Origin of the sequence: Paracidovorax citrulli, from assembly GCF_900100305.1 — a bacterium.
Classification (GTDB): domain Bacteria; phylum Pseudomonadota; class Gammaproteobacteria; order Burkholderiales; family Burkholderiaceae_C; genus Paracidovorax; species Paracidovorax citrulli.
This window is the reverse complement of sequence record NZ_FNEY01000001.1, coordinates 110,978-165,264: the sequence shown is the minus strand read 5'-3', so window position 1 is coordinate 165,264 and position 54,287 is coordinate 110,978. Positions and strand designations below refer to the sequence as shown.

Here is a 54,287-nt window from a genome sequence, read left to right as displayed (position 1 = left end):
ACAGCCTGGACGGCGAGTACATCTGCGACGCGCAGTGGCAGGCCAACCGCATCGACTTCATGCCCAAGGCGGTCGTGCAGATCGCCCGGGAGAAGCGCGTCGCCGCGACGGTCAAGCGCCGCGAGCAGCAGATCGAAACCGCATTGCGCGAGCTGGGCACCATCGTCCAGCCCGCCCCCCTTTCCCTGCCGGAGCCGAGCGCGCCATTCGTGGTCGTGCCCTCCATCCCGGAGGCCTCTCCCTCCCTCTCCTCCCTCCCTTCCTCCGGGGTCGAGGTCGCGCAAGCGGCTTCGGGCAGGCCTTTCTTCGACTCATTGGGCGAGCGCTACGAGTGGCTCATGGGCCACCGCGACGCCTGGGACGAGAGCGACAGGCGCTGGGTGCAGGACTACGTCGCCAGCGACGACTACGAGTCCCTGGCCGACTACTACGAGGGGCGCGGGCTTGGATGGCCACGCGATCCACAGCAGGTTTTTAAAGGCGCTCTGTGAGTCCCGCGTAAGCCGGTCGCAGAGCAGCAGACAGCAGATCAACGAAGAGGAATCACTCCATGAAGACAGGGTTCGTCAAAACGGAAAATTTCCGCCGCCTGGCCGAGGCGCAGAAGCTGGTGGAGCGCCGCGGCGCGCGCGAAGCGGGCCTGGTGCTGGTCAAGGGGCCGTATGGAATCGGCAAGTCCGAGCTGACGGAGCGCTGGGCCACCGACAGCGGCTGGATCTTCGTCCGCGCCAAGGCGACGTGGACGAAGCGCGCGATGCTCGATGAGCTGGCCGACCTGATGGGCGTGTCCAAGACGGGCCGCAACCAGGAAGTGCAGGCCCGCATCATCGGCAAGCTGGCCGTGGACATGGTCCCCATGATCATCGACGAGGCCGACTTCCTGGTCGGCTCCACCGCCTCCCTGCTGGAGGTGGTGCGCGACATCACGGACATCACCGGCACCATGTGCTTCCTGGTGGGCATGGAGCAATTCGCCCTCAAGGTCGCCCGCCACGGCCACATCGCCAGCCGCGTCGCCAAGGTGGTCGAGCTGCAGCCGCTGTCGCTCGCGGACGTCAAGGCCACGGTCACCGCCAAGAGCACGGTCGCCATCGACGATGCCGTACTGCCGATCATCCTGGAGCAGAGCGCCGGCCGCATGCGCCTGGTGCTCGGCGCGATCGCCAACCTCGAAGCCTGGGCCGATGCCAACCGCTGGGAGCGCATCACGCTCGAGCACGTGGCGCGGCGCGCGCTGTGCACCGAATTCAGCGGCAAGAGCCTGGGCCGCCGCGCGCCCACGCTGGGAGGTGACGCAGCATGACCCACCTCTGGCTTTGCCGAGACGCACTCGTCGCGCTGGGCCAGCATCTGGCCCGCCGGCCGCGCGCCTTCACGGTCGCCGAGCTGGTCGAATGGACGCCGACCCTCGAGACCAAAACGGGCCACCGTGCCTGCCAACTGCTGCAGACCGCCGGGATGATCCAGCCCGCGCCGCCCGCCGCGGGCGACACGCGCGCCAACCAGAACCCAGCGCGCCCCGCGGCCTGGGAGCTGACGGCAGCGGGTCGCGAAGCAGCCCGCGCCGCCCACATGGAGGCGACGTCCAAGAAGCGCGCCGAGACGATGGCGGCGATCAACCGCCGGCCACGCACCGACGCGCTGCCCGCGCGGCTCTGGACCGTGCTGCGCGCGCGCACCACCCTCACCGCCGATGAGGCCGCTGGGGTGCTGGGCGACGCCGGGGCCGACCTCCGGCCGCTCAAGAAGGCGATCGGCAAGCTGCTCTCGGCCTGGCATGCCGTGGCGCCCGACCTGGTCAAGGTCGGCGCGAGGCGCGTGGGCAGGGCCTACCAGTACGTGCTGGTGGGCAGCGCCGGAAGGTTTCCGCCGGAAGTCCACACGCCAGAAGCCGCCGAGCGCATCCGCGCGCATTCCGCGGCCAAGGCAGAGGCCAAGGCGAAGGCTGAGGAGGCGCATGCATGACCGAGCGCCCCTACATGCAGGAGCCCTGGTACGCGCTGCTCATGTCGAGGTGCGCGGGCGGCGTGACGCGCACGCTGATCGCCAAGCAGCTCGGGCTCTCCAGCACCACGCTGTCGATGGTCATCAACGGCACCGGCCCTTACGGCGACGGCCGGGCCAGCACCGCGAAGGTGGCGGATCGGATCGTGCATACGTTCGGCCGCTACGCCTGCCCTCACCTCACCGAGCAGGCCGGCGAGAGCCGGGTCATCACCGCCGAAGAGTGCCGCGCGTTCGCCCACTGCGACCCGCCCACCGGCCGGCCCCGTGCCATGCAGCACTGGCAGGCCTGCCGTAAGTGCCCGCACGCCGCTGCGAGTGCCCCGCCCATCGAGCGCGCCCCTTCGCCGCGCAAGGTGATCCCGATTCAACCCCAGGAGGCATCTGATGTCGCTTTTTAAATCCATGCGTGAGCGGTGGCTCATGCGCCGCTACCTTCGCACCCGCGTGCTGATGCAGCGCGAACGCGCCCTGCACAACATGCACATGGCACAGCTTCGCGCCGAGCGGGATGCACTGGCCCTGCAGATCGGGAAGCGCACCGCGGAGGCCACACGATGAGCCACGCCCTCGCCCTCCAACTGCCAGCGCCCGAGCAGGCCTACCAGCGCCCGCCGCTACGCTGGATCATCCGCCGCGCGCGTCGCATCCAGCGCGCCTACGGGGTGACCCGCCGGCTGGCGATCTTCGACGCGCGACGCGACTACTGCGACTTCGTCGGCCTGAGCCACAAGCACCTGCTGCAGCTCGTTCGAGGAGGCACCCATGTCTAAGGGACTCACCCGCGATACGGCGCAGCTCTGGAACTTCCTGCGCGCCGACAAGGGCTGGTGGAGCGTGCTGCGCCTGACCGGCCACTGGGCGCCGACATTCACCGAGCGCGAGATCGAGGAGCACATGGAGACGCTGTCCCGCGGCGTCTTCGTGGTCTCCAAATACACCGAGCGCATGGGCACCGTCTATGCCGTCACCCCGGCCTGCCGCCTGCTGCCAGGCACGGATGCACCCGCCCCGATGCCGCAGCCGCCCAGCACCGACACCGAGCTGGTGCCGCCTCCGCGCCGCGACGTGATGAGCACGGTTTACCGGCCCACGCCGACCAACTACCGCCCTGGCGCCCTGGACCACCAGCGCCACCCCAGCCTGATCGGCGACAGGCGTTTCACCCACAGGAGCCCGAAAGCATGAGCACCGACCAATCCCGCCCCGCGATGTCTGATGCCGAGAAGGTCGAGGCCGTCGAAGCGCTCTCGAAGCAACTGCTGTCCTGCGCTCTGCAGGCGACCAATGCAGGGGTGGCTCTCGACGCGCTCGTGACCGCCTACATCAACTGCGCCTCCCACCTGGGGCTGCTCGATCAGGTTCCTGTCGCAGCTGCCGCAATGAGCGAAGCATCCATCCACATCCTCAACGTGCAGCGCCAACTCGGCCAGGGGCGCATGGGCACGGCCATCCATTGAAAGGACTTTTTCATGACCGAAGAAACCATCACCATCCCCAAGGGCTACTGGGCTGACGCCGATGGCGCGCTCATTCCCGTTTCGAAGATCAAGGACATCGACAAGGACCGCCACCGCACGGTGTCCGACCTGTGCGAAGCCGCGAAGAAGCAGCGCGACGAGCTGATCTCGTTCAAGTCGGCCGCGATGCTGGAGCTGGCGGACTTCATCGACCGCAGCCTGGCCGAGTACGACGTGAAGACCGGCGGCAAGAAGGGCAACGTCACGCTCTTTTCGTTCGATGGCCGCTACAAGGTGGTGCGCCAGGTGCAGGACACGCTGATGTTCGACGAGCGCCTCATGGCGGCCAAGGTGCTGATCGATGAATGCATCCAGGGCTGGAGCAAGGGCTCCAACGCGAACATCAAGGTGCTGGTCAACGACGCGTTCCAAGTCGACCAGCAGGGCAAGATCAACAAGGATCGCGTGCTCGGCCTGCGGCGGCTGAAGATCGAAGACGAGACGTGGCGCCGCGCCATGGACGCGATCAGCGACAGCATCAAGGTCGCCAGCTCCAAGCCCTATATCCGCTTCTACGAGCGCGATGCGTCGGGCGCCTACCGCCCCATCGTCCTCGACGTGGCGGCGCTCTGAGGGGGCAGCATGCATTTCGCTGAAATTTTCGGCGCTGCGTTCGGCCTGGCCGGCACCGTGCTGCTCGCGCTGCGCGGGCGGTGGGCCGGCTGGGGCTTCGTGGCCTACCTGGGCAGCAACGTCTCATGGCTGGTGTTCAGCCACGGCTTTGCGCACTGGGCCATGTTCGTCCAGTACCTGGGCTTCACGCTCACCTCGCTCCTCGGCATCTGGACCTGGATCGTGCACCCGTTCCTGCGCCGAGAGGAGACGGCCGAGGAGCGCACCGCCGCTCGGTCTCGCCGCGCCGCCGCGTACATCGACCACGCGCTGTGGGAAGACTCCCGCGTGCTCGACCAGCGCACGGACAAGCCGCGTGATGTGGTGGTGGTGTCGCGCGCTGCTCTGCATGCCATCTACGTGCAGGGCGAAGAGCAGGGCCGAGCGCTCGAGCGCGATCGGCAGGCAGGGGGTACGCGATGACGCGCGACGAAGCACTCAAGAAAATTAAAAAGTGCCTGGCGCTGGGCCGCAGCGCGAACGAGCACGAAGCGGCTGCGGCGCTGCGCCAAGCGCAAAAGCTCATGGAGCAGTTCGATCTGCGCGAGCAGGACATCTCCCTTGCGGACGTGAGCGAAGTGAAGGTGAAGGCCTGTTCCACCGCTGCCAACGCGTGGGAGCTGAGTCTGGTGGGCATGGTGGCAGACGCCTTCGGCTGCGAGCAGTTCGGCCATCTGGAGGGCCGCTACAACAGCGCAGGCAACTTCGTCCGCACGCGTCACTGGGTATTCGTCGGCATCGACGCCGCACCAACCGTGGCGGGCTACGCCTGTGAGGTGCTGCTGCGCCAGTGCGCTCGTGCCCGCCTGGCGCACATCGCCAAGCAGCCGAAGAACTGCAAGCCCATCACCAAGACAGCACGCGGCGACGCGTTCGCCTTGGGCTGGGTGGCCGCGGTGCGGGACAAGGTCAGTGCCTTCGCACGCCCTGCCGCCAATGAGGCCCTGCTGCTGGCCTACATCGAGCGCGAGCACGGCGAGCTGAAGCCGGGCAAGGTGCGCAACGTGACCAAGCGCCGCAAGGTGGACGGCCACCTGGCCGCGGGCTGGCGCGAAGGCCGCGACGCCAAGCTCCACCACGCTGTCGGCGGCGAGCCGGCAAGAGGGCTGCTGTCATGAGCGCACCCACCAAGAAGCAACTGGCCTCGCGCCACATTCGCCGCCTGCGCACGATGCGTGAGCAGATTCTCGACATGTCCCGTCAGTGGGAAGACCTCGATCAGTTCTGCGTCAACGAGCTGCAGGCCCTGGCAGACGCCGCGGAGGCCACCGCAGTAACCCTGCTGGATGACGATTCTTCGAAGGAGCTGTGATGAGCCGCACGCCCCCAAAACCCGTGCCCATGGCCTGCCTGACCATCGGCTACAACCACTACCTGCTACCAGCCGCGAAGGCGATCAAGGCCGCGGAAATCTTGCAGGACGCCTTCGACTGCGAGCACCACTACGACGACGGGGATTTCGTCTACGAAGTTGCCTCGACACAGCCGCGCGTGTCGTTCGCGCTGGTGCGCGCCAACCAGCTGCGCATGCCGCCGGGCGGGCTCATGCCCGACCCCAGCAAGCCCCTCCGGCTGCCGAGGTCGTGATGCCCTTTTACCGCCTGAAGACCGGCCTGGTGCATGTGCGGGGCACGAAGCTCCCACCGCCCTGCAGCGCGCGAGTGCTGGTGAAGGGCGAGCAGGTGCATTGCATGGCGCCCAGCGAATACCTGTGCGACGGCCCCAGCGCCGTCGAACCTCGCAGCACCTGCGACGCGGCGCTGTGCGAAGCCCATGCACACCGCATCGCCATCAACCGCCACCACTGCCCATCCTGCCACCTGGCGACCGGGCAGCGCAGCCTGTTCTCCTCCCTCGTTTAAAGCCATGGCACGCACCTTCGCATCCCACACGAACCGGCCCGCCGTGGAGGCCCAGCGCAAGCGCGACCTGGGCCTGATCCACCAGGGCAAGTCGGCACTGCATTGGTCCGACGACGACTACCGCTACCACCTCAAGCAGCTCACTGGCAAGACCAGCTCGAAAGACCTGGACCACGCCGCGCGCCGGAAGGTGCTGGCGCACATGGAGACGCTCGGCTTCAAGCCCAAGAGCACGTTCAAGCCTTTCGACCAGGCCGCGAAGATTCGATGGCTCTGGCGCAAGCTCGCCGAGGCCGGCGGCGTGCGCGATGCCAGCGACGCGGCGCTGCTGGCGTTCGTCGGGCGCACTGCGGGCATGGGCGTCGCCGATCTGAAGTTCCTTCCGGTCGCTCAGGCATCCACGGTGATCGAAGCGCTCAAGGCCTGGCTGGACCGCGCCAAACACGCACAGGGAGCCCCCCATGTCTGAGGTGCTCGACATCTTTTTCCGCTGGACCGGCATCACGTTCTGGTGCCTGGCCGTGGGCCTGCCTTCGTTGGCGTTTCTCCGCGCGCTCGCCGACCTGGTCGATTACCTGCGTTGGCTGCGCCACATCCACGGCCGTGAGCGAGCGAGCTGGCGTGCACTCGCGGGCATTGGCTGGCGCAGTCGCAGCGACTTCCTGCCCTTCGGGCGTTCGTTCACTTCCACTTCCATCGGACGTTTTTCCTGGCATGGCCTGCGCGACTGGCGCGAAGAAAGGAATTTTTAAATGGCCCACACTCACCCCACCGCTGCATCAACGGCACCCCAATCAGAAGCTCTGCGTTGCGCCGAATGGCTGGAACATATCGCCCAGGGTGGCGATGTCGTCACCATAGAGGAACTGGCACGGACGGCCGCAGCGGAGCTGCGCAGCCTGGACGCGCTCACCACGAACGGATTGGCCTGGGCGATCCATCGTTGGGAGGACGAGGTTAAGCATCGCCCGTTGATCAACGTCCACCGGCGATCTCTGGATGGCGCCTGGCGCCAGGTGGTGCGGTACTTCGGCGGGAGCCCGGAAACGCTCCTCGGTCCATCGCACGATGAGCTGGTCGCCGCGCCGCAGGCGGCCGAGCCCGCCCCAACCGAACCCGCGGCACCCGCAGAGGATGCTGACGGTCGGGCTTTCCGTGCAGCCGCGCGCCTCGGCCTCACGCTGCGCATGCACGGTGGCTGCGCGCAGTCTGGCATGCCGGGATCGCCCAGCGCGTACGAGGTGGTGGATGTCGCAGACCGAGCCGAGGCGATGCGTGAGGCAGTCGCGTGCGCCGAGGCGGTCATCGCCGCCGGGGGCGAGTCGCAACGGCTGCAACAGGCGTCCGCCGCCGCAGCAGCGCCTGCCCTGCTGGAGGGGCGGGCGCACCTGACCTATACGCTGACCGCGGAAAGCGGATACGAGCAGACGGGGGAGCACCACAACATCACGCCCGAGGTCTTCGGCGCGATGATCGCCGCGCTGCACTCTTCCACAGAGTTTACGAATGAGGTTTTGGCGACCGAGCATTCCACCGCTCTGGCGGAACACGCCGCGCGCTACGAATGGCTGCGCTCACGGGATCTGGACACCATTCAGAAGGGCGGCGTGTTCGCCGGCAAGACGCCCGACAACGTAGTGCTCAACGGTGCGGACCTCGACGCGGCAATCGACGCAGCTATAGCCGCGCAGCGCTGATCCCATGGACCGCCTGGCCCCCGCCATCGACACCGAGCTGCTGCCGCCCCTGCTGCAGGACTTCGTGCGCCTGATCGGCTTGGAGGCCACGCTCACCCTGGTGCGCGCCCATGGCGGGCTGCGCATCTTCATCCCCACACCAGCTCGCTGCAGGGAGGAGCATCCCTTCGCCCAGCTCATCGGGCTGGACAAGCTGCTCATCCTGGCCCGCGAGTACGGAGCCTCCAACCACTTCGCGCTCCCCAAGGCAGAGCGGGCGCTGCTGGCCGTGCGCGACGCCCGCATCGCCCACGCCTACGCCCACCACAAGACCGCCCGCGAGCTGGCGGCCGAGTTCCACCTGACCGAGCGTCACATCGAGCGCATCGTCGCTGCGGCCGGGGTCACGGCCCCGCGAGATCGGCAGCAGGGGACGCTGTTTTAAAAGGTCGCGCGGGGCTTTTTGCGTCCGACCTCATACATGGTCGGACGTCCACTGCGCTCTGTGGACAAGTACTCTAAGCCTTTGATTTTTTTCATTTTTCCTTGGTCGGACGCTGTTTTTCCCGTCCGACCAATGTGCGTCCGACCATAACGCCCCGGTATGGCACAGCCGGAGGCCGGAGCTGACGCCCATCCGTTCCGTGCTTTCCCAATGAAAACGCGCGCCAAGGGCTCGGGCTCGCTTCCTGGCACCCGAGGCCCACCCGGCCCCGGAAATCGCCCATTTCGGCCGTTTTGGCCCTACGACGTGCCCATTCCGCGCCAATCCGATCGTGACGCCACGGCAGGCCCCGATCGGCCGCAAATCCGCGCCAGCATTAGCGATCGACCAACTTATCCACAGGTCCGGGCAGTGCCATACCGGTCACCCCCCCATCCGAGACCCGCGACTGCGGGCCTGACGCTCAGTGCAGCAGCAATGCGAGCGTGGCGTCGAGGTGCTCGGTCGGCGGGCGGCGCAGCCCGCTGCGCGCATAGCGCTGCAGCCTGCCGCGCAGGAGGTCGCACAGCACGGCCGCGCGCACATGCGCATCGACCGTCGGGGTGGCGGAGCCGGCCGCTTCGGCGGCCCCCCGCAGGCACTGGCGCAGCGTGGATTCGATCCGGTCGAAGAACTGGCCCATGCGCTGCTGCAGCCGCTCGTGTTCGAAGACGAGCGCGTCGCCCACCATCACGCGCACCATGCCGGGATTGCGCTCGCCGAACTGCAGGACCATGGCCACCACGCGGGCGGCGCGGCGAGTCCCTTCCGTGGCATGGGGAGCATCCGGCATGTCGCGCTCCACGATCTGGGCGACGAGCGCGAAGACCGATTGCTCGATGAATTCGATGAGGCCTTCGAACATCTGCGCCTTGCTGGCGAAGTGCCGGTACAGGGCCGCCTCGCTCACCTCCAGCCGCGCAGCCAGGGCAGCCGTCGTGATCCGCTCGCCGCCGGGCTGCTCCAGCATGGCCGCCAGAGTCTGCAGGATCTGCACCCGCCGCTCACCCGGCTTGGGGCGCCGGCGGGCAGGTGCCGCAGGTGCCGCATCGCCGGCTTCCGCGCCGTCGTTGTTGGGATGGGAAAAGGATTCAGCCATGGCCGCAAATGTATGCAATTGATTCTCGCATACCGCCTCTGCCGCACGACCGCCGGCTCGCGCTCCACGCACCTATGCCGGAAGGGAAACGCTGGCACGCAGCCCCCGGCCCAGGCGTCCCGGGCGCAACTGCAGCGTCCCGCCGTGCCCGCGCGCGATCTCGTCGGCGATCGCCAGCCCCAGGCCGGTCCCCTCCCCCGCAGCGCCCGGAACCCGGTAGAACCGCTGCAGCACCTTGTTGCGCTCCGATTCGGCGATGCCGGGGCCGTCGTCCTCCACTTCCAGGATCGCGCAGCACGCTTCGCTGCCACCGGACCGCATCCCGCATCGCAAGGTGACACTGCCTCCCTCCGGCGTGTACCGGATGGCGTTGTCCACGAGGTTGGAAAGCAGCTCTCGCAACAGCCATCCGTGGCCGGGCACTCCGGCCGGCTCCACCTCCAGCCCCAGATCCAGCCCGCGGGCGGTGGCTGCGTCCAGGAAATCCTCCAGCAGGCTCTCGCAAAGCGCCTTGAGATCCACGCGGTGCTTGGGCTGGGCATCCACGCTGCCCGCATCGGCACGGGACAGGGCCAGCAACTGGTGCGCGAGCTTGGAGGTGCGGCGCGCCGCTTTGCGTAGCGCCTCGATGTCCTGCACGCCCAGGACAATGCCTCCCTGCACCAGTCCATCCCCGGCCCGGCCATGGTCCGCGGCCCGGGCGGCCAGCGCCCACGCCTCCACCTGGGCCTGCAGGCCCGCCAGCGGCGTTCGCAGCTGATGGGCCGCATCCGCGACGAAACGGCGCTGCCCCTCGGTCTGCGCATTGACCAGAACGAAGAGCCGGTTGAGCGAGCGCACCAGCGGGCGTACTTCGGCGGGCGAAGCCTCTTCCGGTATGGGGCTCAGGTCGCGCGGCGAACGGTGCTCGACGGCCTCGGCCAGATCCACCAGAGGCTTGAAAGCCTGGCGCACCGCCCAATGGATCGCCAACCCTGCCGCCGCGACCAGCACGAGATTGGGCAGCAACACCCGCAGCAGCATCTGCTGTCCCCACTGCTGGCGGCGATCCGACCCGTCGGCCAGCGCGACCACCAGTTCACCCGCCCCGGTACGGGTGCGCTGCACGGCGACGCGATAGATGACACTGTCATGCTCCACGCTGTGGAGCTCCGGCTCATGCGTGAGCGGCACCGCGCTGTACACCCAGTGGTCGCCGAGCAGGATGCGGCCCGAAAGATCCTGCACGCTGTAGCCCGCATAGCCGGCGTTCTGCCGCAGGAACTCCTCGACGGGTGGCGCCAGCAGGAGTACGGGGGGTTCCCCCTCGCGCCGGGACGGTGCGGCCACCGAATCGGCGAGCGCCGGCAGCAGCCGCACGAGGCGCTGGTCGTGCCGGCTGGCGGCCTCGTCCGCGGAGCGGTAGTCCAGCCAGGCCCCTGCCAATGCGAGAACGCACAGCGGCAGCACGAGAAAGAACAGCAGACGGTTGCGCAGCACCGATGTCATCGCACCAGACCTCCTCCATGGGGGCGGGGCCGCGCCAGGCGTGGCCGTCAGCCCTGCGCAGGCGCCAGCAACTCCAGCCGGTAGCCGAAGCCGCGGATGGAGCGCAGGGCCACGCCACCGGGCTCCAGCTTGCCACGCAGGCGGGACACATACACCTCCACGGCATTGGGCGTGATCTCCTTGTCCCAGCCGGTCAGCGCCTGGACCAGCTTTTCCTTGCTGGCCGGCTTGGGCGCGTGGATCAGCAGGTACTCCAGCACCGTCCACTCCCTCGGGCCGAGTTCGATGGGCTGGCGCAGCGCCGGCGCATCGCCGGTGGCCGGGACACGCAGGCTCGCGTGCCGCCCTGCCGTATCCAGTTCCAGCGGCCCGAAGCTCAGCACCGCGGTGGTCGCGGCATGCGAGCGGCGCAGCAACGCGCGAAGGCGTGCGAGCAGTTCGGGCAGCTCATAGGGCTTGACCATGTAATCGTCCGCCCCGAGGTCCAGCCCCTGGACCCGATCGTGCAGGGCATCGCGCGCCGTGAGGATGAGCACCGGCATGGATGGACTGGCCATCTCCGGCTCGCGCAGGCGGCGCGTCAGCTCCAGGCCGTCCATGCCCGGCAGTCCGATATCGATGATGGCGGCATCGAACGTCTCGCCGCGCAGCACCTCTTCCGCCCGCTCCCCACTGCCGACCCAGTCCACCGCGTAGCCCGCGTCGGTGAGGCCCAGCTTGATGCCGCTGGCCAGCATCACGTCGTCTTCGACGAGCAGCAGGCGCATGGAAGGAACAGCAGGCCCGCCGCCGCGCTCAATGGCTGCGGATCATCGTGCCGTAGGCCTGCTCGGTCAGGATCTCCAGCAGCATCGCGTGGGGCACGCGGCCGTCCACGATATGCACTGCATTGACGCCGCTCTTGGCCGCATCGATGGCGCCAGCGATCTTGGGCAGCATGCCTCCGGAAATCGTGCCGTCCACCACGAGTTCGTCGATCTCGCGCGCGGTCAGTTCCGGGATGAGCGCGCCGGACTTGTTGAGCACGCCCGGAATGTTGGTGAGCATCATGAGCTTCTCCGCCTTGAGCACCGTGGCCAGCTTGCTGGCGACCACGTCGGCGTTGATGTTGTAGCTCTCGTTTTCCTCGCCGAAACCGAGCGGGCTGATCACCGGGATGAAGGCATCGTCCTGAAGGGCCTTGACCACGCTGGGGTCGATGGACACGATGTCGCCCACCTGGCCGATGTCATGCTCCTTGCTCGGATCGTCCTTGTCCACCATCTTGAGCTTGCGTGCACGGATCAGCCCCCCGTCACGGCCCGTCAGGCCCACGGCCTTGCCGCCGGCCTGGTTGATCAGGCCCACGATGTCCTGCTGCACCTCGCCGGCCAGCACCCATTCGACCACCTCCATCGTCTCGGCATCGGTCACCCGCATGCCCTGGATGAAGTGTCCCTGCTTGCCCAGCCGCTTGAGCGCGGTCTCGATCTGGGGGCCTCCGCCATGCACCACCACCGGGTTCATGCCGACCAGCTTGAGCAGGACCACGTCTTCCGCGAAATCGGCCTGCAGCGCCGGATCGGTCATGGCATTGCCGCCGTACTTGATGACGATGGTCTTGCCGTGGAACTTGCGGATGTAGGGCAGAGCCTGAGCCAGGATCTCGGCCTTGTCCCGGGGGGCGATGGATTGCAGATCGGTCATGGAACGCTCGACGTGGAAAAAACAGGGCGGCAGTCAGTGGAGAAGTGCGCATTGTGCCCGCTCTGCCGCGCCTTGCGGCGCGCCGGGAGGCCACGCCCCGGCGCAGGCCGCTTCAGTGCCTCAGCCAGATGGGCACCTTGAACCGCACGATGGCCAGGTAGGCCGTCACGTAGGTCAGGCCGAACAGGCCGCAGAACACCATCAGCACCGGCGTATTGCTCCAGAACAGCACGGCCGGCACCACGGTGAGCATCGTGAAGCCCCAGAGATAGGGGGACGTGCGGTTGTTGCGCATGAGCACCCGCCGCGACTCGTCGTCGTGGAACACCCCGCGCACGATGCGCCGGTAGATGAGCTGGTGGAAATGAAGGGCATCGGCCACTCCCGGCGAAACGCCCCGCGCGAGCTTGCGGTAGCTGGAAAACACCGTCTCCCACACGGGGTACATCAGCAGCAGCATGGGAAACCAGGGGGACACGTCGCGGTTGCGCTGGACCAGCGCGATGCTGCTGAGCGCGATCATCACCCCCCATATGTAGGCGCCGCTGTCGCCCGCGAACAGCATGCCCCGCGGATAATTCCAGACGAGGAAGCCGACGGTGGCCGCCGCGGTGCAGATCAGCAGGGAAGCCAGGGCACGGTCGCCCACCTGCAGGCTCACATGCGCCAGCGCAAGGCAGACGATGAGCGCCACCATGCCGGCCAGCCCGTTGTAGCCGTCGATGATGTTGAAGGCGTGCGGCAGGCCCGCGACTGCCAGGACCACGATGCACATGCCCAGCCAGGGCATCTCCACCAGATGCGCGTCCAGCCAGGGCAGCCCCAGCCGGGGCACGTTCATGTTGAGCACCATCAGCGCGATCCCGCCGGACATCGCCGTGAGCAGCAGCCTGTAGCGGACGGGCAGGCGCTGCGTCATGTCCTCCGCCATGCCGCCGATGGCCGCCGGCAGCAGGCAGGCCATCCACCAGCCGACCCAGATGCCCAGCCGCAAGGATCCCGGATCGCCCCACAGGATCGACTGGAGCGCGCCCAGCGCCCAGCTGAGGACCATGCCGGCCAGCAACGCCGCCCCGCCCAGGCGGGGCACATCCCCCAGGTGGAAACGCTGCGGCATGGCATCGCCGTAGTTCGCGGCATGGCCTCGCCCCCAACGGACGATGCATGCAGCAGCGAGGGCCGTTGCCAGGAAACTGACCAGAGACAACCAGATCATGGGGCGCCGATCCTACGCGCTTGAGCGGTATCCGCCCGCAACAAAGGTCGCGCCCGGTGATACACAGGTGACGTCCATAGCCTCAACAGGCTCCGGACATGCCAGCCCAGATGGGCCAGCCGGTGCCGGCTGGCGCGCTGGCCGACATGGCCCACGCGCACCGGCACCCTGGCCAGCTTCCAGCCCATCAGGCGCAGGCGCAGGCAGAGATCCACGTCCTCGCAATACATGAAATAGCGCTCGTCGAACCCCCCTACCGCCTTCCAGGCAGCGGCGGGAAACACCAGGAAAGCCGCGTTCACCCAGTCCGCGCGGCGATCCGGCCGGTGGAGAATGCGCCGGCGCCAGAGGGCACCGGGCGTCGGCAGCTCCCGTTCGGAGTCCTGGACCTTGCCGCTGCCGTCCACCTGCTCGGGATAGGCGCAGCCGACACCCTGCTCCGATGCCGAGCGGAGCAACCGCTCGAACGGGTCAGTCCTCAGAAATGCGATGTCCGGATTGAGCACACCCACGAACGCCTCGGTGGCCCCGTCCAATGCCGCGTTGTGATTGGCGCCGAACCCCTGAGGCCGGGCATTGCTGCGGATGTCCAGCGTGAACGGCCAATCCATCTGCCCCGGCGGCAGCGGCGGAGCCGGCTCAGGTATGTTGAGAGTCAACACGACCCGTGTCACGCTCCCGGCGCACCAGCGGGCCATGCCGTGCAGCATGGCATGCAAAAGGGGGCCGTGGCCGTGGCTGACGACCGATACAGCCAGGCCGCCAGGTTGGGATGATGTTGTCATGAAGCGCGTATTGTCGTCTCCCGAGGCCGACACCTCTGTAGGAGACCGCTCACGCCACGTCCCAGGCAGCCCATCAGCGGGCCGTCATAATCCCTGGATGACTCAAACAATCGAGGATTTGCACGTCTATCTCCGCAGCATCCGCCCCGATGAGCGCACGTCCCTCTCGGTGCTGGCAGAGCAGGTACACCCCGGCGCAACGGTGCTGGACCTGGGGTGCGGCAGCGGCGCATTGGGCCAGTACCTCGCGCAAACCCGCAATGCCGTCAGCGACGGCGTGACCTGGAGCGAGGCCGAAGCCGGCCATGCACGTCCGCACTACCGCCGAGTCGTGGTCGATGATCTCGAAACATGCGATCTCGTTACCGTTTTTACCGGCCAGCACTATGACTATATCGTCTGCGCCGACGTCCTGGAACACCTGCGCCGCCCCGAGCACGTGCTGCAGCAATGTCGCCACCTGCTGGCCCCTGCGGGACGCGTGCTGATTTCGGTCCCGAATGCCGGCTATTGCGGGCTCGTGGCCGAGTTGCTGCAGGGGGAGTTCCGTTACCGGGAAGAAGGCCTGCTGGACCGCACCCACCTGCGCTTCTTCACCCGGCGCTCCCTGGCCCGGTTCCTGGGCGAACAGGCCTGGGCCCTGGAAGACATCGACACCATCCACCGGGAGATCCCGGAATCCGAATTCGACGCCGCCTTCGACAAGCTCCCGCCCGCAGTGGCCCGGCACTTGCTCGCCACGCCGGACGCCATGGCCTACCAGTTCATCGCCAGGGCCCAACCGGCAGCCGAAGCGGTGGCCAACGACGGGGCGGGCGCAGGCCATGGCGCGGAGCCCGCCCGGGCGCTTTTCACCGCCCAGCTCTACTGGGGCACCCGGCAAGGATTCGCTGAAGATCAGAAACTCACTGCCCGTGGAACGATCGGCGAGCACCGCCAGACCCTGCGCTTCGATCTCCCGGCCTCCGCCGAGCCCATCACCCAGTTGCGCCTAGACCCTGCAGACCGGCCCGGCTTCCTGCATTTGCACGGGATCACGCTGCGCGCGCCGGACGGCAGCCCCGCATGGACATGGCAAGCCGACACCTCCTCGCGCACCGTGATGGAGCAACAGCCGCAGCAACAGATGGCCTGGAACCTCCAGACCCTTCCTGCCGCCGCGGCAGCCAGTCTGGTGCTGCTCACCGGGGACGACCCGTGGATGCAGTTGCCGGTTCCACCGGAAGCGCTGGCCGCCGCGCGCGCCCTTCCCGGCAATGCCTGCCTGGAAGTGGAGCTGGGCTGGCCCATGTCGGCCGACTATCTGGCGCTTTCGGGCGCTGTTCGACCATTGCAGGACCAGATCGTCCAACTGAAGGACGAGCACCATGCCACGCAGGTCAGGATGAACACCGAGTTGGAGGTTGCGCGCAATGCCTGGGCGGAGGAACGCCAGGCGATGGAAGGCTGGAACCAGACGCTGGAATCGGAGCGCAGCGCCCTCCAGCAGGTACACACCAAAGTACTGCAGCAACGCAACGAACTGCAGCAGCAGGTCTCCCAGTCCCTGCGCGACATCACGCGGCTGCAGCATGAACTGGGCTGCATGCGCCGTGACTTCAATTCGCTCTCCAGCCACCTGCACTCCATCGAAAACTCCACCGTGTTCCGCGCCACGCGCCCCATCGTCCACGCCAAGATGCGCCTCGACAGAATCCTGGGCCGCGCGCCGCGCGCCGTGGAGCCGGTCCGCCACATTCCCGTTCCCGTCACGCCCCCCGCCCACCCCGTCGACGTCATCGTGCCCGTCTACCGCGGATTGGCCGACACCCGGCTGTGCGTGGAATCGGTACTGGCCAGCAGCTGCCGCACGCCCTATCGCCTCGTCGTCATCAACGACTGCAGTCCCGAGCCCGAAGTCACGGCCTGGCTGCGTGAACGGGCAGCAGGGGACGATCGCATCCTGCTGCTCGAGAACGAGGAAAACCTCGGTTTCGTCGGTACGGTCAACCGGGGCATGGCGCTGAGTGGCAGCAACGACGTGCTGCTGCTCAACAGCGACACGGAAGTCGCCAACGACTGGCTCGACCGCATCCGCCAGGCCGCCTACGGCGACGCTAAGGTCGCCTCCGTCACGCCGTTCTCCAACAACGCGACGATCTGCAGCTACCCGCGCTTCTGCAAGGACAACGACCTTCCCCCGGGCTATGACACGGCGCGCCTGGACGCCCTGTGCGCCAGGACGAATCCTGGCGCCGTGGTCGATGTGCCGACGGGCGTGGGGTTCTGCATGTATATCCGGCGGGACTGCCTGCAGCAGGTCGGCCTCTTCGACACCGAACACTTCGGCAAGGGCTACGGTGAAGAGAACGACTTCTGCCAGCGCGCCCAGGCTGCCGGCTGGCGCAACCTGCACCTGCTGGACACCTTCGTGCTGCATACCGGCGGCGTGAGCTTCGGCGACAGCAAGAGCCCCCGCGAACTGGCCGCCATGGAGATCCTGCGTCGCCTGCACCCGAACTACGACCGCGACGTGCATGCCTTCGTGCGCACCGATCCTGCGGCGCCCTACCGGCTGGCGCTCGACGCGGCACGCATCACGGAGGCCGGCCAACCGCTGGTGCTGGCCGTGCTGCACGACCGCGCGGGCGGTACGGTGCGCCATGTCCGGGAACTGGCATCCCACCTGGGCGGACAGGCGCAGTTCCTCACGCTGACGCCGGCGCACGGCCACAGCGTCAAGTTGCGCATGGCGAGCGAAGAGGAAGGGTTCGAACTGGCGTTCCGGCTGAACGACCAATACGACGCACTGATCGACGTGCTGCGCCGCCTGGGCGTGAGCCATGTGCACTTCCACCATCTGCTGGGCCATGGCCAGGAAGTGCGCAATCTACCCCATCTGCTGGGCGTGGCCTACGACTTCACCGCACACGACTACTACAGCTATTGCACCCACATCTCCATGACCGGTACCGGCCACCGGTATGCCGGGGAGACCGGGCCGGGCCAGTGCCAGTGCTGCCCCGCCGACATGCAAGCGCCGACCGGTGGCACGGTGGCCCAATGGCGCCAGGCCAATGCCCGCCTGCTGGATGGCGCACGCTACGTGCTCGCCCCGAGCCAGGATACGGCCCGCCGCATCGCGGCGTTCGCGCCCCATGCGCGGGTACTCGCCGTGCCGCACACCGACATGCCGGAAGCCTCCGCGCTGCCGGTGCCAGCGCCCCGCCCGCTGCCGGAAGGCCGCAGGCTGAAGGTGGCGGTCATCGGCGCGCTCAGCGCCATCAAGGGTGCGGACCTCCTGGAGGCCGTCGCCATCGAAGCCGCGCGCCGCAATGCGCCCGTGGATTTGCATCTCATCGGTTACGGCTATCGCAGCCTGCAGACCCAGCCCCGCGCGCACCTCACCGTGCACGGCGAATACGCCGAAAAAGACCTGCCACAACTGCTGGAGTGGCTGCAACCGGACATCGTGTGGTTCCCGGCCCAGTGGCCAGAGACCTACAGCTACACGCTCAGCGCCGCACTCCTCGCGGGACTGCCCGTGGCCGTTCCGGACATCGGCGCATTCCAGGAGCGTGTCGTCGGCCGCCCCTGGAGCTGGGTGCGCCCCTGGGATGCCACGGCGCCCCAATGGCTGGCCTGGTTCGACGAGATCCGCAGCATGCACTTCGCGACCGGCGAAGCACCTGCATTGCCGCAGCCGGTGCCCCTGCCCGACGGCATGGAAGGCCAGGCCGCGCCGGCAGATTTCCGTTATGACACCGATTACCTGTCGGGCGTCACGCCCGTGGTGCCGTCGCAACCGCTTTCCCTGGAGGAACTGCAGCGCCTCCAGCCCCAGGAAACCACCACGGCGGCCGCGAAATCGGGCCTGCTCTCGGCAGTGGTGTACCTCCGCTCGCTGCCGGTCCTGCGCGGCGTGGCGCGGCGCATCCCGGTCCATTGGCAGCGCCGCGTGAAGAACTGGCTGCAGGCATGAACTGAACGGCAGGCCGAGGCGAGCCAAGCCCGCCCGGCCTGCCGCCATCCGCTGCCACGAGCCGGCAGGCCTCAGCGCCCCAGCAACAGGAAGATCTCGTTATTGAGCAGCCATTCCGGCGGATACTTGCCGCGCAGCTCCTCGGGGATCTCCATCTGCAGGCTCCGGCGTTCCTGCCGGACCACGTGGAAACCGGCCTCCGCCGTCAGGCCGACCAGTTCGTCCGCCGTGAGACGGTTCAAGGCCCGGTACTCATTGAAGACGAAGCGCTTGTAGCCCTCCGGACCGAAATCCGCAAAACCGAAGTCGGTTTCGGCGGCGTCGATCGGTCCCTCGTGCGTTCGCACGATCTCCCACAATTCTTCTTCGCTCACCAGCAGATGGTGCCATGGCACCTCGTCGTAGCGGCGCAGGTGCGATCCATACGGCGAATAGAACAGCGGTTCGATCTGGATGAAGAAAAATCCCCCGGGACGCAGGCAGGCGTGCAGGTCCTTCAGGATGGGCAGCAGTTGGCCGCGGTCCACGTGCTCGAAGGTGGACCAGCTCATGATCCCGTCCACGGGGGCCTGCCGGCCCGCCAGCGGCGCACCGGGCTGGATGGTTTCGAATGTGAGCGCCGCAGGGATACGCGACATGCCCAGTTGCTCTCGCGCGATGCGCGGCAGTTTCCGGTACTCCTGGCGGATGTCCACCCCATGGATGTTCGTGGCACCGTGCCTCAGGACCAGCGCGAGATCCGTGATGCCATCGCCGCAACCGAAATTCAGCAGTCTGGACTTGGGCAGATCCAGAACACCTCCAACCCAGTCGTGAACGACATCCGCCGCGTAACCGAAATGCGCGCGGAACCATTCGTCCGTGATCCGTTCGCCATCCCACGGGGCCAGCCCCCAGAGACGCTCCTTCCATCGAGTCATCCAGTTCATGGATTCACCGCCTTTTCCTCCATCGGGTTGCTCCCGCCATCGGCACGCGCGCGAAAAAAGCGCGGCGCTTCCGTCCACAAATGCCACGCGGCAGGCCGTTGCCTGAGCAGTTCGTCGAAGTGCCCGAAAACCCGGTCGGTCAGCTCCTGAGGATCACTGCACGTACCGAGCGGTACGATCCTGAGCTTCCTGCGTCCCGACTGCAAATCGACGCCCATGTAGAAAACAGTCGTCGGCAGCAAGCGATCCACCGCCATCTGCGGCAGGACGGCCGGCACGCTGACGGGTTGACCCAGGATGATCGTGGTCCGCGTGACGTTGACCTGGTCTTCCGGCACGTCGATCACCACCACCACCTGTTCTTCGCGCCCAAGCGCCTGCCGGACGCCTTCCATGCCGCCAGGCACGAAGACCACCGGGCGGTTCAACGCCATCTCGACCGAGCGCATGCGCGCGCGCACGTACCGGCCGAACACCCATCGGCCAATGAAATCGCGCCCGCCAGGAGCGGCCAGCACCATATTGCCCTGCATGCCCTCCGCGGATGCATGGCACAGCGCCCACATCCCGGCGCCCCAGTGGAAGGTAAGCAGCAGTCCCGCCTTTCCAGCCCCTGACCATGCACCGTCCACCTCCACATGGCGCCGCATCCAGGCCGGTGAGCGCGTGCGGAAAAGGTAATGGTCCGCATGGTCCAGCAAGGTCACCAGCCTGCGCTCCGCCAGCCAATCGTCGGCAGGAACGCGTACCCATCCCCGTGAGCTGGCCTGCGCGAACGCTGCCTCGCAGGCGCCACGGTAAAGCCACCGCCATCGGGCCATGCGGCGAAACAGGCGAAAGCACACGGGCCACGGCAGCACGGCCGCGAGCCCCGGCAGCAGCACCACCTCCAGCACATCCCGGCTTTCCCTTTTCCACCGCGACCAGGCGCGGGCCCAACGTGTAGTCACCAACTCATTCCCAGCGGTGCGGCAGACGGACAAGGCCCGGCATGGGCTTTGGAAAAGAAAAATGGAAATGCAGGAACTGGAACCATTCGTCATACACCACCAGTCCCGTCTCGTCGAAGAGATAGACACTGATGACGTAGTCGCCCGTATGGAGCGGCAACTCGGGGAAGGTCAGGACCGACCGCCAGGAGCCGTCCTCCAGCCGGACCGGCTCCGCGCCCTCTTCATGGGTGCCCAGCGAGGTGATGCCCACGCCTCGGGACTGCTCGATCATGAAGCCGATGTTCGGACGCTCGTCCCCGCGCCCACGCACCACAATGGACACCACCAGGTCGCTGCTCCGCAACGTACCGGGCCGCTCGCCCTGCGGCTCGGCGAGATCCTTGACATCCACGGAAACGATACAGGCACTGCCGGAGTCTCCGCCAGCGGCGCGTTCCCGCCGCGCATGGCCCTCTCCGGCAACGGAGGGCATTGATTCGCCGGGCGGCGCCAGAGACGGGGCAGGCTCCGCCCCCTGTGGGAGCATCTCCTGGGGCTGGCCGTCACGCAGCCGGGTGTGCAGATCGTAGGCGGCCAGCACGGGCTCCGTCGGCCCGAACTGCTCCACGCAGCCATCCTTCAGCCACAAGGCCACGTCGCACAGATGCCGTATGTGATAGGGACTGTGGGAGCAGAACAGGATGGTGCAGCCTGCATCGCGGAAGGCCATGATGCGATCCACGCATTTCTTCTGGAAATGCTGGTCTCCCACCGCCAGTGCCTCGTCGATGATGAGCACGTCAGGCTGCACTGCCGTGACCAGCGCAAACGCGAGGCGCACTGCCATGCCCGAGGAGTAGGTCTTCACGGGCCGGTCCAGCGCATGGCCAAGCTCACTGAACTCGATGATTTCGGGCTCCAGCCGCTGCATCGTCTCCCGGTCGATGCCTATCAGGCTGCCGCCGAAGTACAGATTGTCCCGTCCGCTGAAGTCTGGATGGAAGCCGGCACCGAGCTCCAGAATGGCCGTCACCCGCCCTACGCGCTCGATCGAACCGGTCGATGGCTGAAGCGTTCCGGCCAGCAGTTTCAGCAGCGAACTCTTGCCGGCACCATTGTCACCAATCACGCCGATACACTGGCCACGCCGCAATTCGAAGGACACATCCTTCAGCGCCCAGTGGCTGCGGTGGTGGGAACGGCCGGTGATGAGCGACTTGAGGCGCTGGCGGGGAGACGCATAGATGCGGTACTCCTTGCCCAGATTCTTCACCTGCAGCACTGTCTCGGACGATGTCTGCAGCGGGCTCATAGCCAATCCACCAGTTGGTCGCGGCTGCGCCGGACAACCACATTCAAAGCCATGGCCACCACCACGAGCCATGCAGCGCCCGCCAGCCAGACACCCGCCGGAGGCCAGTCTCCCAGCAGCAGTACCTGCTGGTACCCGATGACCAGGGCCGTCATGGGATTGAGCCACAGCACCCAGCGCCAGTTCTCCGGAAACATGGACAGCGGGAAAAGAATCGGTGTGAGGTAGATCCCCACGGACAGAAGAAAGCCCACGATCTGCACCGTATCGCGCAACGCCGCCGCGAGAATCGCGAGCAGGTACCCGATGAGCAGGCAGAGAAGCAGCTGCAGCGCCAGCAGAGGAACCATTGCCAGAAGGGCCGGCCGCACGCCGTGCAGCGGGGTATAGACCAGCGCGACCAGCACCAGCAGGGGTCCGAAGATGACGCCGCTGGCCAGCACGGCCCGTGTCGTGAAGAGCACGGGCGGCAAGGGGTTCTTCTGCAGCATTCCGCCCGCCTCGATCAGGCTGTTCATGCCCCGGGACACGGCATCGCAGAACGCCATCCATGGCAATGCGCCCACGACCAGGAAGGTGCCCACGGCATGCGTGGGCGCTCCGCTGCCCAGTCGCATGGAGAACACCACGTCGAAAACGAGATAGTAGGCCGCGACGGTCAGCAGAGGCTGCAAGTAAGGCCACAGGATTCCGACGGCGGTGCCCGCATGGCGTGCCGCCACCTCGCGCAGGGTCAACACCCATACCAGAGAGCGGGCGCTCCAGATGGCGCGCCACTCGTTCCGCAAAGTCTGCATGAAGAAAACCATCAGCGGCGGGCGCTGCCCGCCAGGCAACGGCACAGACCCCGAATGGCCTGTGCCCCGAACACAAACGCAGAGCTTACGCGTTACGGGGCCGTCTTCACCGGCTGCGGGTTGTAGCCAGCTGCAAAAGCTTCGATGGCTTCCTTGTTGATTTTTGCTTCCTTCTGCATTGCCTGCGCGTCGGCAACGCGCGCTTCCTGCTGCACGTTCGCACGGACTTCCTGCATCAGTTCGCTGCGCACCTCATCGAAGCTGCGCGTTCTCGGGGCATGGCGGCCTTCGAGTTGCAGGATGTGATAGCCGAACTTGCTCTCCACGATGCCGCTCAACTCTCCTGGCTTGGTCAAGGCGAATGCCGCCTTGTCAAATTCGGGAACCATCTTTCCAGCCTCAAAGAAGCCCAGATCACCGCCCTTCGCGGCACTGCCCTTGTCCGCGGAACGCTCCTTGGCCAGTTGCGCGAAGTCCGCGCCGCCCTTGAGTTCCTGCTCGATCTTCTCGATCTGCGCACGGGAATCCGCCCCCTTGCCTGCAATCAGGATGTGCCGCACCTGCACCTGCTCAGGTACCTTGAAGCGTTCCGGCTTGGCCTTGTAGATATTGCGGGCCAGACCTTCGGCAGCCGAGTCCGAAAGCATGTTGTCCTTGTCCACCTTGGCCAGGTAGGCATCGGACAGCACCTTGTCGCGCGCTACACGCAATGCAGCCGCGACCTCTGGATCCTTCTCCAGTCCAGCAGCTTCGGCGCGCTGCGCCATGGCGCGACGTGCATACAGGTTGGACGCGATCTGGGTCACTGTCTGTGGACGGGACAGCACCGTATCGCGCATTTCCGGAGGCATGCGCAGTGCATCGGCCCGCATATCGCTGCTGTCGATCGCGATGTGCGGCCCCTGGATCAGCACGGTTTCCTGGGCATGGGCAGACAACATCAATGCGGAGAGCATGGCACCGGCGCAGAGGCGGAAAGCGGAACGTTTCATGTATGAGTCAACCATCAGTAAAAATAAAAAAAGGCGGGGGAGACCCCCGCCTTTTTTGGATCACATTGCTGTGAAAAGTGCCGTAGCAGCAGTGAATTACTGCGCAACAAAACGCGTGAAGCGGTGGGGCCACGTGATACCGTAGGTACCGGACGTGCCAGCCGATGCCAGCGGGTTGGCCAGCTTGATGAACGAAGCGCCCAGGATCGGCAGACCAAGGCCGTTGTTCGGCACATCCACGCGGCTCCAGCCGTTGGTGTAGGCACCGGTCGTCAGCTGTTGGGATGCAACCGAAGCACCCAGCACGGAACCGGAAGCGAAGCTCAGCACGCTGGTTTCGCCGCAGAAACGGGTCTGCGTCACGGAACCAGGCGAGAACACGGCGCCGGCGGTTTGCGTTTGCTCTTCGCGGTCGAAGAACGCTTGGCCGGTGGAGTTCACGCAGATCGCGCCGCCCACAGCTTGCAGCGAAGTGTTGGTGGGGTTGAAACGCTCATCGGCCACGCCGCCGCTGCCGTTCAGATCAGTGAACAGACGAACGTTGGACGTGTCGGCAGGGCTTTGGTTAGCCGCAGCGTAGTTCGCGGCCACGTTGTAGCGGCGGGTGGGCATGGAGAACAGCCAGTCGGTCTTGGCCGAGATGGAAGCATCCGTAGCGTACTGGTTGGTGATGGAGGTCACAGCCAGGGCGTTCGTCAGATTCGTGGCTTGCACCAGCGGCGACACAGCCGCGCCACCGTTGGCGGTGTAAGGCGTGGACATGTCGGGCAGGTCGTAGTTCGCAGCAGCGATCTTCGGAGACGTCACAGCCACACCAGCGGCGTTGAACACGTTCGTGGCACGGAACAGCGGGTCAGCCGTGAAGTTGTCCGGCGTAGCTGCGTTCGAAGCCATTTGCGGGAAGTGCACGAAGTTACCGACAGCGGGTGCGCCGCCGTTTTCAGCACGGATGGCCGTAGCAGCGCCAGCGAACGTCGTGGTTTGCGCCACGTTGATGATGTACCAGTCACCGACCAGGCCCGTGGTAGGCGTGTCGAAACCAGCAGCAGCCACGGCGGCAGGCGTCGTGAAGTTCTGCAGCGTTGCGTTCAGCGCGGAAGACGTGCAGGGAGCCACGCCGTTCACGTGCTTGATGGCCGTGTACAGGGGGTTCGTCGTGTTCGAGCCGGCCAGCGTGGCCGGAATGTCGGCCATGTTGAAGATTTCAACGTAGCCTTCACGGGTCTGGTTGGCCAGGTCAGCGGTGGCGAGGCCTTGGTTCAGGCGGTCGGTCACGAAACGCTGGGGCACGTTCTTCGCCAGAGCGGGCAGCGTGCAGGTGCCGTCAGCCGTCTGCAGCTGGGCCACGCCGTCGGAACCAGCCGTCACGGCGGCCGTCCACACGTCGCCAGGCGACATGAAGACCTGGAAGTCCAGAATGTCGTCGGAGTTCAGGGCGCCACGGAAACGGACCTTCACGGCCTTGCCGCGGGAGGTGTCGGTGTTCACCACGTGCAGAACGGTCATGTTGCCGTTTTGCGCGTTGAAGTAAGGCACCAGCAGTGCATGGCCCACGCCGCCTTCGGCGAACGACAGGGACGTAGCGTTCGTTGCCGTCAGCGGAGCAGCGCCGACGACCACATCAGCGGATGCGGCGCCGGCGAAGCCCAGGCCACCAATCATGGCAGCAATGCTCAGGGCCAGAACATTTTTCTTCATATCGAGAACTCCAGTTAAAAAGTTGGTAAGCGCAACTACCACGATTGATTACGCCAAAGAATAGTAGCACAGCGCATTCACGGCCTGTACTGCGGAACCTCTGCCAATCCTTCGCCTGTTGATGAAATGCAACAGTGTCTGGAAAGGCCCCGCACGAGGCCCACCCGAGCACGGCGGGGGTGAGCCCGACCATTCTTTGGGGCAGGGCCTGCAGACGCTGGAGAACCTGCGCGAAGCGTCCCGGAGGATGCTCAACGAGCCTGCCTCTCCGACCTCTACAAACCTTGGGGGCGAACAATACCAAAAGAACCCTGCATTCCCAAGCAAAAAAACCCAAGTTCACACACATTTCGCTGGGAGCGCGGCCAGCACAGTCAGCTCCGCACCCAGGCGCACACAGGCCTGCGGCAGCCTCGTCATCCGTGCAATGCGCCCTTCGGAATGCAGCAACGCCCGGCGCATGCGCGACCGGGCGCCGTTGGCTGGATGCTCAGTTGACAGGTCGGCATCTGGAGGCATGCCTAAAGGCATTCGGACGCATCAAAGATCCTGGAACCGCCACCATTGCCCATCCTCCTGCACCCAGGTTTCGTCAAGATAGGTATCGATGCTGTTGAGTTTGACGCCGATGATCATCGGCTTGGCGGTGAGCTTGATCTTCGCGACGCACTTCTCCGGCTGGCACTCCACATTCGTGACCTCGGCCGCGGTGACCGAGGCAGCATTGCCGAACTGCCGCGCGAACTGCTCCTTGGTGACGGCCGCCCTGTAAGAAGGAGGCGTCAGCACATAGGTCTTCTCGTACTGCCCTGCCATGCGGGCCTTCCAATACGCTTCAGCCCGCTCCTTCACCGCCTGCTCGGGGGTGGCAGGCGCCAGGGCAGCGCACCCCGCCAAGAGCATCGCACCCGCGACCAAGCTTGCCGAACCCGACTTGAGAATGAGAGTTTTAAAGTTCATAGGGAAAAATGATAAGTGAATCCATCACTGCGGAGGCAATGGCTGGATCGTTGTCGACGTACCCGACGGCGCAGCAGGGGTGCGTCCGTTCTCCTTCAGCTCGATGATCTGCAACCCCTTCAGGCGGTCGCGGAGTTCATCGCTGACCTCTCGGATGTCGATGTCGGTCCGCACCACTTTGGGCGTGATCACCACCAGCAGTTCCGTGCGATTGCCCGTCTTGCCGTTGTTGCTGAAGAGGCTGCCAACCAGGGGAATGTCCTGCAGCAGCGGGACACCGGATTTGGACGAATTGCTGGTGTCGCGGATCAGGCCGCCGAGCACGATGGCTTCACCCGAGCGCACGGCCACCTTGCTGGTGATCTGGCGCTGCTGGAACACAGGCTGCAGGGAAATGCTTCCCGAATTGTCCGCCACGGCATCCGTCACGGCCTGGTCGATCTGCATGGTCACCAGGTTGCCAGCGTTCACGGAAGGCGTGACGGCCAGACTCACCCCTGTATCGCGGTACTGGATCGTGTCGGCTACGGAGTTTCCACCACTGACGGAGGTGATCAACGAGCCCGTCTTTACCGGCTGCTGGTTACCCACGCTCATCATGGCCGTGTGGTTGTCCAGCACCATCAGGGAGGGGCTCGAGATCACCTTGAGCAGCCGCTTGGTGGCCAGGGCATTGAGCACGACACGGACACTGCCCAGAGAATTGGACAGAGCGTACGAGAAGCCGGAGCTCGTCGGCGTCGGTATGGAACTGCCGATAGGCGTTTTATCGCTGGGACCGTTGGTCAGCAACTGGCCCGCCCCGTTGAGATTCGAGGGCCCAGCATTGTTGAATGCCCATTGCAAGCCGTATTGGAGCGTGTCGTCCAGGGTGACTTCCACGATCGATGCCTCGATCAGCACCTGCGTCGGGGGCAGGTCGAGCCGCTTCAGGGTGGCCTCGATCTTCATGTAGTTGGCCTTCGTCCCCCAGACCAGCACCGAATTGTTGAGCTCATCGGCCATCAGCCGGACCCCACCGAGGTTGGCGCTGACCGCTCCCTGCTGAGTGCCCGCCTGGTTCTGGTTGCCGCGGTTACCCTGGAACGAACCGAAGCCGCTGCCGCTGCTGAAGCCCCCACCGAAACCTCCGCTGCTGCCGAAGCCACCACTGCTGCCGAAACCTCCGCTGCTGCCGAAACCTCCGCTGCTGCCGAAGCCGCCACCAAATGGCGAGTTGCCGAACCCTGACGAGCCGAAGCCGTTGTTGAAGGACGAGTTGCCGAAGCCAGAGGAGCCGTACGAGTTGGACGACGTCCCACCGAGGCCGGGCGCCACCCCGCTGTTCGCGACACTGCCTCCGGCTTGGCCGCCGAAGATGCCGCTCAGCACGCCGGCCAAGTGTTTCGCGTTGCCGTTCTGCACGTGGTAGATGAACAGTTGCGGCTCCGCGCCGTTGTCGCTGGGCTGGTCGAGCTTTTCGATCCAGCGGCGAGCCTCGTCCAGATAGGCGGCGCGGGGCGTGACCACGAGGATGCTGTTGATGCGCTCGATCGGCATGATGCGCAGCGCGCCGAACAGCGGATTGCCCTCTCCGAGCGTCACGGGAGCGGCATTGGCCTGGTTCGCACCCGCAGCCGCTGCCGCGGCAGCACCCGCCGGCGTGCCCGGAACGGCCCCGGGCGCGCTGCCGCCGCCACCGCTCACCACGCGCAGCGCAGCCTCGACCTCCTTCACGGAGGCGTACTTGAGCGGGAACACGCCTACGGACATGCCCTTGAGCAGATCCACGTCGAAGGTGTTGACCAGATCCATCCAGGCTTCCGCCTGGGTGCGCGTTCCCGACATCACCAGAACGTTGCGCAGGTTGTCCACGCGGACGATCGCATCGGGCGTCACCATGGGCCGCAGGATGGAGGCCATCTCGGCCGCGCCGATGTACTGCAGCGGAATGATGACGGCCCCGTTGCCGGGAGGCAGGGGCTCGCCGCTGCGGAACTGGCGCAGCGTGCCGCCGATGGCGCGCAGGGCGTCCGGGCGACCGACATGGTAGGTGCCCCGTGCATCCCGGATCATCCCCAGGCCATTGGCCTGCAGCGCGCTCTCCAGCAGGAACATGGCCTGGTCCGGAGGAATGGGATTGCGGGTGGCCAGCGTGACCGTGCCGTTCAGCGGGGGATGCAGCACGTAATTCGCCTTGGCGATATCTCCCAGCACCGTGCGGACGACCTCCGCCACGGGAGCCTCCTCGAAGCTGAAGGTCATGGGCGCACCGGTCAAGGCCGGGACGGGCTTGGGATCGGCCAGCACCTTGTCGGTGCCGCGCAGGATACGGGGCTGACCGCCCTGGTCGTCGCCTGCTGCGGCGCCGCCACCGGCCTTGCCTGCTGCCGTGCCGTCGGTGGCAGCCCCCGATCCGACGGCCGCTGGAGCACTTCCCGATTCGGTAACGACGTTGGTGGAGGGTGCACCACCGGGCGCGGCGGTCTGTGCCGCAGCCAACTGGCAGACGGCCATAGCGATGGAGGTCAGAGCGTATCGATAAAAAATCATGACTTACGTACCCGGAAGATGGGAAAGCGCACCTGCGCTGGAATTCAACGGGCCCGGCTTCCGCCGAAGACCGCGCGGCGCGGCGAGTTGGCCGCGCCCGCTGAAGGCGGAGCCACCGGCGGCTGGCCGACGTTGGAGCCAGGGGAAGGGAGCGGCGCGCCGGAATACACCGTCACGGCGGCCCTGGGCAGAAGCAGCGTGCGCGTCTCTCCTCCACGGCTGAAGGACACCACGCGATCCTGGATGGATTTCAGCACCCAGCCGTCGATGTTGTCGTTCATGCGCAGCCGGTGCTGCTTCCCGGCCACCTGGATGATGACGCCGCCTTCCCCGCCGCCCGAGTACACACCCGACAGGCGTGCCGAAGAGAGATTGTCCGGGGGAGGTTCGCTGGCCGAAGGCGGCGGCGGCGGCGGCGGGGGACGGCGCGACACCGAAAACAGCGGCCTATCCAGCATGGCGACGAACGCGCGGGTATCGGCCGTGCCGACCGTGGGCAGCACGGGCATCAGGCCGCCGACGTCCGACCTGCGAGGTTCGGGAGACTGCCAGCGGACGTTGCGCAGGGTGCCGTCCGGAGAGACCCACATCCATAGAAGCACCAGCGCCAGTGCGGCATTCACGCAAAGCAGCAGGTGCAGGGAGTAGCGCTTCATGACCGCTCCCTCAGCACGCTCAGGCCGAACGCGACGGACAACCGCGGCGCGCTCTTCGGATCCACGTTGCCGAACCCGACGTTCACCTGGATTTCGAGGTCGTCGATGAGAACCAGCGGCAACTGGCTGTTGAGCACCGCCAGGGCACTCTGAACGGCAAGCATGTCTCCTTCGGCCCGCACGTTCACGGGAATGCGATCGAACCCCTTGTTCTCCTTGGCAGGGAGCACCTGGCTGCTGCTCACCTGGAGCCCTGCCGCACCGAAGATGTCCCGCACCTTCTGCTGGGCCGCGTTGCCGGTCAGGCTCGCGTCCTGGTCTGCAGGGTAGATATATTGCGCACGCGCTTCGCCGGCACTCTGGAGGGCGGCGGCGATTTCAGACTTCTGGGCTTCGAGTCCCAGCAGGCGGGCATGGCGGGGTTCCAGCGCATCCAGCCGTTCCTGTGCATCCATGTGGCGCTGGGCGACGTACCAGCCGATCAAGACCAGGGGCAGGAGGACCAGCAGCAGGGTGGCGGCAAGTATCAACCGCTCTCGGGAAGGCATGCGTTTCATGGTTTGTCGCGCGTTGCTGCGGCGGAAGGGGAAGAAGCACTCCGGACAGGCGCCGCCGACCGGGGAGCGGTTCCGCCGAAGGTCGCCGTGCCGCCAAAGCTGGCCCGGGAAGGAGGAGACGTTCCTGCGGGTGGAGGGGCGGCGGGTGCAGAAGCGGCCGGGGCACTGGTCGCGGAAGCGGCTGCGCCAGGGGCGGACGCGGGAGCTGCGGGCGCCGCGGAAGCCGGCACGGAGGCCGTGGCGGCAGGTGCGGTGGACTTGGCAGACGCGCTGACAGGTGCGCCGAACACCTTCGGATCCAGCATGAATTCGATGGCGAAGGACTCTTTGCCCGTGTTGCCCATCCGGGTCGCTGCGGACGGAGCACGGACCTCCTTGAATCCGGCCTCGTTGCCCAGCAGTTGCATGAGGGTGGAGGCGTTCGCCGTCATGCCGACGATGGTGACCTTGGCGCCCTGGAGCCGGAAACTCTGGAGATAGGTATCGTCCGGCAGCAGTTGGGTCAATCGATCGAGCACTTTCAGGGGCTCGATGCGGCTGGAGACCAGTTCGGACAGCTGGGTGAGTTTCTCCGCCGACTGCATGAGCGATTCCCGCTGCCGGACCACCGGCTCCACGCGTTGCGCGACTTCAGCATAAGAACGGGCTGCTTCCAGCGCGCGCTCTCTCAATTGCAGGGTCGGCGTGATGGCGATGGCCAGCAGCAGCAATCCGATCGTGCCCAGCAGCGCGAAACCCGTGCGTCGCCACCGCAGCGCATGGGCCTTGCGCAATCCTTCGCCGTAGCCATCCAGCACGATGGGATCGCCATCGCCGGCACGCACCCAGACCTCCGGCTCCGCGCCTGCCAGGATGTCGGCGCGGTCCGCCAGGTATTGCGCGATCTGCCTGCGCGAGACGAGCACCAGATCCACTCGCACGTTTCCGCCGGGCAGCCATTGGGCGCGATGGCCCCAGGCCAGATCGCCCGCCGGGAACGGGCTGACGGAGCGTGCCTCCAGGGCGGATGCGTGGGCCACGTCGATGGCCGTCATCGGCGGTAGCGCCAGCGAACGGCGCAGCACCAGATCCTCCGGCAGTTCCACCGCGGTGAAGGGAGGTTTGGCGGCACCCTCGTGGTCCTCCCGGCGGCCTTGGCCCAGCCAGACGGACTGCCGCCCGTCGGGATGGATGACGCGCACCGGGGCCGCAGGTGCAAGCCATGCGAAAACGGGCCAGTCGTGCATGTGCGACCAGGGCTGGCGGATGTCGCGCCACAGCACGCGCAGATCGACTCCCAGAAAACGGGCTTCAGAAGAGAAAGAGGGCATCGCTTTTCAGGGATTGCGGACCACCGGCTCCACGCTGGACCCGGTGCGGAAGGAATACCACGGAGCTCCATCACGGGCGCGTGCGGTCAGATCGACGCTGCGCGATACGCGCAGCCAAGTGCCGTCCGGCATGGGAACCCGGGCCTCCATGCGGATCCGCCGAACCGAGGAGCTATCGAGGAAAGCGCTGTCGAGCGCACTCGTATCCACCCCCGGTTCACCCGCGTCGCGCTTGTCGGCGATGACCCTGGCTGCGGCCGCATTCCCGCTGGCCAGTACCGTCAGGACCTCAACGGGCGCGGCCAGGGGATTCACCAGCCCCCTACCCCGCAAGTCGGCAGTGACGAGGGGAAAAAGTCTAGCATAGAGGCCATAGTCGATCCCTGGGACCTTGAGCAGGTCTTCCTCGGATTCGAAGCGCTCCTGCAGCCCCGCCGGACCGCGCTGCTCGCGGACCTGCACGGTGGCCTGCGCCAACGCGTCCGCCTGCCCGGCAGGTACGCCGCCCGCGATCGCATATACCTTGGCCAGCAGCGGAACCGGCGCGCTGTTGATGTCGATGAGGCCGTTCAGCGGCATGGCCCGCACCTGCATGGCGACGCCTCCGTAGCGGATTTCCGACTGCAGCATGCGATTGATGGGCGTGTTGTTGGCGACGATGGCCTGCAGGGCCAACTGGATGGCTGCATCGCCCAGGGCCTGCGCCTGCACGTTCTGCCGGGCCAGCGCCATCATGCGAGCCTCTTCGCGGATGGTCCGCGTCACTCCGGTAACGATGATGCTGAGCGACGCCACGATCCAGAGCACCGCGATGAGTGCCATGCCACGCGACGAGCGGCCGGCACGGTAGTGGACAGGCGCTCTCATCGGCTGCTGCCTCCGAACGTGGCGCCACCGATGGAAGGATCGCTGTTCGGCAGCGCCCGCATGGGCACCACGATTTCCGGCCAGGCATCGGTGGCGGTGCGGATCTGTACCGATACCCGCTGGGGAAGGCGGTCGGTGATCGTCCAGGGGGCACCCCATTGCGGAGGCTCCGGCGCCGCGTCCTCATAGCGGAGTTCAAATCCGCTCACGGCGGACACCAGCACGTAGGTCTCGGCCCGTCCCCAGTCCGGCAAGGCGGGCGAATCCACGAAGGGAAGGTATCGGAGTACGAGCGACTGGCCGGCAGGTCCGTCCTCCAGGCCCAATCGCAGGAAGAAGCGCCCCCCCACGCCATACCGGGCGGGCATGATGCCCACCCACACCATTTCCTGCGGCCCCCCGAAGAAATAGTATGCGTTTTCATTGACATTGGTGATCCCCGGCCGTTTGCGCAGGGATATCCGTCCGAGCACCGAACGCAGGAAACCGTCGATGGTCCGCAGGTCGTCCACCTTGCGCAGGCGGGCATCCACGCGCTCTTCCGTCTGCGCGGTGGTGCGCAGGGCGGAGGCCATGGCCAGCATGACCAGCGACAGCAGGGAGATCACGACGAGCAGTTCCACGAGGGTGAACCCCGTTTCCCGCTCGCGGTTTCGGCGGACCCGTCCCATCAGCCGCGTCCCGGTTCCGGCAGCCTGCGCTGCGGGCGCAGGGTACTGAGTTCAAAAGTGCGGGTGCGGGTCCCGTCCGACCAGGAGATGACGATCATCACCTCGTGCAAAGGAGGAATGGTCGGCCCTTTGACGTCGGTGGGATAGGGTGCGCTGGCGATGCGCCACTGGTACCCGGCCGATTCGCCGGACTGGTTCCAGCCCTGCTCCGGCACGGCATCGCGCAGGGCCAGGAGCGACTGGGCCAGCACCACGGCACGCTGGTAGCGGTCCACGTCCGCGACGCTGCGGGCCGAGCCGCCCATGGCGCGATAGAGCATGCCCAGGGCGAGCGCCATGATGGCGAACGCCACCAGCAACTCCAGCAGGGTGAGCCCCTGCTGGCCGCGATGCCTGCGCCCGGTCATCGGGTCAGCGCCTCTTGCGTCACCCGGCCGGAAAGCCAGTCCACCCGCAGGCGCGTGCCTACGCCGGGCGCCCGGAGGATCTCGATGCTGCCGCCCGTGGCGCCTCCACTGGGCAGGAAGCGGATGGATGCCCGGCTTTGCGGATCCAGTTCCGAGCGGGCCACGATGGCCCGCATCTGCAGCGGCTCGGGCAAAGGCTTCAAGGCAGCATCCACCCCGTAGAGACGGTTGCGGAGATCGACCGAAAAGAGCACTTCACGCCCTTCGGCCATGGCCTGGAAGCGGGCCGAGCGCATCTGGCTGGACATGGTGCGGACGGCGTCGCGGTAGGACGAGGCTTCGCGCAGGCGCTCGAATGCGAAGGGCGCAAGGCCCACCACGAGCGCCATGATGGCGAAGACGACCAGCAACTCAACCAGCGTGAAGCCGCGCTCGCGCCGCATGGCCAAACGGCAGGAAACCGGAAACGTCAGGGCTTGTTGCGGATGTCGGCCGCTTCGCCTTCACCGCCCGGTGCGCCGTCCGAGCCCAGCGAGAGGATCTCGATGCCGCCGTTGGGACCGGGATTGGCGTAGCGGTACGGATGGCCCCACGGGTCCGTCGGAACGCCGCCCTTGAGGTAGGGACCGGCCCATCCGTTCACGGAACCGGGGCGATTGACGAGGGCATTCAGGCCTTCTTCCGTGGTGGGATAGCGGCCGACGTCGAGCTTGAAGAGCTCCAGCGACTTGTCCAGGTCGGCGATCTGCACGCCGGCCGTCTTGGCCTTGGCGCCGCCGAGCTGGCCCAGCACGCGAGGGCCGACCAGGCCTGCCAGCAGCGTCAGGATGGCCAGCACGACCAGCAGTTCGATGAGGGTGAAGCCGCGCGAGGATTTGCGTTGCATGGGCGTGCCACAGGAGCGGCGGGCAAGGGTGTGCGCCATGGAAAAGGACTCCTTGGACAAACGAAAATTATACGGCGAGGTCATTGATGGACAGGATACCGAGAAGGATGGAGACGATGATGGCGGCGATCAGCACGCCCAGCACCAGGATCAGCACGGGCTCGACCAGGGTGAGAAGGCGTTTGATACCGGTTTCGACCTCGCGGTTCAATATGTTGGACAGCTCGAGCATCATCTGGCCGATGCGCCCCGTCTCTTCCCCCACGCGGATCAGGTTGATCGCGATGGGCTCGAAGATGCCGGTGGCGGTGATGGCCTGCACCACCTTGCCACCCTCCTTCACGATGGGAGCCACCTTGGAGAGCGACTGCTGGAGCACGGTGTTGTTCACCGTCTCGGTGGCGATGTGCAGGGCCGTGAGCATCGGTACTCCGTTGCCGAGCAGCGTGCCCAGGGAGCGGGAGAACAGTGTCAGTTGGTACTTGAGGGCCAGCGGCCCCATGAGGGGCATTTTCAGAAGGCGCGACTGCCACCACATGCGGCCGGCCGGGGACGTGACCCAGCGGCGCACGAGCAGCCCGAGCCCCAGCGCCGCGATGCCGATCAGGAGGCCGTAGCGGGTGAAGGCATGGCCCAGGGCCATCACCATCTGGGTCGGCAAGGGAAGCGCGTCGCCCATATCGGTGAAAAGTTTCTCGAACTGCGGCACGACGAAGCCCAGCATGGCGATCAGCGACAGCACCGCGACACCCAGCAGGATGGCCGGGTAGATGGTGGCCGAGATGACGCTGTCTCGCAGGGCGCGCTGGCGCTCCATGTGGGCGACGAGTCGCTCGAGCACGGCGGACATCTGGCCGCTCGCCTCGCCCGAGCGGATCATGTTGATGTAGAAGTCGCCGAACAGGTCCCGGTGCTGCGCGAGTGCCCGGCTGAGTGGCGTGCCGCCCTTGACCGCGTCCAGCACACCCTGGAGCAGCGTGGCCATGCTGGGCTTGTGGCTCATGTCGATGAGCACGCGCAGGGCGTTGTCGAGCGCCAGGCCGGCGCGCAGCATGATGGAGAGTTCCGACGTGAGGGCGAGCACGTCCGCCTGCTTGACGGGGCCCTTGCTGCCGCGCCCGCGGGGCGCAGGAACCACGCCGGCGGCAGCGGCGGTTGCGGCGACGCCTTTGCCCGCGCCGCGCTCGGAGGCCGCGGCGACCGGAGGCGCCCCCGCGGCATCGCTGATGCCCAGGGGCGTGAGGCCCTGCTCGCGCAATTGCTTGAGCACCTGCGCCTCGCTCGGCGCGGTCTGCCGGCCTTCGACGACCTTGCCGGATGCGGCGACGGCGCGCCACGCGTAGTCAGGCATCGCCCTGGTCCTGCGTCACGCGGCTCAGTTCGTCCAGCGTGGTCATGCCGGCCGCCACCTTGCGCAGGCCGTCCTCGTAGAGGTTGAGCATGCCGCCCTGCGCCGCGAGCGTGTTGAGGGCATTGGCGTCCTTGCCGTCGATGATCGCGCGGCGCATGGGCTCGTCCAGGACGAACAGCTCATGGATGCCCGTGCGCCCCCGATAGCCGGAGCCGCGGCAGTGCTCGCAGCCGACGGCGCGGTAGATCGCCTGACCGAACGTGCTGAAACGGTGCAGCCCCGTGGTGCGCCGGACCTCGTCGCCCGGTTCGTAGGGCTCCTTGCAGTGGCTGCACAGCGTGCGCACGAGCCGCTGGGCCAGCACGCCATTGACGGAAGACGTGATCAGGTACCCCTCCACGCCCATGTCCTTCATCCGGATGACCGCGCCTGCGGCCGTGTTCGTGTGCAGGGTGGACAGCACCAGGTGGCCCGTGAGGGCGGACTGCACGGCGATCTGCGCGGTCTCGCCGTCCCGCATTTCACCGATCATGATGATGTCCGGATCCTGGCGCAGGATGGAGCGCAGCGCGTTGGCGAAGGTCAGGTTGATCTGCGGATGGACCTGGATCTGGTTGATGCCTTCCAATTGGTATTCCACCGGGTCTTCCACGGTGATGATCTTGTTGGATTCCGCATCGATCTTGGACAGCGCCGCATACAGCGTGGTGGTCTTGCCGGAGCCGGTCGGGCCGGTCACCAGCAGGATGCCGTGCGGCTTGGCCAGCAGCATGTTGAAGCGCTCGAGCGTGTCCTTCTCGAACCCCATCGTCTCCAGTTGCAGGCGCACGCTCGCGCGGTCCAGCACCCGCATGACCACGCTCTCCCCGTGCACGGTGGGCACGGTGGAAACGCGCAGATCCAGCTCGCGCCCCTTGACCCGCGTCTTGATGCGCCCGTCCTGGGGCAGGCGCCGTTCCGCGATGTCCAGATGGGCCAGCAGCTTGACGCGCGAGCTGACTGCGGCGCTCAGGCGCGGGGGCACCAGTTCGCCGAGCTGGATGACGCCATCCACGCGATAGCGTACGTGCAGGCCGTCGTCGAAGGGCTCCAGGTGGATGTCCGAAGCGCGCAGGTCGATGACGCGGCCGATGATGGCATTGACCAGGCGGATGACGGGTGCCTCGCTGGCGAGGTCCTTGAGGTGCTCGACGAAGTCGCCCCCATCGGCTCCGTCGCCGAATCCGTCGTCGCCCTCTTCCTCGCCCGCCTGTTCCACCGGTTCGGCGAGCGCCTTCTCGATATCGCTTTCGAGCGCCAGGCGCGGCACCACGGACAGGCCGGTCGCCAGATGCAGCGCCTTCACGACGAAAGCGTCCTGAGGCACCGCCATGGCCACGTGCAGCCTGCCGTCTTCGACGGACAGCGGATACACGCTGTTGGCCTGAAGGAACTCCGGCAGCAGGCCTTCCACCTCCGGCATCAGGTCGGGAAAGTCATTGGCGGAGATGAGCGGGATGCCCAACTGGCGCGAGAGCGCCTGGATCACGTCGGTTTCGGACACCAGGCCGAGCCGCACGAGCACGCGGCCCAGCAGCCCGCCCATTTCCTGCTGCGCCGAGAGAGCGCGCTCGAGGTCCCGCGCACTCAGCTTGCCCGACTGGACCAGCAACTCGCCCAGCAGGGGTTGCTGCACGGCGACGGCATCGGCGGTCGGCTCTGTACGGTCGGGAAGGATGGTGGTGGTCATGAACGTGAGGACATCGCCCTGGAAGCGGGGCCGATCCCGGCAATGCAGGGCGGCCGGGATCGAAGCCCTCAAGTGTAGCCGGCCAGGTTGCGTCGCCCGCATGGACCTTGCCGCTTGGCTTACAGTCGCAAGCCACCCGCCCACCCCGCCAACGCATGCAGTCTTCCCCCCGCCACCCCCGATCGATCCTGCCGCGCGCCGCGATGGCCGTATCCGCCGCCGCCGTGCTTCTGGCGGGTGCCGCGGGCGTCCATCTCCTGCACCGGCTGGCACCCGCGCCGCACTCCCCGCATGGAGAGCGCATGCTGCTGGCGCCGATGATCGGCGTGCTGGAACCCTGCATCTGGGGCCAGCCCGCCCTGCCCGGTGCGTTGGCCGGCATGCAGGAGCAGTGCCGCGGCGCCCAGGGTTCGGCGGCTGCGCTGGTGGAATCCACTTTGCGGACGTTGCAGCTCGAGCCGCATGCGGCCGCCTCCGTTGACCTGGGCTACACGCTGCCGGTACCTTTGCTCAAGCTGTTCGAGCGGACGCAGGACGGCGGCTGGCGGATCGACCAGGCGATCGTGGACCGCCTGGTGCGGACCCTCCGGGACACCCCGCGCCCGGCCATCCTGTACCTGTTCTCGACGCACTTTTCATCCGAGGCCCCCATCGAGTCGGTCCTGGCGGCCGATCCATCGAACATGGGATGGACGCGCGACGGCCCGCTGGGCATGGACGACTACTACGATTCGAAGGTCTTCAACTGGTCCTTCGCCACCATGCGCAATGCACTGACCGAGCGCAGGGCCGAAGCGGTCCGGGCCGTGGTGGACGCGGCATGCCGGCTTCCCGGGAAAGACCGCGCGAAGATCCGCGGCATCACGCTCCTGGGCGAGCTGCACCATTTGTTTCCGAATTTTCAGGCCGGGATGGGATTCGGCGGCACCTACCGGATCACCGATTACAGCCCGGCATCCGTCGAGGGCTTCCGCGGCTACCTGCGCGCGGAATTCCGGGACATCGCGCAGTTCAACCGCGCGGTCGGCGCCGACTATGCCTCGTTCGACGAGGTGGCTCCCCCGTCGCGCGACATCCGGTCGGAGCCCCTGCGCCGCTTCACGGAGCACATCGATGGATTCGCCCAGGGCACGCTGCCGGTGGCCGGCTGGGCCTACGTGCCGGGCAGCACGCCGGAGCGTCCTGCCCGCGTGCATGTGTACCGCAATGGCGAACGGGTGGGACAGACCACCGTGCACTGGGGACGGCAGGACGTGCTCGCGGCCAAGCCGGAATTCGGCGACGCGAACACCGGCTGGCGCCTGGACCTGGATTTCAGGCGGCTCCCGCCCGGCATGCACCGGCTGGACATTTTCCTGGAAGCCCGGCCCGGCCAGCTGACGCACCTGGGAACGCGCGACATCGCCATCATGGACCGCTCGCAGTCCACTCCGCAGCCGATGCCGCAGCGCGCACTTCCAGCCGCGGTCCCGCCACCGGATGCCCGGGTGCAGGCGCACATCGACTTTCCCGCGCAGGCATCGTCGTATTACTACAACCCGCTGGTCCCGCTGTGGCATGCATTCCGCGCCCGCCAGGTCGTGGACTACCTGCGGTACTTCGACGGCCTCTTGGAGCGGTCCTGCCTTTCCGGCGTGCCGCGCTATACCCACCAGATCATCCCGTTCACCAATCCCGGCTGGGATGCGAACAAGTTCGCGATCCAGGACTCGCTGCGTCCTGCACAGACCGGCATCCGGCTGGGCGTGAGCCTGTACGGGGAGCCGACCTACGGCCGGCCCTATTTCGACTGGCTCGCCGCCAGCGCCACCGCCCATTACGGAGTCACCGAATTCCATCCGCTCAAGGCCATGGATGCCGCGGAGATGCGGCGCGTCTTGCAGGCCCATGCGGCGCGCGGAGCGGAGTTCCTGTCCTTCTTCCTGGAGCCGCGCTGGAATGGCGAATTGGTGCCGCGCGGGCACAACATCTTTTCCTTCGACCCGGACAACCGGCAGTTCGCCTCGGACCGGCTGTACGAGGCCGTGCGCGGGGCGCTCGCACCCGCAGTCCGGCCATGAGCGGGCCGGAGGGAACCGCTCAGGGGAAGACTTCCGCCTCGCGCAGGGCCGCGCCTTTCGCGTCCTTGGCGGACAGGCTGGGCTCCCCGGCGAACCGCCAGTCGATGCCGAGCTCCGGGTCGTTCCAGGCGATGCAGCGCTCGTGCTCGGGCGCGTAGTAGTCGGTGGTCTTGTAGAGGAAGTCCGCGCTCTCGCTGAGCACGACGAATCCGTGGGCGAAGCCCGGGGGCACCCACATCTGGCGCTGGTTCTCCTCGCTCAGTTCCTCGCCGACCCATTGCCCGAAGGTGGGCGAACTCCTGCGCAGGTCCACGGCGACGTCGAAGACGGTGCCGCGCACGACCCGCACCAGCTTCCCCTGGGGCTGGCGGATCTGGTAGTGCAGGCCGCGCAGGACGCCGCGCGCGCTGCGGCTGTGGTTGTCCTGCACGAAGGCGTGGCGGCTGCCGGTGGCTTCGTCGAAGGCGCGCTGGTTGAAGCTCTCGAAGAAAAAACCGCGTGCGTCGCCGAACACTTTGGGTTCGAGGACGACGACGTCGGGGATGCGCGTGGGAAGGACGTTCATGGGAAAGCGTTGGATCGATGGCGCGGTCAGGAAGCGATATGGGTGACGATCAACCGGCCAGCAACCTGAGGAGGTAGGCACCGTAGCCGCTCTTGGCGAGCGGCCTGGCGAGGCGCTCGAGCTGGTCGTCGTCGATGAGGCGATGCCGCCAGGCGATCTCCTCCGGACAGGCGATCTTGAGCCCCTGCCGGTGCTCCAGGGTCGCGATGAACTGCCCGGCTTCGAGCAGGCTTTCGTGCGTCCCGGTATCGAGCCAGGCGTAGCCGCGGCCCATGATCTCGACGTGCAGGGACTCGCGCTCGAGGTAGACGCGGTTGAGGTCGGTGATTTCCAGCTCGCCGCGCGCGGAGGGTTTCAGGCCGGCGGCGCGCTCGACCACGTGCTGGTCGTAGAAGTAGAGGCCCGTGACGGCGTAGCTGGACTTCGGGACCTTGGGCTTTTCCTCGATCGACAGGACCTTGCCGGTGGCGTCGAACTCGGCCACACCGTAGCGTTCGGGATCCTGCACGTGGTAGGCGAACACGCTGGCCCCCTCCTGGCGCCCCATGGCGCTGCGCAGGAGATCCTCGAAATCGTGGCCGTGGAAGATGTTGTCGCCCAGCACGAGCGCACTGGGCTGGCCATCCAGGAATTTCTCCCCGATGAGGAAGGCCTGCGCCAGGCCGTCGGGGCTGGGCTGCACGGCATAGCTCAGGCGGATGCCCCACTGGCTGCCATCGCCCAGCAGTTGCTCGAACCGTGGCGTGTCCTGCGGCGTGCTGATGATGAGGATGTCGCGGATGCCAGCCAGCATCAGGGTGCTGAGCGGGTAGTAGATCATCGGCTTGTCGTACACCGGAAGCAGTTGCTTGCTGATGGCGAGCGTGGCGGGGTGCAGACGTGTGCCCGATCCCCCGGCGAGGATGATGCCCTTGCGTGCGGTCATGCTGTATGCAGGAAGTTTTTGGGGTTTCAGAGGATTTCCGCGAGCATCCGAGCGATGCCCGCCTGCCAGTGCGGCAGGGCCAGGCCGAAGGTGGACTGGAACCTGCGCGTATCGAGCCGGGAGTTGTGCGGCCGGACGGCGGGCGTGGGGAACGCGCTGGTCGGTACGGCGGCCACGTCGCGCGCGGCGATCTTCAGCGCAGGCTGGATGCGCTGCGCCTGCTCGAACACGTAGCAGGCATAGGCATGCCAATGGGTTTCCCCCGCGGCCACCAGGTGGTAGAGACCGGCGTCGGCGGGCCGCTGCTGCAGGTGGCGGATCGCGTGGGCCGTGGCGTCGGCCAGCAGGTCGGCGCCCGTGGGCGCGCCCCACTGGTCGTCGATGACGGTCAGCCGCTCGCGCTCCTGCGCCAGCCGCAGCATGGTTTTGGCGAAATTCCCGCCGCGGGCGCCATAGACCCAGCTCGTGCGCAGGATGAGGTGCCGCGCGCCGCTCGCCCGGATCCGTTGCTCGCCTTCGAGCTTGGTGCGGCCATAGACCGACAGCGGCGCAGGAACGTCGTCCTCCGTCCAGGGACGGGAGCCGCTGCCGTCGAACACGTAGTCGGTGCTGTAGTGCACCAGCCATGCCCCCAGGCGGGCGGCTTCCTCGGCCAGCACGCCCGGCGTGGTCGCGTTGAGGGTGCGGGCCAGATCCGGCTCGCTTTCGGCCTTGTCCACCGCGGTGTGGGCCGCGGCATTGACGATGACATCGGGCCGCAGGGCGCGCACGGTGCCGGCGATGTCATGGGGCCGGGAGAAATCCCCGCAGTGCGAAGTGCTGTCGAAATCGAGGGCCGTGACCGTGCCCAGGACGGACAGGCTGCGCTGCAGTTCCCAGCCGACCTGCCCGCCCTTGCCGAAGAGAAGGACGTTCATGCGGTGGCGGCGTCCTGCACGGCGGGCTTGCGGTACTGGCGGTCGATCCACTCGCGGTAGGCGCCGCTGGTCACGGCATCCACCCATTCGCCATGCGCGAGGTACCACTCCACGGTCTTGCGGATGCCGGTCTCGAAGGTCTCGGCGGGCTTCCATCCGAGTTCGCGCTCGATCTTGCGGGCATCGATGGCATAGCGGCGGTCGTGGCCCGGGCGGTCCTTCACGTAGGCGATCTGGCTTTCATAGCGCTCGCCATCGGCACGCGGACGCAGTTCGTCGAGCAGAGTGCAGATGGTCTTCACGATTTCGATGTTGGGCTTTTCGTTCCAGCCACCGACGTTGTAGGTCTCGCCGGGCTGGCCGGCCTGCAGCACGCGGCGGATGGCGCTGCAGTGGTCGCGCACATAGAGCCAGTCGCGGATCTGCATGCCGTCGCCATACACGGGCAGCGGCTTGCCGGCCAGCGCGTTGACGATCATCAGGGGGATCAGCTTCTCGGGAAAGTGGAAGGGGCCGTAGTTGTTGCTGCAGTTGGTGGTCAGCACCGGCAGGCCGTAGGTGTGGTGCCAGGCCCGGACGAGGTGGTCGCTGGCGGCCTTGCTGGCGGAGTACGGGCTGTTGGGCTCGTAGGGATGGGTTTCGGCGAAGGCAGGGGCCTCGGGCGCCAGGGTTCCGTAAACCTCGTCGGTAGAGACGTGCAGGAACCGGAACGCGGCGCGCTCGTCCCCGGACAGGGACTGCCAGTACTCGCGGACGGCTTCGAGCAGGCGGAAGGTGCCGACCACGTTGGTCTGGATGAAGTCTTCCGGGCCATGGATGGAACGGTCCACATGCGATTCGGCCGCGAAATTCACGACGGCCCGCGGCCGGTGCCCGGCCAGCAGCCGGGTGAGCAGCTCCCGGTCGCCGATGTCGCCCTGGACGAACAGGTGGCGCGCATCGCCTTGCAGCGAAGCGAGGTTCTGCAGATTGCCTGCGTAGGTGAGCTTGTCGAGGTTGACGACGGGCTCATCGCCGCAGGCCAGCCAGTCGAGGACGAAGTTGGCGCCGATGAAACCCGCGCCGCCGGTGACCAGAATCATGGATCGTTTTGAGCAAAGACGCCTTGCGGCCGAACGCGGGATTATCCCATCGCGTTACAAACGACCGTAACGAAGCGCACGATGACGGCTGCAGGGCGGAGGATGGCCCTTCGCAAGACCCCGCATGATGCACTGCAACAGGACGCGGAGGCTGTGGCAGGGTAGAGTGGACCGGCAAGGGAGCGGGGAACATGGACCGGGTCCGCCGCGCGCGGACCGGCAAGAGCACGCGACAACTATCCCCCGCCCAAGGCACAAGGGAGGCACCGATGGCAAAGAAAGCGCCGCGGCGTACCGCGGAGCGCATCCTGGAGACAACGCTGGAGCTGTTCAACCGCTTCGGGGAACCCAATGTGTCCACCACGGCCATCTCGGCGGAGTTGCGCATCAGCCCGGGCAACCTGTACTACCACTATCCGACCAAGGACGAGCTGGTCACGGCGCTCTACGCGCGCTATGAAGCGGAGCTGTCCGAGCTGCTGGAGTCCGCCCCCGGGGTGCGCGACGTGGAGGATGCCCGGCTGCTGCTGCATGCGGTGCTCGAGCGCATCTGGCAGTACCGGTTCCTCTACCGGGACCTCAACGACCTGATGTCGCGCAACCGGCATGTGGAGACGCATTTCCGGGAGCTGCTGGCGCGCAAGGCCGGCGCCGTGCGTGCCATGCTGCGGGGCATGGAGCAGGCGGGCTCGCTGCGGTTCGGACCGCGGGAACTCGATACCGTGGCCGACAATCTCATGGTGGCCGTCACGTACTGGTTGAGCTTCGAGTACGTCCGCGATCCGCGGCACGCGCTGGAGCCCTCCAATGCACGGAGCATGCTGCTGCGCGGGGCCCAGCATGTGCTGGGACTGCTGGGGCCCTACCTCGCCGACGGCCAGCGCCTGCATCTCCAGGCTTTGGACGACAGCCACGCACCGGCCGATGCCGCATGATGCGGCCGCCTTTCTTCCGGACGAACGCAGGACACGCCATGCCATCCTGGACCCCCTTCCCCTATGGCGGCGAGTACGCCTTCACGACCGGCGACGTGCTGCGCGGATGGGAGCGGCTGCACCAGGGCGATGCGGAGCCCGTACCCCGGGAGCCCGCGGCGCTCGAGGCCTGGACGCTGTTCCACTGCGGAAGGTTCGAGGAAGCCGCGCGGGTCGGGCTGGCGGCCGGCGGAGCGGGCGTTACCGCCGCGAACAAGGCTACGATCGTTTACGCGATCTACCTGGAGCCCAGCGAAAGCCGCCGGCTCGAGTTGCTCGGCGAAGCGGCGCAGCGTGCGCGGGCCCAGGCGGATGCGGAGCCCGACAATCCGAATGCCTGGTTCTGGCATGCGTATGCCCTGGGGCGGTACAGCCAGGGCATCAGCGTGGCGAAAGCGCTGGCGCTCGGCCTCACGCGCCAGGTGCGGACGGCTCTCGACCGCACGATCGCGCTGAGCGACCGCCACGCCGATGCGCGGCTGGCACTGGCCGTGTTCCACGCCGAAGTCATCGACAAGGTCGGGGAGATGGTGGGCAGCATCACCCACGGCGCGCGCCGGGAGGAAAGCCTGCGCCTCTTCGCCGAATCCTTCGCCCTGAACCCCCACTCCGTGATCGGACGCATCGAGCATGCCAATGCGCTCCTGATGCTGGACGGAGCGAAGCACGAGGACCTGGCCGCCAAGCTCTACGAGGAGGCGGCAGGCGCCGAGGCCGCCGACGCGGCGGAGCGGCTGGCCGTGGAACTGGCGCGGCTGGAACTCGCCGAAGGCTAGCGGAACCGCTCCGCCGCGATGGCGAGCAATCCCTCGAAGATCAGGTTTTCGATGAGATCGAACGGCCGGGTCATGCTGGGCGCCATTTTCCAGCCTGCCCCCCCGGTCATCATGCACGCGGGCTCTTCGCCGCAGTGCTGGATGACATGCTGCACCATGCGCTCGACGGCGCCGGCGATGGCGTAGGTGCCGCCGCTGGTGAGCGCATCGCTGGTGTTGGTGGGGAACAGCTTCACTTCGCCGGTGGGAACGTGCAGCCCCGCGGTGCCGGATTCCAGGGCCCGCAGCATGATGCCGTGCCCCGGCAGGATGAGGCCTCCGAGGAAGCGGCCTTCGGCATCGATGGCTTCCACGGTCACCGCCGTTCCGACCATCACCACCACCAGGGGCCGGGCCGGGCCCTGCCGCAGCAGCCGGTGGCGCGCGCCGATCATGGCCACCCAGCGGTCCGAACCCAGGCGCGTGGGATGGTCGTAGCCATTGACGAGCCCCGCCTCCTCGGCGGAAGGCACCACCCAGTGGGAGGGCACGTCCCACCATTCCATCTGCTCCATGACGCGCCGGCGCACGGCATCGCCGGCCACCACGCAGCCGAGCATGCGCGTGGGCGCGGGCAGCCCTGCCCAGGCGCTGTCAGCGAGGCGCTCGATGTGGTCGAGGAATTCGGCGCCGTGGGCCAGCACGGCGGCGCCCGGCTTGGGAGCGTCATACATCGCCCATTTCAGGCGGGTGTTGCCGACGTCGATGGCCAGAAAAGTCATGCGGCGGATTATCACGAGTTTTACAAACGCGGCTGTTCCGTGCGGCACACCGCGGTTGCGCCCTGCCTGGATCCACGGCCGGGCTCGGGCCGATGTCCGACAGGTCGGGCGCGCCCCCAGGCGCTAAAGTGTTCCGGGCCGGCAGCCCGCCGGCCGTTCTTTCACTCATAAAAAGGAGCAATGCCATGGGACTTTTCAGCTTCGTCAAGGAAGCCGGGGAAAAGCTGTTCGGGGGCAAGGAGGCGCATGCCGCGCCAGCCGCTGCGCCCGCCGCACCGAGCCAGGACGAACTCAACGCCACCGCCGGCAAGGCGATCGAGACGTACATCGCCTCCCAGAACCTGGGCGTGCGCGATGTGCGGGTGACGTTCGCGGGCCCGGAGGGCAAGGTGACCGTGCAAGGCGAGGCGCCGACCCAGGCCGCCAAGGAAAAGGTCACGCTGTGCTGCGGCAATGTGTCCGGCGTGACGAGCGTGGACAACCAGATGGCCGTGCAGGCGCCCGAGGCGGAAGCGCAATACCACGACGTGGTGCGCGGCGACACGCTGTCGGCGATTGCCAAGAAGTACTACGGCGATGCCAACAAGTACCCGCGCATCTTCGAGGCCAACCAGCCCATGCTGACGCATCCGGACAAGATCTATCCGGGCCAGAAGCTGCGCATTCCGCCGCTGTAACGCGCATTCCGGCCGGAACACGCAGCGGTGATGGCCACTTCCCGAGGGTCTGCGTGAAGTAGGCCCAAGTGACCGGTTCCATAGTGCCCCCGATGGGGGCACATTCACGGGCAGGCCGGCGGGTGCCGGCAGCCGCCCACCAGCCCCTCCTCCGACCATGTACCTGCCCGCCGCCTTCGCCGAACCCCGGACCTCCGAACAGCACCGCCTCATCGAAAGCCATCCGCTGGGGATGCTGGTCACCCAGGGGGCGCGGGGCCTGGATGCCAACCACCTTCCGTTCCTGCTGGATGCCGGCAAGGGGCCGCTCGGCACGCTGGCGGGCCACGTGGCCCGCGCCAATCCGGTATGGACGGAGGTGGCGGACGGGAGCGAGGTGCTGGTGGTGTTCCGCGGCGCCGAGGGGTACATCTCGCCCCAGTGGTATCCCGGCAAGGCCGAGCACCACCGGCACGTGCCCACATGGAACGAAGCCGTCCACGTCCATGGCCGCATGACCGTGCGCGACGATGGCGCATTCGTGCGCGGGGTGGTCGCGCGGCTGACGCGCAGGCATGAAGCCGCCATGGAGCGGCCCTGGAAAATGGGTGATGCGCCCGCGGACTACCTGGATGCGATGGTGCAGCAGATCGTGGGCATCGAGATCGCCATCACCCGGATGGAAGGCAAGCGCAAGCTCAGCCAGAACCGCGACGACCGCGATTTCGCCGGTGCGGTGCAGGCGCTGCGCGAACGCGGGCAGGAGGCGCTGGCGGATGCCATGCGGCAGGCATCGCCCGTGCGCGGTCCGTTCTGAGAGGAATCAGCCCTGGCGCCAGGGCAGGCCGCGCAGGCGCCAGCCGCCCGTGCGGTTGCGGTGCCCGTCGGCATCCGCATCGCCTTCGAAGCCTTCGAGGATGTTGTAGGCGGTGAGCCCCAGTTCGGTCGCGCGGCGGGCCGCCGCTACGGAGCGCACCCCGCTGCGGCACAGCATCACGGCCTGACCGCCCGGAGGCACGGCGGCACGCAGGGCTTCGTCGAAACCAGGATTCAGTGCCATGCCCGGATAGACCTTCCAGGGAATGGCCACGGCTCCCGGCACGAAACCCACCCAGTCGCGCTCCGCATCGGTGCGCACGTCCACCAGCACGGCCCGGCCACCCTGCACCCACTGCCATGCGGTCTGGGGAGAGACATCGCCGGCGTAGCCTTCGGCAGGAAGCACTTCGGCGGCGGGGGAAGAAGAGGAAGGAGAGGAAGTGGTCATGCCCGCATTCTGTGCCAGCCGGTCGGGCCGAGGCAATGCGGTGCGTTCAATCCCACTGCGGCGCGGGATCGTCGCGCAGCCGGTCGCGCAGCGCGGCGTAGTCGGGCACCACGGTCGCCACCGTGTCCCAGAAGCGGGGGCTGTGGTCCATGTGGCGCAGGTGCGAGAGTTCGTGGGCGACTACGTAGTCGATGATGGCGGGCCGGTAGTGCAGCAGGCGCCAGTTCAGCCGGATGGATCCATCGGCACGCGCGCTGCCCCACCGGGTGTGGGCGCTCGACAGCCGCAGCGTGCGCCATTGCACACCCAGGAGCGGGGCGAAATGGTCCAGCCGGGCCGTGAAATGGCGGCGCGCATCGCGCATGAGCCAGGCCTGCACGGCATCGCGCACCTGCACGGGCGTGGCCGCACGGGGCAGGCCGACGTGGAGGCGCAGGGCACCGTCCGGACCGGGCACCAGCGCGCCGCCCTGCCCCCGGAAGCCGTGCGCCGGGTCCAGCACGATGGCGACCGGCTCGCCCATGTAGGGCAGCACGGCACCGTCGCCCCAGGCGATGCGCGCATCTGCCTGGCGCCGCTGGCGCTCCCGGGCCTCGCCGAGCTTGCGCAGGATCCAGGCGGATTTCTCCCGCACGGACGCATCCACGTTGGCGAGCGAGACCCATCCGGGCGCGCGCACGGACAGCCCGTCCGCGCCCACGGTGAAGCCGATGGTGCGCCGGCGGGACCGCTGCAGCGCGTAGGCGACCAGCACGTCGCCCAGCAGCAGTTCGCGGTTCGCCCGGGGGTGGCGGAATTCCACGGGCCCGCGCAGCACGTTGCCGCCTCCGCCCGGCGCATCCGGACCGGCCACGCTCCGCGGCGCGGCGTCGGGGAGGATGCCGCGCGGCGGGACCGGCGGAGCGGCACCACCGTCCCCGCCGAAGAAATCCAGTGCGAGCTGCACCAGGCGCTGCATCACCGGTCCGTGCCGGAGGCTCCGTAGGCGTCCGGATCCAGGCGCCGCATCTCGCCTTCGATCCAGGCTTCGACCTCGGCCATGAGTTCGTCGGGCTTGCGCCCGATGGGGGAAATGGGGCGGCCGATGGAGACATCCACGGTGCCGGGGCGCTTGACGAAGGCCTTGCGTGGCCAGACCTTGGCCGAAGTCACGGCCACCGGCACCACGGGCACGCCGGCCTCGATGGCGAGGCGTGTGCCGCCGCTCTTGTAGTCGCCCTTCTGGCCGCGGTCGATGCGCGTGCCCTCGGGAAACATGATGACCCAGGTACCGCGGGCCAGGAGCGCACGGCCCTGCTGCAGCACCTTGACGAAGGCGCGCGCCCGCTGGGCGCGGTCGATGTGGATCATGTCCAGGCTGCCGATGGACCAGCCGAAGAAGGGAATCTGCAGCAGTTCCTTCTTGAACACGTAGGCCAGGGGGCGCGGCATGATCGCCGGCATCAGGAAGGTTTCGTAGGTGGACTGGTGCTTGACCAGCAGCACCACGCCCTGCCCCGGGTCCTGCGGCAGGTGTTCCATGCCGGTGATGCGGGTGCGTATGCCCATGATCACCCGGGCCGCGTCGGTGCTGAGCTTGAGCCAGGCACGCGCGATGCGGTAGCGCACGCGCGTGGGCGCGCCGAACAGCCGGGCCACGAGGATGGCGAGGGTGTAGGGCACCACGGTGAGGGCCATCCAGAGCAGATGGAGAACGGAGCGGATGAAGGCCATGCGATGGACGGGAGGAAGGAAAGGAAAATTCAGCGGGAGCGGCGGCAGGGTACGGTTCGGTGCGCAACGCCGCAGGTACGTGTCAGTCGCCGGCCGGCGGAGGGCGCTCGCCCGCGGCCAGGAGCTGGTCCGCGAAATCCGCGAGGCTGGCATGGCGTTGCACGCCGGGCGGCCAGGGACGGCTGCCCTCGGGCGGATCGCCCACCGCATGGAGCCGTGCGCCGATGGCGGTCCCGGCCCACAGGTGCTCCGGGCAGTTGCCCACCACGAGGATCTCGCCGCCCTCCACGCCGTACCGCTCGCGGATCTGCTCCATCAGCCCCGGCGCCGGCTTGCGGCAGGCACACCCCTCGTCGGGCGCGTGGGGGCAGTAGAACACCGCCTCGATGCGGCCGCCGGCGGCGGCCAGCACCCGGTGCATGCGCGCGTGGATGGCATTGAGCGCCAGCACGTCGAAGAGGCCGCGGCCCAGGCCGGGCTGGTTGGTGGCCACGGCCAGGCGCCATCCCGCGTGGGTGAGGCGCGCCACGGCCTCGGGCACGCCCGGCATGGGCACCCATTCCTCTGGCATGGAGATGAATTCCTCGCCGGACGCATTGAGCGTGCCGTCGCGGTCGAGAATGGCGAGTTTCATGCGCGCGATTATGGAAGATGCGGCCCGCCGGGCGCTGTGCCGCCGGTCGGCGGCGCGTCCCAGCCGGTGACGTAGAGGCCGCCGAACCGCCCCCGTGCCCACCGCAGACGCACCACCTGCCCCGGTTTCCAGGCAGCGGCGGGGTCATCGGGCAAGGTGGCCTGCCTCAGCAGGGGGGCTGCATCGCCGCCGGTCTCCGGCTGCCAGCGCAGCATGACCTGCGTTCCGCCCGGTCCGCGCAGGCTGGCCGGCTGCGGCCGGCTGCCCGCCACGACCACGCCGGCATCCGGCAGGGGCTTCAGCAGCCTGGCGTCCCAGTGCCTCAGCGCCAGGGCCATGGCGCCTCCGGCGCAGGCCAGCACCCACGCACCGAGGGCGGCGTTCCGGGCGGCGGGCCGGCCCCATCGGCGCGCAGCCCAGCGCAGCAGCACCCCGGCGACGGCCACGGCCGCGGCCCCCATGCCGAGAAAGGCCAGGCCTGCGCCGGGCTCCCGCGTGCCGTCGAACGGCGCCAGCGCCCAGACGACCGGCCCGGGCCAGCGGTCGTCGTGCCATTGCAGCAGCCAGCGCAGCCCGACGAGCGCCGCGGGCGGCGTGAACAGCAGCCACGCGGTGCGGGTCGCGCCATCGGCAGCGCCGCGCACGGGCATGGCTGGCTCGACCATGCAGGCTCAGGCCACGGCCAGGCGGGAGAGATCGGCCACGCGGTTCATCGCCACGTGCAGGCTCTGCAGCAGGCCCTGGCGGTTCAGGCGCAGGTCCAGTTCCTCGGCGTTGACCATCACGTCGTCGAAGAACGCGTCCACGGGCGCGCGCAGCACGGCCAGGGTCTGCAGGCTGCCCGTGTAGTCGCCCGCGGCGAAGAGCGCGTCGGCCTCGGGCACGAAACGCTGCAGCGCCGCATACAGATCCTTTTCGGCCTGCTCGCGCAGCAGGTCGGGATTGACGTGCGCATCCACGTCGCCGGCCTTCTTGAGGATGTTGGTGACGCGCTTGTTGGCCGCGGCGAGCGCCGGGGCCTCGGGCAGCGCCGCGAAGGCACGCACGGCGGCCAGCTGCTTGCCGACGAGGGCGAGGCGCTGGGGGCGCAGGGCCAGGACGGCATCGACTTCCTGGGCGCTGTAGCCCTGCTCGCGCAGGCTGCCGGCGAGGCGGTCGTAGATGAAGTCGGCCAGCGGCGCGGTGGGGTCCTGGATCTTGTCCCCGAAGGCGGGCAATGCGCTGTGCAGCAGGGTTTCCAGGTCGAGCGGGAGTTCCTTCTCGACCAGCATGCGGATCACGCCCAGCGCGTGGCGGCGCAGCGCGAACGGGTCGCGGTCGCCCGTGGGCAGGTTGCCGATGCCGAACATGCCGACCAGGGTTTCGAGCTTGTCGGCCAGCGCCACCACCACGCCCACGTCGCCGCGCGGCAGCGTGTCGCCCGCGAAGCGGGGCTTGTAGTGGTCTTCGATGGCATCGGCCACTTCGGCGGGCAGGCCGTCGGCCTGGGCATAGTAGCGGCCCATGGTGCCCTGCAGTTCGGGGAATTCGCCCACCATGTCGGTGACGAGGTCGGCCTTGGCGAGTTGCGCGGCCTGGTCGGCCTGGCGGGCCAGTTCCACGTCGCCGATCTGCTGGGCGATGGCCCGGGCGATGGCGCGCACGCGCTCCACGCGCTCGCCCTGGGTGCCCAATTGGTTGTGGTACACCACCTTGGCCAGCGAGGCTACGCGGGATTCGAGCGTCTTCTTGCGGTCCTGGTCGAAGAAGAACTTGGCATCGGCCAGGCGCGGGCGGACCACGCGCTCGTTGCCGCCGACCACGGCGCTCGCGTCGTCGGGGCGGATGTTGCTCACCACGAGGAAGCGGTGCGTCAGACGGCCTTCGGCATCGAGCAGCGGGAAGTACTTCTGGTTGGCCTTCATCGTGAGGATGAGGCATTCCTGCGGCACGTCGAGGAACTGCTTCTCGAATTCGCACACCAGCACATTCGGGCGCTCGACCAGGGCCGTCACCTCGTCGAGCAGCGCGTCGTCCTGGATGGGGCGCACGCCGCCACCCACCTGCTCGGCAGCGGCCTGCAGCTGGCGGGCGATCTCGGCGCGGCGATCTGCGAAGGCGGCGATGACGGCGCCCTCCTCGGCCAGTTGCTGCGCGTAGGTGTCGGCGCTGCGGATGACCACCGGGTCCACGGCCGCCTCGAAGCGGTGGCCGTGGGTGGCATTGCCGGCCGTGAGGCCCAGCACCGAGACGGACAGCAGCACCTCGGTGCCATGCAGCGCCACGAGGCCGTGCGCGGGGCGCACGAAACTCACGCTGGTCCAGCCCGGCTGTTCGCAGCCCGAGGAGAGCTGGTAGCGCATCACCTTGGGAATGGGCAGTTTCGCCACGGATTCCTGCAGGGCCTTCTGCAGCCCTTCGGACAGGGTCGCGCCGCGCACGGTGCTGTCCAGGAACAGGGCCTCCGCCTTGCCGTCGGGCGCGCGGCGCAGGCCGGGCACGGCGGAAGCGTCGGCGCCCAGGGCGGCGAGCTTCTTGAGCAGCGCGGGCGTGGCATTGCCGGACGCGTCCAGGCCCACCGTGACGGGCATGAGCTTCTGAGAGACGGCCTTGTCGGCCGCCTGGGGCGCGACCTCGGTGATGTGGGCGGCCAGGCGCCGGGGCGAGGCATAGGCCGTCACGCGCGATGCGGCGGAGGCGAGGCCCTGGGCCTGCAGTTGCGCGAGCAGCACGCCGGCGAAGGCGTCGCCGAGCTTCTGCAGGGCCTTCGGGGGCAGCTCTTCGACGAACAGTTCAACGAGAAGATTCGGATGGGTCATGGTGGTGTCTCTCGGTCCGCGGTGCCGGCGCCCTCAGGCGGCGTCCTTCTTCTGCGATTGCTGCTGCTCGGCCTTGGCGATGTCGGCCAGCACTTCGTCGGCCCAGGCGCGGGGCGCCATGGGGAAGCCCAGGCGCGCGCGGCTGTCCAGGTAGCTGCGGGCCACGGCGCGCGCGAGGTTGCGGATGCGGCCGATGTAGGCGGCGCGCTCGGTCACGGAAATGGCGCCGCGCGCGTCCAGCAGGTTGAAGCTGTGCGCGGCCTTGAGCACCTGCTCGTAGGCGGGCAGCGCGAGCTGCTGGCCCATGAGGTACTGCGCCTGCTTCTCGTGCGCAGCGAAGGCGGTGAAGAGGAAGTCGGCGTCGGAATGCTCGAAGTTGTAGGTGGACTGCTCCACCTCGTTCTGGTGATAGACGTCGCCGTACTTGAGCGTATCGGTCCAGGCGAGGTTGTAGACGTTGTCCACGCCCTGCAGGTACATGGCCAGGCGCTCCAGGCCGTAGGTGATCTCGCCCGTGGCGGGCTTGCAGTCGATGCCGCCCACCTGCTGGAAATAGGTGAACTGCGTCACCTCCATGCCATTGAGCCAGACCTCCCACCCCAGGCCCCAGGCGCCGAGCGTGGGGTTCTCCCAGTCATCCTCGACAAAGCGGATGTCGTTCTTCTTCAGGTCGAAGCCCAGCGCCTCGAGCGAGCCCAGGTACAGCTCCAGGATGTTGTCCGGCGCGGGCTTGAGCACCACCTGGTACTGGTAGTAGTGCTGCAGGCGGTTCGGGTTCTCTCCGTAGCGGCCGTCCTTGGGCCGGCGGCTGGGCTGCACGTAGGCGGCCTTCCAGGGCTCCGGCCCCAGCGCGCGCAGGAAGGTCGCGGTGTGCGAGGTGCCCGCGCCCACTTCCATGTCGTAGGGCTGCAGGAGCGCGCAGCCCTGGGCGTCCCAGTACGACTGCAGCTTCAGGATGATTTGCTGGAAGGTCAACATGCGTGTGTGTCCTGGCGGCCGGGCGGCTGCAAGCCGTCTGCCCGGGCGCGCGGTCTTGGAGGATGGTCGCGCAGCGCGCGGAACCGGGGATTCTACGGGGCCGGGCTGCCGCGCCTCCACCCCGGCTGGCGCCGCATTCGCAAGCATGGATGGCGGTGCGCGCCGCAGGATGCCGGCGGCCCGGCATTTACAGCGAGAGGCCGTGCGGATATATTCCGCACAATGGAATCAATGCAGGCCAATCCCTGGTTTTCATCTGGATTCCTGCGCAGGCCGCGGTGCCCGCGCTGCCTTCCCCCCCATTCACAACGACTTTCCCGCCCCGAGGTGGTCACCCCGGGGCAGCCCCGACGATGACCGTGAAACGCACGGGCCTGCAGGCCCTGGCCATTGCAATGGCAGCCATCCCATTGGCCGCCGGCGCCTTCGATATCGCTCCCCACCACGTGGGCGACACCCTTCCCACCGAACAGGCCCGGGCCATGCTGGCACGCCATGCCGCCCGGCCGCCGCAGCCCTGGCGCGAGCCGGACGCCACCCGGCTTCCCCCGGGGCCGGAGGGGGACGCGGTCCGAGAGGGCATCGATCTCCTTCGCAACACCTCCTCGCGCGTCGGCCGGCTGGCGCCGGACGCCTCGAAGCGCCTGTCCTGGAACAGCCTGAACTGCGTGCATTGCCACCAGGCCGGCCCGTCGGGCCTGCCGGGCACCAAGCCCTATGCGCTGCCGCTCGTGAATGCCGTCAACGACTATCCGAAGTTCGACATCAAGTCCGGCAAGATCATCTCGCTGGAGCAGCGCGTCATCGGCATGTTCGGCGCCGGCAGCGTGCCCATCGGGCCGGATACGCCCGAGCTGCGGTCCATCATGGCCTATCTGCGCTGGCTGGCGCAGGGGACGGTGCCGCATTCCGCCATGGAGCGAACGGGGCTGCTGCCCATGCCGGCCGTCGCGCGGGCGGCCGACCCGCAGCGCGGCGCGCGGCTGTTCGCCTCGATGTGCAGCACCTGCCACGGCGTGGACGCCACCGGCCAGCGGCGCCCGGACTTCGCCCAGGGTGGCGGCTACCTGTTTCCGCCGATCGCCGGCACGGACACCTACGACAACGCGGGCCACATGTTCGCGGTGCCGCTGCTCGCGCGCTACATCCGCGCGTCGATGCCTTCGGGCACCTCCTACGAGCGGCCGCGGCTCACACCCGAG

At 67.5% G+C, this 54,287-nt stretch carries 61 protein-coding genes (2 of these 61 running past the window's edge); 25 read left to right on the top strand and 36 right to left on the bottom strand.

Annotated elements, in window-relative coordinates; all coding sequences use genetic code 11:
* The 18 genes in view from BLR99_RS00805 to BLR99_RS00725 are tightly spaced (at most 59 nt apart) and all read left to right on the top strand, a layout consistent with a single transcriptional unit that may run on beyond the window.
* A protein-coding gene (locus BLR99_RS00805; protein ID WP_074686594.1) for a Mu transposase C-terminal domain-containing protein crosses the window boundary here: on the top strand, positions 1-491 show its end. The gene continues 1,720 nt to the left of window position 1, outside the view; only the last 491 of its 2,211 coding nucleotides appear in the window; its start codon lies beyond the left edge, outside the window; the stop codon is at positions 489-491.
* 59 nt (positions 492-550) lie between these two features.
* Complete coding sequence (locus BLR99_RS00800) at positions 551-1,303, top strand: AAA family ATPase (RefSeq protein ID WP_017439224.1); 753 nt, start codon at positions 551-553, stop codon at positions 1,301-1,303.
* Entirely contained in the window at positions 1,300-1,965 is a 666-nt protein-coding gene (locus BLR99_RS00795) for a hypothetical protein (protein ID WP_074686592.1), read from the top strand. Before BLR99_RS00800 ends, BLR99_RS00795 begins: the two co-directional genes overlap by 4 nt.
* Positions 1,962-2,405: a hypothetical protein gene (locus BLR99_RS00790; RefSeq protein ID WP_074686590.1), complete on the top strand. Its 444-nt coding sequence runs from the start codon at positions 1,962-1,964 to the stop codon at positions 2,403-2,405. Before BLR99_RS00795 ends, BLR99_RS00790 begins: the two co-directional genes overlap by 4 nt.
* Positions 2,392-2,565, top strand: a complete 174-nt coding sequence (locus tag BLR99_RS22970; protein ID WP_170838008.1) for a hypothetical protein — start codon at positions 2,392-2,394, stop codon at positions 2,563-2,565. The genes BLR99_RS00790 and BLR99_RS22970 overlap by 14 nt, the downstream gene beginning before the upstream one ends.
* Positions 2,562-2,777 carry a hypothetical protein gene (locus BLR99_RS00785; RefSeq protein WP_074686588.1) on the top strand — a complete coding sequence of 72 codons (216 nt, stop codon included), beginning with the start codon at positions 2,562-2,564 and terminating at the stop codon, positions 2,775-2,777. Before BLR99_RS22970 ends, BLR99_RS00785 begins: the two co-directional genes overlap by 4 nt.
* Positions 2,770-3,192: a hypothetical protein gene (locus tag BLR99_RS00780; RefSeq protein ID WP_074686586.1), complete on the top strand. Its 423-nt coding sequence runs from the start codon at positions 2,770-2,772 to the stop codon at positions 3,190-3,192. The genes BLR99_RS00785 and BLR99_RS00780 overlap by 8 nt, the downstream gene beginning before the upstream one ends.
* Positions 3,189-3,464 (top strand): hypothetical protein, encoded by a 276-nt coding sequence (locus BLR99_RS00775; RefSeq protein ID WP_074686584.1) that lies wholly within the window; start codon positions 3,189-3,191, stop codon positions 3,462-3,464. Before BLR99_RS00780 ends, BLR99_RS00775 begins: the two co-directional genes overlap by 4 nt.
* A gap of 12 nt (positions 3,465-3,476) precedes the next feature.
* Positions 3,477-4,097, top strand: a complete 621-nt coding sequence (locus BLR99_RS00770; RefSeq protein WP_074686582.1) for a DUF3164 family protein — start codon at positions 3,477-3,479, stop codon at positions 4,095-4,097.
* 9 nt (positions 4,098-4,106) lie between these two features.
* Positions 4,107-4,559, top strand: a complete 453-nt coding sequence (locus BLR99_RS00765) for a hypothetical protein (RefSeq protein ID WP_074686580.1) — start codon at positions 4,107-4,109, stop codon at positions 4,557-4,559.
* Positions 4,556-5,254 carry a DUF2786 domain-containing protein gene (locus tag BLR99_RS00760; RefSeq protein WP_074686578.1) on the top strand — a complete coding sequence of 233 codons (699 nt, stop codon included), beginning with the start codon at positions 4,556-4,558 and terminating at the stop codon, positions 5,252-5,254. The genes BLR99_RS00765 and BLR99_RS00760 overlap by 4 nt, the downstream gene beginning before the upstream one ends.
* The gene (locus BLR99_RS22360; protein WP_139160118.1) at positions 5,251-5,448 is read left to right on the top strand and encodes a hypothetical protein; all 198 of its coding nucleotides are present in this window, start codon (positions 5,251-5,253) and stop codon (positions 5,446-5,448) included. Before BLR99_RS00760 ends, BLR99_RS22360 begins: the two co-directional genes overlap by 4 nt.
* Positions 5,448-5,723 carry a hypothetical protein gene (locus BLR99_RS00755; RefSeq protein ID WP_074686576.1) on the top strand — a complete coding sequence of 92 codons (276 nt, stop codon included), beginning with the start codon at positions 5,448-5,450 and terminating at the stop codon, positions 5,721-5,723. The genes BLR99_RS22360 and BLR99_RS00755 overlap by 1 nt, the downstream gene beginning before the upstream one ends.
* Positions 5,723-5,998, top strand: a complete 276-nt coding sequence (locus tag BLR99_RS00750; protein WP_074686574.1) for a hypothetical protein — start codon at positions 5,723-5,725, stop codon at positions 5,996-5,998. The genes BLR99_RS00755 and BLR99_RS00750 overlap by 1 nt, the downstream gene beginning before the upstream one ends.
* Before the next feature lie 4 nt (positions 5,999-6,002).
* Complete coding sequence (locus BLR99_RS00745; RefSeq protein ID WP_074686572.1) at positions 6,003-6,467, top strand: regulatory protein GemA; 465 nt, start codon at positions 6,003-6,005, stop codon at positions 6,465-6,467.
* On the top strand, positions 6,460-6,750 hold the full coding sequence (locus tag BLR99_RS00740) for a hypothetical protein (protein WP_139160117.1): 291 nt from the start codon (positions 6,460-6,462) through the stop codon (positions 6,748-6,750). The genes BLR99_RS00745 and BLR99_RS00740 overlap by 8 nt, the downstream gene beginning before the upstream one ends.
* Positions 6,751-7,695 (top strand): hypothetical protein, encoded by a 945-nt coding sequence (locus BLR99_RS22355; protein WP_139160116.1) that lies wholly within the window; start codon positions 6,751-6,753, stop codon positions 7,693-7,695. It begins immediately after the preceding gene.
* A gap of 4 nt (positions 7,696-7,699) precedes the next feature.
* Positions 7,700-8,119: a Mor transcription activator family protein gene (locus BLR99_RS00725; RefSeq protein WP_074686564.1), complete on the top strand. Its 420-nt coding sequence runs from the start codon at positions 7,700-7,702 to the stop codon at positions 8,117-8,119.
* 463 nt (positions 8,120-8,582) lie between these two features.
* Here the strand turns inward: BLR99_RS00725 and slmA are convergent, their stop codons facing one another.
* The 6 genes from slmA to BLR99_RS00695 all read right to left on the bottom strand — a co-directional run bounded on the left by slmA (position 8,583) and on the right by BLR99_RS00695 (position 14,357).
* Positions 8,583-9,257, bottom strand: coding sequence for a nucleoid occlusion factor SlmA (gene slmA / locus BLR99_RS00720; RefSeq protein ID WP_011797151.1), 675 nt, complete (start codon positions 9,255-9,257; stop codon positions 8,583-8,585).
* 72 nt (positions 9,258-9,329) lie between these two features.
* A complete protein-coding gene (locus tag BLR99_RS00715) occupies positions 9,330-10,745 on the bottom strand; it encodes a sensor histidine kinase (RefSeq protein ID WP_074686562.1) in 1,416 nt (471 codons plus the stop codon).
* 47 nt (positions 10,746-10,792) lie between these two features.
* Positions 10,793-11,512, bottom strand: a complete 720-nt coding sequence (locus BLR99_RS00710) for a response regulator (RefSeq protein WP_017437886.1) — start codon at positions 11,510-11,512, stop codon at positions 10,793-10,795.
* Between the two features lie 28 nt (positions 11,513-11,540).
* A complete protein-coding gene (gene argB, locus BLR99_RS00705; protein WP_011797154.1) occupies positions 11,541-12,431 on the bottom strand; it encodes an acetylglutamate kinase in 891 nt (296 codons plus the stop codon).
* 112 nt (positions 12,432-12,543) lie between these two features.
* Positions 12,544-13,647: a glycosyltransferase family 4 protein gene (locus BLR99_RS00700; protein WP_074686560.1), complete on the bottom strand. Its 1,104-nt coding sequence runs from the start codon at positions 13,645-13,647 to the stop codon at positions 12,544-12,546.
* Positions 13,644-14,357 carry a glycosyltransferase family protein gene (locus tag BLR99_RS00695; protein WP_074686558.1) on the bottom strand — a complete coding sequence of 238 codons (714 nt, stop codon included), beginning with the start codon at positions 14,355-14,357 and terminating at the stop codon, positions 13,644-13,646. Before BLR99_RS00695 ends, BLR99_RS00700 begins: the two co-directional genes overlap by 4 nt.
* A gap of 172 nt (positions 14,358-14,529) precedes the next feature.
* Between BLR99_RS00695 and BLR99_RS00690 the strand changes: the two genes are divergently transcribed.
* Positions 14,530-18,393 (top strand): methyltransferase domain-containing protein, encoded by a 3,864-nt coding sequence (locus tag BLR99_RS00690; protein WP_074686556.1) that lies wholly within the window; start codon positions 14,530-14,532, stop codon positions 18,391-18,393.
* A 71-nt stretch (positions 18,394-18,464) separates the two neighbouring features.
* Here BLR99_RS00690 and BLR99_RS00685 read toward each other — a convergent pair whose 3' ends face one another.
* From BLR99_RS00685 to gspE, 18 genes are all read right to left on the bottom strand, one after another.
* A complete protein-coding gene (locus BLR99_RS00685) occupies positions 18,465-19,322 on the bottom strand; it encodes a class I SAM-dependent methyltransferase (RefSeq protein WP_074686554.1) in 858 nt (285 codons plus the stop codon).
* Positions 19,319-20,218: a hypothetical protein gene (locus tag BLR99_RS00680; protein WP_233427194.1), complete on the bottom strand. Its 900-nt coding sequence runs from the start codon at positions 20,216-20,218 to the stop codon at positions 19,319-19,321. Before BLR99_RS00680 ends, BLR99_RS00685 begins: the two co-directional genes overlap by 4 nt.
* Before the next feature lie 58 nt (positions 20,219-20,276).
* A complete protein-coding gene (locus tag BLR99_RS00675; protein ID WP_011797160.1) occupies positions 20,277-21,566 on the bottom strand; it encodes an ABC transporter ATP-binding protein in 1,290 nt (429 codons plus the stop codon).
* The gene (locus BLR99_RS00670) at positions 21,563-22,363 is read right to left on the bottom strand and encodes an ABC transporter permease (protein ID WP_041828224.1); all 801 of its coding nucleotides are present in this window, start codon (positions 22,361-22,363) and stop codon (positions 21,563-21,565) included. Before BLR99_RS00670 ends, BLR99_RS00675 begins: the two co-directional genes overlap by 4 nt.
* Before the next feature lie 92 nt (positions 22,364-22,455).
* Positions 22,456-23,355, bottom strand: coding sequence for a peptidylprolyl isomerase (locus BLR99_RS00665; protein WP_011797162.1), 900 nt, complete (start codon positions 23,353-23,355; stop codon positions 22,456-22,458).
* 96 nt (positions 23,356-23,451) lie between these two features.
* Positions 23,452-25,053, bottom strand: coding sequence for a cell surface protein (locus BLR99_RS00660; protein ID WP_074686552.1), 1,602 nt, complete (start codon positions 25,051-25,053; stop codon positions 23,452-23,454).
* 540 nt (positions 25,054-25,593) lie between these two features.
* Positions 25,594-26,013 (bottom strand): hypothetical protein, encoded by a 420-nt coding sequence (locus BLR99_RS00655; protein ID WP_074686550.1) that lies wholly within the window; start codon positions 26,011-26,013, stop codon positions 25,594-25,596.
* Positions 26,014-26,037: 24 nt separating this feature from the next.
* On the bottom strand, positions 26,038-28,509 hold the full coding sequence (gene gspD / locus BLR99_RS00650) for a type II secretion system secretin GspD (RefSeq protein WP_353615165.1): 2,472 nt from the start codon (positions 28,507-28,509) through the stop codon (positions 26,038-26,040).
* Positions 28,510-28,589: 80 nt separating this feature from the next.
* Positions 28,590-29,201, bottom strand: coding sequence for a hypothetical protein (locus tag BLR99_RS00645; RefSeq protein WP_011797166.1), 612 nt, complete (start codon positions 29,199-29,201; stop codon positions 28,590-28,592).
* A complete protein-coding gene (gspM, locus tag BLR99_RS00640) occupies positions 29,198-29,758 on the bottom strand; it encodes a type II secretion system protein GspM (protein ID WP_074686546.1) in 561 nt (186 codons plus the stop codon). Before gspM ends, BLR99_RS00645 begins: the two co-directional genes overlap by 4 nt.
* Positions 29,755-31,068 (bottom strand): PilN domain-containing protein, encoded by a 1,314-nt coding sequence (locus tag BLR99_RS00635; RefSeq protein ID WP_074686543.1) that lies wholly within the window; start codon positions 31,066-31,068, stop codon positions 29,755-29,757. Before BLR99_RS00635 ends, gspM begins: the two co-directional genes overlap by 4 nt.
* A gap of 6 nt (positions 31,069-31,074) precedes the next feature.
* A complete protein-coding gene (locus tag BLR99_RS00630) occupies positions 31,075-31,890 on the bottom strand; it encodes a general secretion pathway protein GspK (protein WP_228193954.1) in 816 nt (271 codons plus the stop codon).
* Positions 31,891-31,931: 41 nt separating this feature from the next.
* Complete coding sequence (locus tag BLR99_RS00625; protein WP_074686541.1) at positions 31,932-32,606, bottom strand: prepilin-type N-terminal cleavage/methylation domain-containing protein; 675 nt, start codon at positions 32,604-32,606, stop codon at positions 31,932-31,934.
* On the bottom strand, positions 32,606-33,013 hold the full coding sequence (locus BLR99_RS00620; RefSeq protein WP_011797171.1) for a PulJ/GspJ family protein: 408 nt from the start codon (positions 33,011-33,013) through the stop codon (positions 32,606-32,608). The genes BLR99_RS00625 and BLR99_RS00620 overlap by 1 nt, the downstream gene beginning before the upstream one ends.
* Positions 33,010-33,456, bottom strand: a complete 447-nt coding sequence (locus BLR99_RS00615; RefSeq protein ID WP_011797172.1) for a GspH/FimT family pseudopilin — start codon at positions 33,454-33,456, stop codon at positions 33,010-33,012. The genes BLR99_RS00620 and BLR99_RS00615 overlap by 4 nt, the downstream gene beginning before the upstream one ends.
* Before the next feature lie 26 nt (positions 33,457-33,482).
* Positions 33,483-33,938 (bottom strand): type II secretion system major pseudopilin GspG, encoded by a 456-nt coding sequence (gspG, locus tag BLR99_RS00610; protein ID WP_074686674.1) that lies wholly within the window; start codon positions 33,936-33,938, stop codon positions 33,483-33,485.
* A gap of 28 nt (positions 33,939-33,966) precedes the next feature.
* Positions 33,967-35,250, bottom strand: a complete 1,284-nt coding sequence (locus tag BLR99_RS00605; RefSeq protein WP_011797174.1) for a type II secretion system F family protein — start codon at positions 35,248-35,250, stop codon at positions 33,967-33,969.
* The gene (gspE, locus tag BLR99_RS00600; protein WP_011797175.1) at positions 35,243-36,979 is read right to left on the bottom strand and encodes a type II secretion system ATPase GspE; all 1,737 of its coding nucleotides are present in this window, start codon (positions 36,977-36,979) and stop codon (positions 35,243-35,245) included. The genes BLR99_RS00605 and gspE overlap by 8 nt, the downstream gene beginning before the upstream one ends.
* Positions 36,980-37,134: 155 nt before the next feature.
* Between gspE and BLR99_RS00595 the strand changes: the two genes are divergently transcribed.
* Positions 37,135-39,039, top strand: a complete 1,905-nt coding sequence (locus BLR99_RS00595) for a hypothetical protein (RefSeq protein ID WP_063366165.1) — start codon at positions 37,135-37,137, stop codon at positions 39,037-39,039.
* 19 nt (positions 39,040-39,058) lie between these two features.
* Here BLR99_RS00595 and rfbC read toward each other — a convergent pair whose 3' ends face one another.
* From rfbC to rfbB, 4 genes are read right to left on the bottom strand one after another with little or no spacing between them, the layout of a single operon-like run.
* Complete coding sequence (gene rfbC / locus BLR99_RS00590) at positions 39,059-39,604, bottom strand: dTDP-4-dehydrorhamnose 3,5-epimerase (protein ID WP_017438120.1); 546 nt, start codon at positions 39,602-39,604, stop codon at positions 39,059-39,061.
* Positions 39,605-39,653: 49 nt separating this feature from the next.
* Positions 39,654-40,529: a glucose-1-phosphate thymidylyltransferase RfbA gene (gene rfbA, locus BLR99_RS00585; protein ID WP_011797179.1), complete on the bottom strand. Its 876-nt coding sequence runs from the start codon at positions 40,527-40,529 to the stop codon at positions 39,654-39,656.
* Positions 40,530-40,555: 26 nt separating this feature from the next.
* Entirely contained in the window at positions 40,556-41,446 is an 891-nt protein-coding gene (gene rfbD / locus BLR99_RS00580) for a dTDP-4-dehydrorhamnose reductase (RefSeq protein WP_017438119.1), read from the bottom strand.
* Positions 41,443-42,528 (bottom strand): dTDP-glucose 4,6-dehydratase, encoded by a 1,086-nt coding sequence (rfbB, locus tag BLR99_RS00575; RefSeq protein ID WP_017438118.1) that lies wholly within the window; start codon positions 42,526-42,528, stop codon positions 41,443-41,445. The genes rfbD and rfbB overlap by 4 nt, the downstream gene beginning before the upstream one ends.
* Before the next feature lie 269 nt (positions 42,529-42,797).
* Between rfbB and BLR99_RS00570 the strand changes: the two genes are divergently transcribed.
* Together BLR99_RS00570 and BLR99_RS00565 are read left to right on the top strand one after the other, a co-directional pair.
* Positions 42,798-43,463, top strand: a complete 666-nt coding sequence (locus tag BLR99_RS00570) for a TetR/AcrR family transcriptional regulator (protein WP_074686539.1) — start codon at positions 42,798-42,800, stop codon at positions 43,461-43,463.
* 38 nt (positions 43,464-43,501) lie between these two features.
* Positions 43,502-44,278 carry a hypothetical protein gene (locus tag BLR99_RS00565; protein WP_011797183.1) on the top strand — a complete coding sequence of 259 codons (777 nt, stop codon included), beginning with the start codon at positions 43,502-43,504 and terminating at the stop codon, positions 44,276-44,278.
* Here the strand turns inward: BLR99_RS00565 and BLR99_RS00560 are convergent.
* Positions 44,275-45,039 (bottom strand): type III pantothenate kinase, encoded by a 765-nt coding sequence (locus BLR99_RS00560; RefSeq protein ID WP_011797184.1) that lies wholly within the window; start codon positions 45,037-45,039, stop codon positions 44,275-44,277. The two genes, BLR99_RS00565 and BLR99_RS00560, sit on opposite strands and share 4 nt — an antisense overlap.
* A gap of 185 nt (positions 45,040-45,224) precedes the next feature.
* On the opposite strand from BLR99_RS00560, the gene lysM reads away from it, so the two are divergent.
* Both lysM and BLR99_RS00550 read left to right on the top strand, forming a co-directional pair.
* Positions 45,225-45,716, top strand: a complete 492-nt coding sequence (gene lysM, locus BLR99_RS00555) for a peptidoglycan-binding protein LysM (protein ID WP_011797185.1) — start codon at positions 45,225-45,227, stop codon at positions 45,714-45,716.
* Positions 45,717-45,873: 157 nt separating this feature from the next.
* Positions 45,874-46,512 (top strand): FMN-binding negative transcriptional regulator, encoded by a 639-nt coding sequence (locus BLR99_RS00550; RefSeq protein ID WP_074686537.1) that lies wholly within the window; start codon positions 45,874-45,876, stop codon positions 46,510-46,512.
* A 6-nt stretch (positions 46,513-46,518) separates the two neighbouring features.
* Here the strand turns inward: BLR99_RS00550 and BLR99_RS00545 are convergent, their stop codons facing one another.
* The 7 genes from BLR99_RS00545 to glyQ all read right to left on the bottom strand — a co-directional run bounded on the left by BLR99_RS00545 (position 46,519) and on the right by glyQ (position 53,085).
* Positions 46,519-46,962 carry a rhodanese-like domain-containing protein gene (locus tag BLR99_RS00545; RefSeq protein WP_046059819.1) on the bottom strand — a complete coding sequence of 148 codons (444 nt, stop codon included), beginning with the start codon at positions 46,960-46,962 and terminating at the stop codon, positions 46,519-46,521.
* A 46-nt stretch (positions 46,963-47,008) separates the two neighbouring features.
* Positions 47,009-47,920, bottom strand: a complete 912-nt coding sequence (locus BLR99_RS00540) for a M48 family metallopeptidase (protein ID WP_011797188.1) — start codon at positions 47,918-47,920, stop codon at positions 47,009-47,011.
* Positions 47,920-48,675 carry a lysophospholipid acyltransferase family protein gene (locus BLR99_RS00535; protein WP_011797189.1) on the bottom strand — a complete coding sequence of 252 codons (756 nt, stop codon included), beginning with the start codon at positions 48,673-48,675 and terminating at the stop codon, positions 47,920-47,922. Before BLR99_RS00535 ends, BLR99_RS00540 begins: the two co-directional genes overlap by 1 nt.
* Positions 48,676-48,757: 82 nt before the next feature.
* Positions 48,758-49,309 carry a D-glycero-alpha-D-manno-heptose-1,7-bisphosphate 7-phosphatase gene (locus BLR99_RS00530; RefSeq protein WP_011797190.1) on the bottom strand — a complete coding sequence of 184 codons (552 nt, stop codon included), beginning with the start codon at positions 49,307-49,309 and terminating at the stop codon, positions 48,758-48,760.
* Between the two features lie 8 nt (positions 49,310-49,317).
* Positions 49,318-49,974 carry a hypothetical protein gene (locus tag BLR99_RS00525; protein WP_048857660.1) on the bottom strand — a complete coding sequence of 219 codons (657 nt, stop codon included), beginning with the start codon at positions 49,972-49,974 and terminating at the stop codon, positions 49,318-49,320.
* 6 nt (positions 49,975-49,980) lie between these two features.
* On the bottom strand, positions 49,981-52,107 hold the full coding sequence (gene glyS / locus BLR99_RS00520) for a glycine--tRNA ligase subunit beta (protein ID WP_048857661.1): 2,127 nt from the start codon (positions 52,105-52,107) through the stop codon (positions 49,981-49,983).
* Positions 52,108-52,140: 33 nt separating this feature from the next.
* A complete protein-coding gene (gene glyQ / locus BLR99_RS00515) occupies positions 52,141-53,085 on the bottom strand; it encodes a glycine--tRNA ligase subunit alpha (RefSeq protein ID WP_011797193.1) in 945 nt (314 codons plus the stop codon).
* Positions 53,086-53,438: 353 nt separating this feature from the next.
* Between glyQ and BLR99_RS00510 the strand changes: the two genes are divergently transcribed.
* On the top strand, positions 53,439-54,287 hold the 5' portion of the coding sequence (locus BLR99_RS00510) for a c-type cytochrome (protein WP_017438676.1). The gene runs 195 nt beyond the window's last position; the window shows 849 of its 1,044 coding nt (coding positions 1-849); it begins with the start codon at positions 53,439-53,441; the stop codon falls past the right edge of the window.

Coding starts and splice junctions, on each gene's coding strand:
- BLR99_RS00800 (WP_017439224.1), top strand. CDS start 551: ATGAAGACAGGGTTCGTCAAAACGGAAAATTTCCGCCGCCTGGCCGAG.
- BLR99_RS00795 (WP_074686592.1), top strand. CDS start 1,300: ATGACCCACCTCTGGCTTTGCCGAGACGCACTCGTCGCGCTGGGCCAG.
- BLR99_RS00790 (WP_074686590.1), top strand. CDS start 1,962: ATGACCGAGCGCCCCTACATGCAGGAGCCCTGGTACGCGCTGCTCATG.
- BLR99_RS22970 (WP_170838008.1), top strand. CDS start 2,392: ATGTCGCTTTTTAAATCCATGCGTGAGCGGTGGCTCATGCGCCGCTAC.
- BLR99_RS00785 (WP_074686588.1), top strand. CDS start 2,562: ATGAGCCACGCCCTCGCCCTCCAACTGCCAGCGCCCGAGCAGGCCTAC.
- BLR99_RS00780 (WP_074686586.1), top strand. CDS start 2,770: ATGTCTAAGGGACTCACCCGCGATACGGCGCAGCTCTGGAACTTCCTG.
- BLR99_RS00775 (WP_074686584.1), top strand. CDS start 3,189: ATGAGCACCGACCAATCCCGCCCCGCGATGTCTGATGCCGAGAAGGTC.
- BLR99_RS00770 (WP_074686582.1), top strand. CDS start 3,477: ATGACCGAAGAAACCATCACCATCCCCAAGGGCTACTGGGCTGACGCC.
- BLR99_RS00765 (WP_074686580.1), top strand. CDS start 4,107: ATGCATTTCGCTGAAATTTTCGGCGCTGCGTTCGGCCTGGCCGGCACC.
- BLR99_RS00760 (WP_074686578.1), top strand. CDS start 4,556: ATGACGCGCGACGAAGCACTCAAGAAAATTAAAAAGTGCCTGGCGCTG.
- BLR99_RS22360 (WP_139160118.1), top strand. CDS start 5,251: ATGAGCGCACCCACCAAGAAGCAACTGGCCTCGCGCCACATTCGCCGC.
- BLR99_RS00755 (WP_074686576.1), top strand. CDS start 5,448: ATGAGCCGCACGCCCCCAAAACCCGTGCCCATGGCCTGCCTGACCATC.
- BLR99_RS00750 (WP_074686574.1), top strand. CDS start 5,723: ATGCCCTTTTACCGCCTGAAGACCGGCCTGGTGCATGTGCGGGGCACG.
- BLR99_RS00745 (WP_074686572.1), top strand. CDS start 6,003: ATGGCACGCACCTTCGCATCCCACACGAACCGGCCCGCCGTGGAGGCC.
- BLR99_RS00740 (WP_139160117.1), top strand. CDS start 6,460: ATGTCTGAGGTGCTCGACATCTTTTTCCGCTGGACCGGCATCACGTTC.
- BLR99_RS22355 (WP_139160116.1), top strand. CDS start 6,751: ATGGCCCACACTCACCCCACCGCTGCATCAACGGCACCCCAATCAGAA.
- BLR99_RS00725 (WP_074686564.1), top strand. CDS start 7,700: ATGGACCGCCTGGCCCCCGCCATCGACACCGAGCTGCTGCCGCCCCTG.
- slmA (WP_011797151.1), bottom strand. CDS start 9,257: ATGGCTGAATCCTTTTCCCATCCCAACAACGACGGCGCGGAAGCCGGC.
- BLR99_RS00715 (WP_074686562.1), bottom strand. CDS start 10,745: ATGACATCGGTGCTGCGCAACCGTCTGCTGTTCTTTCTCGTGCTGCCG.
- BLR99_RS00710 (WP_017437886.1), bottom strand. CDS start 11,512: ATGCGCCTGCTGCTCGTCGAAGACGACGTGATGCTGGCCAGCGGCATC.
- argB (WP_011797154.1), bottom strand. CDS start 12,431: ATGACCGATCTGCAATCCATCGCCCCCCGGGACAAGGCCGAGATCCTG.
- BLR99_RS00700 (WP_074686560.1), bottom strand. CDS start 13,647: ATGATCTGGTTGTCTCTGGTCAGTTTCCTGGCAACGGCCCTCGCTGCT.
- BLR99_RS00695 (WP_074686558.1), bottom strand. CDS start 14,357: ATGCTGCACGGCATGGCCCGCTGGTGCGCCGGGAGCGTGACACGGGTC.
- BLR99_RS00690 (WP_074686556.1), top strand. CDS start 14,530: ATGACTCAAACAATCGAGGATTTGCACGTCTATCTCCGCAGCATCCGC.
- BLR99_RS00685 (WP_074686554.1), bottom strand. CDS start 19,322: ATGAACTGGATGACTCGATGGAAGGAGCGTCTCTGGGGGCTGGCCCCG.
- BLR99_RS00675 (WP_011797160.1), bottom strand. CDS start 21,566: ATGAGCCCGCTGCAGACATCGTCCGAGACAGTGCTGCAGGTGAAGAAT.
- BLR99_RS00670 (WP_041828224.1), bottom strand. CDS start 22,363: ATGCAGACTTTGCGGAACGAGTGGCGCGCCATCTGGAGCGCCCGCTCT.
- BLR99_RS00665 (WP_011797162.1), bottom strand. CDS start 23,355: ATGAAACGTTCCGCTTTCCGCCTCTGCGCCGGTGCCATGCTCTCCGCA.
- BLR99_RS00660 (WP_074686552.1), bottom strand. CDS start 25,053: ATGAAGAAAAATGTTCTGGCCCTGAGCATTGCTGCCATGATTGGTGGC.
- BLR99_RS00655 (WP_074686550.1), bottom strand. CDS start 26,013: ATGAACTTTAAAACTCTCATTCTCAAGTCGGGTTCGGCAAGCTTGGTC.
- gspD (WP_353615165.1), bottom strand. CDS start 28,509: ATGGCCGTCTGCCAGTTGGCTGCGGCACAGACCGCCGCGCCCGGTGGT.
- BLR99_RS00645 (WP_011797166.1), bottom strand. CDS start 29,201: ATGAAGCGCTACTCCCTGCACCTGCTGCTTTGCGTGAATGCCGCACTG.
- gspM (WP_074686546.1), bottom strand. CDS start 29,758: ATGAAACGCATGCCTTCCCGAGAGCGGTTGATACTTGCCGCCACCCTG.
- BLR99_RS00635 (WP_074686543.1), bottom strand. CDS start 31,068: ATGCCCTCTTTCTCTTCTGAAGCCCGTTTTCTGGGAGTCGATCTGCGC.
- BLR99_RS00630 (WP_228193954.1), bottom strand. CDS start 31,890: ATGGCACTCATCGCGGTGCTCTGGATCGTGGCGTCGCTCAGCATCATC.
- BLR99_RS00625 (WP_074686541.1), bottom strand. CDS start 32,606: ATGGGACGGGTCCGCCGAAACCGCGAGCGGGAAACGGGGTTCACCCTC.
- BLR99_RS00620 (WP_011797171.1), bottom strand. CDS start 33,013: ATGACCGGGCGCAGGCATCGCGGCCAGCAGGGGCTCACCCTGCTGGAG.
- BLR99_RS00615 (WP_011797172.1), bottom strand. CDS start 33,456: ATGCGGCGCGAGCGCGGCTTCACGCTGGTTGAGTTGCTGGTCGTCTTC.
- gspG (WP_074686674.1), bottom strand. CDS start 33,938: ATGGCGCACACCCTTGCCCGCCGCTCCTGTGGCACGCCCATGCAACGC.
- BLR99_RS00605 (WP_011797174.1), bottom strand. CDS start 35,250: ATGCCTGACTACGCGTGGCGCGCCGTCGCCGCATCCGGCAAGGTCGTC.
- gspE (WP_011797175.1), bottom strand. CDS start 36,979: ATGACCACCACCATCCTTCCCGACCGTACAGAGCCGACCGCCGATGCC.
- BLR99_RS00595 (WP_063366165.1), top strand. CDS start 37,135: ATGCAGTCTTCCCCCCGCCACCCCCGATCGATCCTGCCGCGCGCCGCG.
- rfbC (WP_017438120.1), bottom strand. CDS start 39,604: ATGAACGTCCTTCCCACGCGCATCCCCGACGTCGTCGTCCTCGAACCC.
- rfbA (WP_011797179.1), bottom strand. CDS start 40,529: ATGACCGCACGCAAGGGCATCATCCTCGCCGGGGGATCGGGCACACGT.
- rfbD (WP_017438119.1), bottom strand. CDS start 41,446: ATGAACGTCCTTCTCTTCGGCAAGGGCGGGCAGGTCGGCTGGGAACTG.
- rfbB (WP_017438118.1), bottom strand. CDS start 42,528: ATGATTCTGGTCACCGGCGGCGCGGGTTTCATCGGCGCCAACTTCGTC.
- BLR99_RS00570 (WP_074686539.1), top strand. CDS start 42,798: ATGGCAAAGAAAGCGCCGCGGCGTACCGCGGAGCGCATCCTGGAGACA.
- BLR99_RS00565 (WP_011797183.1), top strand. CDS start 43,502: ATGCCATCCTGGACCCCCTTCCCCTATGGCGGCGAGTACGCCTTCACG.
- BLR99_RS00560 (WP_011797184.1), bottom strand. CDS start 45,039: ATGACTTTTCTGGCCATCGACGTCGGCAACACCCGCCTGAAATGGGCG.
- lysM (WP_011797185.1), top strand. CDS start 45,225: ATGGGACTTTTCAGCTTCGTCAAGGAAGCCGGGGAAAAGCTGTTCGGG.
- BLR99_RS00550 (WP_074686537.1), top strand. CDS start 45,874: ATGTACCTGCCCGCCGCCTTCGCCGAACCCCGGACCTCCGAACAGCAC.
- BLR99_RS00545 (WP_046059819.1), bottom strand. CDS start 46,962: ATGACCACTTCCTCTCCTTCCTCTTCTTCCCCCGCCGCCGAAGTGCTT.
- BLR99_RS00540 (WP_011797188.1), bottom strand. CDS start 47,920: ATGCAGCGCCTGGTGCAGCTCGCACTGGATTTCTTCGGCGGGGACGGT.
- BLR99_RS00535 (WP_011797189.1), bottom strand. CDS start 48,675: ATGGCCTTCATCCGCTCCGTTCTCCATCTGCTCTGGATGGCCCTCACC.
- BLR99_RS00530 (WP_011797190.1), bottom strand. CDS start 49,309: ATGAAACTCGCCATTCTCGACCGCGACGGCACGCTCAATGCGTCCGGC.
- BLR99_RS00525 (WP_048857660.1), bottom strand. CDS start 49,974: ATGGTCGAGCCAGCCATGCCCGTGCGCGGCGCTGCCGATGGCGCGACC.
- glyS (WP_048857661.1), bottom strand. CDS start 52,107: ATGACCCATCCGAATCTTCTCGTTGAACTGTTCGTCGAAGAGCTGCCC.
- glyQ (WP_011797193.1), bottom strand. CDS start 53,085: ATGTTGACCTTCCAGCAAATCATCCTGAAGCTGCAGTCGTACTGGGAC.